This is a genomic window from Fibrisoma limi BUZ 3 (assembly GCF_000296815.2).
Classification (GTDB): Bacteria; Bacteroidota; Bacteroidia; order Cytophagales; family Spirosomataceae; genus Fibrisoma; species Fibrisoma limi.
The window spans coordinates 1,727,474-1,785,144 of record NZ_CAIT01000006.1 but is presented as its reverse complement, the minus strand read 5'-3'; the positions used below and the strand labels follow the sequence as shown (position 1 = coordinate 1,785,144).

General features: G+C 54.3%; 41 protein-coding genes and 1 pseudogene (2 of these 42 running past the window's edge). 12 read left to right on the top strand and 30 right to left on the bottom strand.

Features of this window, described 5'->3' with window-relative positions:
• A protein-coding gene (locus BN8_RS15315) for a VPS10 domain-containing protein (RefSeq protein ID WP_009282816.1) crosses the window boundary here: on the top strand, positions 1–2,729 show its 3' portion. 379 nt of this gene lie to the left of the window's left edge; only the last 2,729 of its 3,108 coding nucleotides appear in the window; its start codon lies off the left edge, out of view; its stop codon occupies positions 2,727–2,729.
• A 117-nt stretch (positions 2,730–2,846) separates the two neighbouring features.
• Here BN8_RS15315 and BN8_RS15310 read toward each other — a convergent pair whose 3' ends face one another.
• From BN8_RS15310 to BN8_RS15295, 4 genes are all read right to left on the bottom strand, one after another.
• Positions 2,847–6,095: a VPS10 domain-containing protein gene (locus BN8_RS15310; protein WP_009282815.1), complete on the bottom strand. Its 3,249-nt coding sequence runs from the start codon at positions 6,093–6,095 to the stop codon at positions 2,847–2,849.
• Between the two features lie 62 nt (positions 6,096–6,157).
• Positions 6,158–9,229, bottom strand: coding sequence for a VPS10 domain-containing protein (locus BN8_RS15305; protein WP_040005841.1), 3,072 nt, complete (start codon positions 9,227–9,229; stop codon positions 6,158–6,160).
• A 27-nt stretch (positions 9,230–9,256) separates the two neighbouring features.
• On the bottom strand, positions 9,257–12,481 hold the full coding sequence (locus BN8_RS15300; RefSeq protein WP_040005840.1) for a WD40/YVTN/BNR-like repeat-containing protein: 3,225 nt from the start codon (positions 12,479–12,481) through the stop codon (positions 9,257–9,259).
• A 40-nt stretch (positions 12,482–12,521) separates the two neighbouring features.
• Positions 12,522–13,109, bottom strand: a complete 588-nt coding sequence (locus BN8_RS15295) for a PepSY domain-containing protein (RefSeq protein WP_009282812.1) — start codon at positions 13,107–13,109, stop codon at positions 12,522–12,524.
• Between the two features lie 174 nt (positions 13,110–13,283).
• On the opposite strand from BN8_RS15295, the gene BN8_RS15290 reads away from it, so the two are divergent.
• The 5 genes from BN8_RS15290 (at position 13,284) to BN8_RS15270 (ending at position 23,975) form a co-directional block, all read left to right on the top strand.
• On the top strand, positions 13,284–15,689 hold the full coding sequence (locus BN8_RS15290) for a TonB-dependent receptor (protein ID WP_009282811.1): 2,406 nt from the start codon (positions 13,284–13,286) through the stop codon (positions 15,687–15,689).
• Positions 15,690–16,188: 499 nt separating this feature from the next.
• Positions 16,189–20,268: a hybrid sensor histidine kinase/response regulator transcription factor gene (locus BN8_RS15285; RefSeq protein ID WP_009282810.1), complete on the top strand. Its 4,080-nt coding sequence runs from the start codon at positions 16,189–16,191 to the stop codon at positions 20,266–20,268.
• A gap of 357 nt (positions 20,269–20,625) precedes the next feature.
• Complete coding sequence (locus BN8_RS15280; RefSeq protein WP_009282809.1) at positions 20,626–21,375, top strand: DUF5602 domain-containing protein; 750 nt, start codon at positions 20,626–20,628, stop codon at positions 21,373–21,375.
• 63 nt (positions 21,376–21,438) lie between these two features.
• Positions 21,439–22,452, top strand: a complete 1,014-nt coding sequence (locus tag BN8_RS15275; RefSeq protein ID WP_009282808.1) for a hypothetical protein — start codon at positions 21,439–21,441, stop codon at positions 22,450–22,452.
• A gap of 41 nt (positions 22,453–22,493) precedes the next feature.
• Complete coding sequence (locus BN8_RS15270; protein WP_040005839.1) at positions 22,494–23,975, top strand: MBOAT family O-acyltransferase; 1,482 nt, start codon at positions 22,494–22,496, stop codon at positions 23,973–23,975.
• Here the strand turns inward: BN8_RS15270 and BN8_RS32890 are convergent.
• The 10 genes and pseudogenes from BN8_RS32890 to BN8_RS15225 form a co-directional block, all read right to left on the bottom strand.
• Positions 23,972–24,154 (bottom strand): annotated as a pseudogene (locus tag BN8_RS32890) (hypothetical protein); the annotation flags it as partial. The gene BN8_RS15270 and the pseudogene BN8_RS32890 overlap by 4 nt on opposite strands.
• Before the next feature lie 369 nt (positions 24,155–24,523).
• Complete coding sequence (locus BN8_RS15265; RefSeq protein ID WP_192579053.1) at positions 24,524–25,744, bottom strand: right-handed parallel beta-helix repeat-containing protein; 1,221 nt, start codon at positions 25,742–25,744, stop codon at positions 24,524–24,526.
• Positions 25,745–25,761: 17 nt separating this feature from the next.
• Entirely contained in the window at positions 25,762–26,076 is a 315-nt protein-coding gene (locus tag BN8_RS15260) for a hypothetical protein (RefSeq protein WP_144051673.1), read from the bottom strand.
• 31 nt (positions 26,077–26,107) lie between these two features.
• Positions 26,108–26,494 carry a hypothetical protein gene (locus tag BN8_RS15255; RefSeq protein WP_009282804.1) on the bottom strand — a complete coding sequence of 129 codons (387 nt, stop codon included), beginning with the start codon at positions 26,492–26,494 and terminating at the stop codon, positions 26,108–26,110.
• A gap of 59 nt (positions 26,495–26,553) precedes the next feature.
• Complete coding sequence (locus BN8_RS15250; RefSeq protein ID WP_009282803.1) at positions 26,554–27,009, bottom strand: lipocalin-like domain-containing protein; 456 nt, start codon at positions 27,007–27,009, stop codon at positions 26,554–26,556.
• A 3-nt stretch (positions 27,010–27,012) separates the two neighbouring features.
• Positions 27,013–27,555 carry a hypothetical protein gene (locus BN8_RS15245; protein WP_009282802.1) on the bottom strand — a complete coding sequence of 181 codons (543 nt, stop codon included), beginning with the start codon at positions 27,553–27,555 and terminating at the stop codon, positions 27,013–27,015.
• Between the two features lie 13 nt (positions 27,556–27,568).
• The gene (locus BN8_RS31795; RefSeq protein ID WP_009282801.1) at positions 27,569–28,051 is read right to left on the bottom strand and encodes a hypothetical protein; all 483 of its coding nucleotides are present in this window, start codon (positions 28,049–28,051) and stop codon (positions 27,569–27,571) included.
• Between the two features lie 24 nt (positions 28,052–28,075).
• Positions 28,076–28,690: a cupin domain-containing protein gene (locus tag BN8_RS15235; RefSeq protein WP_040005838.1), complete on the bottom strand. Its 615-nt coding sequence runs from the start codon at positions 28,688–28,690 to the stop codon at positions 28,076–28,078.
• 34 nt (positions 28,691–28,724) lie between these two features.
• Entirely contained in the window at positions 28,725–29,357 is a 633-nt protein-coding gene (locus tag BN8_RS15230) for a hypothetical protein (protein ID WP_009282799.1), read from the bottom strand.
• A complete protein-coding gene (locus tag BN8_RS15225; protein WP_009282798.1) occupies positions 29,354–30,232 on the bottom strand; it encodes an SGNH/GDSL hydrolase family protein in 879 nt (292 codons plus the stop codon). Before BN8_RS15225 ends, BN8_RS15230 begins: the two co-directional genes overlap by 4 nt.
• Positions 30,233–30,395: 163 nt before the next feature.
• Between BN8_RS15225 and BN8_RS15220 the strand changes: the two genes are divergently transcribed.
• Positions 30,396–31,109, top strand: coding sequence for a LytR/AlgR family response regulator transcription factor (locus tag BN8_RS15220; protein WP_009282797.1), 714 nt, complete (start codon positions 30,396–30,398; stop codon positions 31,107–31,109).
• 17 nt (positions 31,110–31,126) lie between these two features.
• Entirely contained in the window at positions 31,127–33,181 is a 2,055-nt protein-coding gene (locus BN8_RS15215) for a sensor histidine kinase (protein ID WP_009282796.1), read from the top strand.
• A 401-nt stretch (positions 33,182–33,582) separates the two neighbouring features.
• On the opposite strand, the gene BN8_RS15210 is transcribed toward BN8_RS15215, so the two are convergent.
• From BN8_RS15210 to BN8_RS15185, 6 genes are all read right to left on the bottom strand, one after another.
• Positions 33,583–34,197 (bottom strand): MarR family winged helix-turn-helix transcriptional regulator, encoded by a 615-nt coding sequence (locus tag BN8_RS15210; RefSeq protein ID WP_009282795.1) that lies wholly within the window; start codon positions 34,195–34,197, stop codon positions 33,583–33,585.
• On the bottom strand, positions 34,198–34,461 hold the full coding sequence (locus BN8_RS15205) for a hypothetical protein (RefSeq protein ID WP_040005837.1): 264 nt from the start codon (positions 34,459–34,461) through the stop codon (positions 34,198–34,200).
• Positions 34,458–34,700, bottom strand: a complete 243-nt coding sequence (locus tag BN8_RS15200) for a hexameric tyrosine-coordinated heme protein (RefSeq protein WP_009282794.1) — start codon at positions 34,698–34,700, stop codon at positions 34,458–34,460. The genes BN8_RS15205 and BN8_RS15200 overlap by 4 nt, the downstream gene beginning before the upstream one ends.
• 27 nt (positions 34,701–34,727) lie before the next feature.
• Positions 34,728–35,492: a hypothetical protein gene (locus BN8_RS15195; protein ID WP_009282793.1), complete on the bottom strand. Its 765-nt coding sequence runs from the start codon at positions 35,490–35,492 to the stop codon at positions 34,728–34,730.
• 73 nt (positions 35,493–35,565) lie between these two features.
• Positions 35,566–35,826, bottom strand: coding sequence for a DUF2024 family protein (locus BN8_RS15190; protein WP_009282792.1), 261 nt, complete (start codon positions 35,824–35,826; stop codon positions 35,566–35,568).
• A 22-nt stretch (positions 35,827–35,848) separates the two neighbouring features.
• Positions 35,849–36,436, bottom strand: coding sequence for a protoglobin domain-containing protein (locus tag BN8_RS15185; RefSeq protein WP_009282791.1), 588 nt, complete (start codon positions 36,434–36,436; stop codon positions 35,849–35,851).
• A gap of 572 nt (positions 36,437–37,008) precedes the next feature.
• On the opposite strand from BN8_RS15185, the gene BN8_RS15180 reads away from it, so the two are divergent.
• The 4 genes from BN8_RS15180 (at position 37,009) to BN8_RS31780 (ending at position 47,166) form a co-directional block, all read left to right on the top strand.
• On the top strand, positions 37,009–38,991 hold the full coding sequence (locus BN8_RS15180; RefSeq protein ID WP_009282790.1) for a response regulator: 1,983 nt from the start codon (positions 37,009–37,011) through the stop codon (positions 38,989–38,991).
• 119 nt (positions 38,992–39,110) lie between these two features.
• Positions 39,111–39,950, top strand: coding sequence for a gasdermin (locus BN8_RS31790; RefSeq protein ID WP_009282789.1), 840 nt, complete (start codon positions 39,111–39,113; stop codon positions 39,948–39,950).
• 68 nt (positions 39,951–40,018) lie between these two features.
• On the top strand, positions 40,019–45,046 hold the full coding sequence (locus BN8_RS31785) for a DUF5995 family protein (protein ID WP_009282788.1): 5,028 nt from the start codon (positions 40,019–40,021) through the stop codon (positions 45,044–45,046).
• Entirely contained in the window at positions 45,043–47,166 is a 2,124-nt protein-coding gene (locus tag BN8_RS31780) for a sensor histidine kinase (protein ID WP_009282787.1), read from the top strand. The genes BN8_RS31785 and BN8_RS31780 overlap by 4 nt, the downstream gene beginning before the upstream one ends.
• Positions 47,167–47,209: 43 nt before the next feature.
• Here the strand turns inward: BN8_RS31780 and BN8_RS15160 are convergent, their stop codons facing one another.
• The 10 genes from BN8_RS15160 to BN8_RS31775 all read right to left on the bottom strand — a co-directional run.
• Positions 47,210–48,277 carry a TlpA disulfide reductase family protein gene (locus tag BN8_RS15160; RefSeq protein ID WP_009282786.1) on the bottom strand — a complete coding sequence of 356 codons (1,068 nt, stop codon included), beginning with the start codon at positions 48,275–48,277 and terminating at the stop codon, positions 47,210–47,212.
• A gap of 72 nt (positions 48,278–48,349) precedes the next feature.
• Positions 48,350–48,685, bottom strand: coding sequence for an MGMT family protein (locus BN8_RS15155; RefSeq protein WP_009282785.1), 336 nt, complete (start codon positions 48,683–48,685; stop codon positions 48,350–48,352).
• Positions 48,686–48,839: 154 nt separating this feature from the next.
• Positions 48,840–49,403 (bottom strand): DUF3109 family protein, encoded by a 564-nt coding sequence (locus tag BN8_RS15150; RefSeq protein ID WP_009282784.1) that lies wholly within the window; start codon positions 49,401–49,403, stop codon positions 48,840–48,842.
• 40 nt (positions 49,404–49,443) lie between these two features.
• Positions 49,444–51,837 (bottom strand): T9SS type B sorting domain-containing protein, encoded by a 2,394-nt coding sequence (locus tag BN8_RS15145; RefSeq protein ID WP_009282783.1) that lies wholly within the window; start codon positions 51,835–51,837, stop codon positions 49,444–49,446.
• A 225-nt stretch (positions 51,838–52,062) separates the two neighbouring features.
• Positions 52,063–54,537 (bottom strand): LysM peptidoglycan-binding domain-containing protein, encoded by a 2,475-nt coding sequence (locus BN8_RS15140; protein ID WP_009282782.1) that lies wholly within the window; start codon positions 54,535–54,537, stop codon positions 52,063–52,065.
• Positions 54,538–54,578: 41 nt separating this feature from the next.
• Complete coding sequence (locus tag BN8_RS15135; RefSeq protein ID WP_009282781.1) at positions 54,579–55,220, bottom strand: O-methyltransferase; 642 nt, start codon at positions 55,218–55,220, stop codon at positions 54,579–54,581.
• 226 nt (positions 55,221–55,446) lie between these two features.
• Positions 55,447–55,809, bottom strand: coding sequence for a DUF2237 family protein (locus BN8_RS15130; protein ID WP_009282780.1), 363 nt, complete (start codon positions 55,807–55,809; stop codon positions 55,447–55,449).
• 109 nt (positions 55,810–55,918) lie between these two features.
• On the bottom strand, positions 55,919–56,371 hold the full coding sequence (gene dtd / locus BN8_RS15125; protein ID WP_009282779.1) for a D-aminoacyl-tRNA deacylase: 453 nt from the start codon (positions 56,369–56,371) through the stop codon (positions 55,919–55,921).
• Between the two features lie 15 nt (positions 56,372–56,386).
• A complete protein-coding gene (locus BN8_RS15120) occupies positions 56,387–57,283 on the bottom strand; it encodes a class I SAM-dependent methyltransferase (protein WP_009282778.1) in 897 nt (298 codons plus the stop codon).
• Positions 57,271–57,671, bottom strand: the 3' end of a protein-coding gene (locus BN8_RS31775; RefSeq protein ID WP_009282777.1) for a glycosyltransferase family 4 protein. The gene runs 820 nt beyond the window's last position; 401 of the gene's 1,221 nt are visible here — the last part of the coding sequence; the start codon falls outside the window, past its right edge — the gene reads right to left on this strand; its stop codon occupies positions 57,271–57,273. The genes BN8_RS15120 and BN8_RS31775 overlap by 13 nt, the downstream gene beginning before the upstream one ends.

The following is a 57,671-nucleotide window of genomic DNA, read 5'->3' as shown; positions in this document are numbered from 1 at the left end:
GTCTCTGGAAATCGACCGATGCCGGCACAACCTGGAAATCCATTGGCCTGACCGACTCCAAACACATCGCTCGCATTCGCGTTCACCCCAAAAACGCCGACGTGGTTTACGTGGCTGCGCTGGGTAATCTGTGGAAACCCAACGCCATGCGGGGCATTTTCCGCAGTACCGATGGCGGGCAAACCTGGAAAAAAATTCTGTATATCAACGAGAAAGCCGGGGCTGCCGATCTGATTCTCGACCCTAACAATCCGCGCATCCTATACGCCAGCACCTGGAACATGACCCGTAATGGCTACCGAATGGATAGCGGAGGACCCGACTCTAAACTGTGGAAAAGCACCGACGGGGGCGAAACCTGGGACGAACTCACCAACAAGCCCGGTATGCCCAAAGGCGTTAACGGCATTATTGGCGTGACGGTTTCGCCCAAGAATTCCAACCGCGTCTGGACCATCATCGAAAATTCGGAAGCCCCCGGCATATATAGGTCCGACGATGCGGGAAAGAACTGGGCGCGTATCAATCAGGATCGTGCGCTGTTGCAACGGGCCTGGTACTACTGCCGGATTTACGCTGATTCGCAGAACGAAGATTTGGTGTACGTCATGAATGTGAGCTACGGCGTGTCGAAGGATGGGGGCCGGACATTCGAGTTGAAAAATGCCCCACACGGCGATCACCACGATCTTTGGATCGACCCCGAAAACAACCAACGCATGGCTATTGCCGACGATGGAGGTGCCCAAATCTCGAACGACGGGGGCAATAACTGGACCACCTACCACAATCAGCCCACGGCCCAGTTTTACCGGGTATCGACCGACAACCAGTTTCCCTACCGTATCTACGGTGCCCAGCAGGATAACACAAGCGTCAGGATTCCGCACCGCACGGGCGGGGCTGCCATCACCGAAAAGGATTGGGTAGCTCTGGCCATCGGCGAGAGCGCGCACCTGGCCCCCGACCCGTTGCACAGCGAGGTGGTATACGGCGGGGATTACAAAGGCTACATGACCATGCAGGATCTGGCCACCGGGCAGGAACGCTCGACCAACGTCTATCCCGACCTGCCCGCCGGTTCGGGGGCCGACGTGATGAAGTACCGCTTCAACTGGAACTACCCGGTTTTCTTTAGCCCGCACAACCCGAAAAAACTCTACGCAGCATCGAACTACCTGCACGTCAGCCTGAACGGGGGCCAAAGCTGGGAGGTGATCAGCCCCGATCTGTCGAGGGGTATTCCCGAAACGATCAAATCGTCGGGCGGACCAATCACGCAGGACAACACGGGGGCCGAATACTACGCCAACATTTTTGCCGCGACCGAATCGCCCTACACCGAAGGCGAAATCTGGGCGGGTTCCGACGACGGACTGGTACACGTGACCACCGACGGAGGCAAGACCTGGAAAAACATCACCCCGCCGATGTCGCCAACAGTCAATATGGTCAATGCAGTGGAGGTGAATCCGTTCGTGAAGGGCGGGGCGTACATTGCCGCTACCGCCTACAAATTCGGCGATTACACGCCCTACATCTACAAAACGCTCGATTACGGCAAAACCTGGACGGTGCCGACTAAAGGTATTCCCAGAGATGAGTTCGTGCGTGTGGTCCGGGCCGATCCGAAACGCAAAGGGCTGCTCTACGCCGGTACGGAGAAAGGGGTTTGGGTTTCGTTCGACGATGGCGAGAACTGGTCGAAGCTGCAGCTTAATCTGCCGCCGGTGCCGATCCATGACCTGGCGGTAAAGAACGACAACCTCATTGCCGCCACCCACGGGCGCAGCTTTTGGCTTATCGACGACCTCACGCCCCTCCACCAGATTACCCCTGAACTGGCGACCAAAACCGCCATCCTGTATAAACCGATGCCGTCGTACCGCATGGCGGGTAGCAATAAACGGGATGCCATGCGCGAAGGCGAAAACCATCCTAACGGCGTATTGATTCATTACGTCCTCAAAACAGTAGACGAGAAATCCGACGTACGGCTGGATATTCTGGAGAACGATGGCGACACGATTCGTACGTTCAGCAACAAGGCCAAAGAGAAAGCCAACCAGTTGACCATCAAGGCCGGGGGTGATCGGTTTGTGTGGGACATGCGCTATCCGGGCTACAAAACATTTCCGGGGATGGTGTTCTACGGGTCGCCTAACCTTGGCCCCAAAGCCATACCTGGTACCTACAAAGTCCGCCTGACGGTTAATGGGGTGTCGCAGACGCAGGACTTCGAGATTCTCAAAGACCCGCGCTTATCGACCACGCCCGAGGAGTTTCAGGCCCAGTTCAGTTTTCTGATGAAAGTCCGGGACAAAGTAAGCGAAGCCAACGAGGGGATCATCAACATTCGAAAAATCCGGGATGATCTGAGTTATCTGAAAAAGAAAATGGGGGAGGACCCCAAAAACAAAGACATCAACGAGGCAATCAAACGGTTTGAGGATGAGTTGAAAACCATTGAGAACGACATTCACCAAACCAAAAACAGCAGTGTTCAGGACCCGCTCAACTACGGCATCAAGGTAAACAATCGCCTGGCTCACCTGATGGTTGAGCAGGCGCAGGGCGATTATCCGCCGACCAAACAGGGGCAGGAAGTACGGGAGAAGCTGTCGAAGGCGGTTGATGAGCAGTTGAGTAAACTGGCCAATTGCGTGGGGAGCAACCTGACGAAGATCAACCAGATGGCCAAGGAGAAGGGTGTGGTGTTTGTGAATTGATTCCTGTTCAAAACACGGTTGCTTTCACCCAACCACCGCCGGAAATTCTTACTTTCAGGGCAGTGGTTGGGTGCGAAGCAGATTACGGACCGTCACACGTTTTGATGCTCTCCCACCTTACCCGGTCGGTCGTAGCTTCCGCTGAACAGCTGCCTTTACGGTCTCCAGCTTTTTGAGCTGTTCAGCCAAACTTTTCGACAGGGCGTTGTACTGCTCCCCCTGCTGCTGCGTTGGTTTTGAATCGTCTGACTCGATAAAACCCGCCAAAGCCGTGAATTTTGTATGCAGCCGAACCGGGTGGTTCGTCAAATCCTGGGTAGCTTTCGCCCGGTACTGATAAAGCGCATCCTCGATACGTAGCAGTTGATCCTTCAGTTCCTTTACCGATTGATCGTCCTGCGATTTGTACGTGCTGTCTAACTGCTGCCGCATTTGCCGAATCGACAGGACGCCATTCCGCAGTTCATTGATCCGCTCCCGAATTTTAATGAGCAGGTCGAACTGTTGCCTGAATTCTTCCGGTGTCGTTTCGATGCGGGGGTCTTTCACAATCTCGAATTTCTGGGTGTACGTTTTTCCATCGACAGTCAGTTGAACGGTGTACGTCCCCGGCATGGCCAGCGGCCCCCGCGCCCGGCCGTGGGTCACCGAGTTCGGGAGCGCGATCGGGTCGGGGTAGCGCATATCGGCCCAAACAAACGAATTACCCCCGGCCTGCGCGGGCAAAGCCGGTTCGCGCTGGACGGAGGCCGTCGGTTGCCGCATCTCGGCCAGGTTGGCGGAGTCTTTGGCCACGCCAGCCGTGGTGGATGCCGGAGTAGGCACTATATTGCTTTTATACGATTTGATCAGCTGACCGTTCGCATCCAGAAACGATAAAGTTATGGGGGCTTTTGGCTTCTCCGCCAGGTAGTAGACGACCTTCACACCGTTGGGTGGATTCGTACCCAAATCGCTGCTCCCATTCGGAACGGGTTTAATGGCGGGGTCCATATCCGCTTTGAACCGGATCGTAGGCCGGGGTTTGAAGAGATGAACGGCCGGCTTCTGTACCTCGTCGGTTAGCTGATGCAGGGTCGTCAGATCGTCCAATATCCAGAACGAACGCCCATGCGTGGCCGCAATCAGATCATTATCCTGAATAGCCAGATCGTGAATGGGTACCCTTGGCAGATTCAACTGAAGCGGCTGCCAGCGACCACCGTCGTTGAACGATACATACATGCCTTTTTCCCCGCCCGCGTAGAGTAGCCCCCGCCGTTTAGGATCTTCACGGACCACCCGGATGTAGTCATCGTCTGGAATACCCTGTGTGATTTTGGTCCAGGTTTTGCCGAAATCGTTCGTTTTATAAATGTACGGGTGAAAATCGTCCTGCTTGTATTTCAGCGCGGCCACGTAGGCCGTAGCCGGGTTGTGCGCCGACGGGTCGATAATACTGATGCGGGCAAAGGACGGCATTTCCTTCGGCGTAACGTTTTTCCAGGTTTTGCCGTTATCGGCCGAGACCTGTACGTAGCCATCGTCCGACCCTGCCCACAATACACCCGGTTTCACCGGCGATTCGGCCAGGGCGAAAATCGTCCCATACCATTCCACGCCCGTATTGTCGCGTTTGATGGGCCCCCAATCTTTGCCAATCGAGGGGTCATCCATGGTTGGCGTTTTTTCAAGCGTAGCGGGGTCCGACCGTGACAGGTTCGGGCTGATGACCTGCCAGCTTTGCCCCTGATCGGTCGAGCGATGGACGTACTGCGAGGTCGCGTACAGCACCTTCGGGTTGTGGGGCGACATGATGACGGGGTAGGTCCATTGAAACCGATACGCCAGGTCGGCGGAGCCGTAGCCGTACATATCGTCGGGAATGACCGATACATCTTTAAGCTGATTGGTTTTCAGATTCAGACGGGTAAGCCAGTGGTGATTAGCCGCAAAAATCAGTGTCGGGTCGTTTCTGTTGAAGGCGATGTAACCTGATTCTCCCCCGCCTACGTCGTAGTTTTCGTGCGGATAAATGGCTCCGTAGTCTGATCGACTGGGGACCGAAATGGTGGAGTTATCCTGCTGCGCGCCATACACCCGGTACGGAAATCTGTTGTCCGTCACAACATGGTACATCTGGGCCGTGGGCTGGTTGTAGATCGTGGACCAGGAGTTGCCGCCGTCGAAACTCACGGTGCCGCCCCCGTCGTTGGCCTGCACCATCCGCTTCGTATCGTTCGAATCGATCCAGAGCTGGTGATTATCGCCGTGTGGGGTTTCGACCCGTTTGTAGGTTTTGCCTCCATCGCCCGATTTCCACATGTTGATGTTGAGAACCCAAAGCGTTTCGGGGTCTTTGGGGTCGGCGGTCAGGTGGTGGTAGTACCAGGGACGTTGAAACAGATCGGCAAACTGACTCATCAACTGCCAGCTAACACCACCGTCGTCGGTTCTATATACCCCCGTCTGCTCGTTTTCAGCCTCGATAATGGCCCAGACCCGATCGGGTTTGGCTGGTGAAAGTGCTAGTCCTATACGTCCCCGGTTGGTGCCGGTTGGTAATCCTTTGTTCAGGGTAATGTCGGTCCAGGTATTGCCGCCGTCCGTCGACTTGTGGATACCCGCCCCCGGCCCCGCGCTGCGAACACCCCACGGAAACCGGCGGAACTCAAACGTGGACGCATAGATTGTTTTCGGATTGGCCGGGTCCATCGTGAGATCAATAGCTCCTACGTTCGGGTTTTTATACAGCACTTTCTGCCAGGTCTTCCCCCCGTCCTGGGTGCGGAATACACCCCGTTCCTCATTGGGCCCAAACGCATGGCCGATAGCCGCCACATACACCACATCGGGGTTTGTAGGGTCAATGAGCACGGAACCAATATGCTGCGTATCCGTCAATCCCACATGGGTCCAGGTTTTCCCGCCATCTGTCGATTTATAGACCCCATCGCCCGGAGCCAGGTTACCGCGCAGGGTGTGTTCGCCCATCCCGACATAGATGATATCAGGATTTGATTTGGCCACGGCGATGGCCCCCACCGAACCCATCTTAAAAAAACCATCGGAAATATTTTGCCAGGTGATGCCCCCGTTCTCCGTTTTCCAGACCCCTCCACCGGTCGTACTCATATAAAATTTTAACCGCTCCGTCGGATGCCCGGCCACGGCCACCGAACGTCCCCCCCGAAACGGGCCAATCAGCCGCCATTGCATTGCCTTCATGACCGACGTAGCTACAGTTGCCGCTTCCTGCCCAGACCGGACAGGAAGCGTTTGAGCGGTTGCCCAACGACCGTTCAGCAGCAAAAGCAACCCAGCGAAGGCAACTACAAAACGAAAGCGAAACAGGCTTGAGATTAGTCGATTCGGAAAGAGATTCATGGTTGTATTGCGTTAAATGAATTGATTACAGAGGCAAACGGCACCGGAACGGCTACTTATCCTTACATCCCAATGCTCTTCACTTCCTTTGTTTTGAGCAGGCTGTCGAGTTGGATCAACTGCTGCGTCAGTTCGGCGGAGAGTTCATCGTACACTTTGTAGGAACTGTCGGTGGGTTTGGCATCACCCGTCTCAACACTACGCCATAGAGCCGCCAGTCGGTTGTTCAGCTTGATGGGAAAGTTCAGGGGGTCCTGACCACTCTGATTTCGGATCTGGTACAGATTTTCCTCAATGGTATTCAGTTGCTCTTTTAGCTTCCGATTGGCCGGACTATCGGGTTGCTGCGTCAGTTTCTCCTTTAGCGCCCGAATCTGAATTACGGCTTCATTGGCCTTGCTGGTCTGGTCGCGGAGTTTCATGGCCAGGGCAAACTGCTCCTGCACGTCGGCGAGTTTGACATTATTCAGCCGGGGGTCGAGCCGAATTTCGAACGGATGCGTGATGGATTTTCCCCCAACCGTCAGCCGAACCTGGTATTGGCCGGGCAGGGCCAGCGGGCCATTCGTTGGTCGCGCTCCCCACAGAATCATACCCTTGAAGTCCGTCGAGCCGGGGTAGCGCAGATCCCACTCGAAGCGGTTCAGACCAGCGGCTGTGGTGGGTTTTTTGGGTTTGGGTGGCGCATCTTCATCCTCTTCCTCATCGGCTTTTTTGGACTCATTCTTCGGTTTGTCGCCGGTAAATGACCGAATAACGACGCCAGCCGCATCTAAGATTTCGATTTTCACGCTATCGGCCTGCTGTGCGAGCTGGTACTGGAACACCGCGTTCTGTACCCGCCGAACGGCGTAGTACGGTTTGTAAAAATGCACCGGTTCCTTGTCCAGTCCAGCGGTGAATTCGCGCACGGGTGCTACGTCGTCCAGTACGTAAATCGACCGACCGTGCGTCCCGATCACTATGTCTTTTTCCGTAACCTGCAAGTCGGCAATCTGCGTATCGGGCAGGTTCAGCCGCAGGGGTTCCCAATTGTCGCCATCGTTGAAGGATACCCAGATGCCGTGTTCCGTACCGGCGTAGAGCAGACCGGGGCGTGTAATGTCCTCGCGTACGGCGTGCACGTACGCATCCGACCGAATACCCGTGATGATCTTTTTCCAGGTCTTTCCGTAATCATCTGTTTTCCAGATATACGGAGCGCGGTCGTCCATCTGGTAGCGTTTGGCTGCGATATAGGCCGTTCCGGGTTTATGTCGCGACGCGTCGATAATACTAATACGCGTGTGTTTCGGCATATCGGGGGGCGTAATTCGCTGCCAGTTTTTCCCATGGTCGCGGGTAATGTGCAACAGACCATCGTCAGAACCGGCCCAGATTGTGTTGACATCATGGTAGGAGGGGGCCAGGGCAAACACGGTCGCGTAGATTTCGGGGCCGTTCATGTCCATCGTTATCACTCCTCCGCTTTTGCCCAGCGTGGCCGTGTCGGCCAGGGTCAGGTCGGGGCTGATTTTCTCCCAGGTCTGGCCTTCGTTGGTCGTCATCCAGACGTGCTGCGAGCAGACATACAGCCGGTTCGGGTCTTTCGGCGAGAAAACGATCGGGTACGTCCACTGCCACCGTTGTGGCAGCGCACTGGCCGGTTCGCCGGAGAAGAAGCGCGGATACACCTGAATGTCGCGGGTCTGCCCCGTTGAGCGGTTGTAGCGGGTTAGCAACGCCCCCTGGCTACCGGCGTAAAAGATGTCGGGATTTTTGGGGTCCTGCGCGATGTAGCCGCTCTCGCCCCCGCCGACCTGATACGACCATTCTTTGTTCCGAATACTGTTATCACGCGCCAGGTAGTTTGTCCAGCCTTCGCTCGGGACCGCCACTGTAGAATTGTCCTGCTGCGCGCCGGCCACGTGGTACGGAAAATCGCTCGTAACCGTGATGTGGTACAGTTGCGCGGTTGGGTAATTCTCGTCGGTCCAGGTTTTGCCGCCATTAACCGATACACAGCCCCCCCCATCGTTGGCGGCAACCATCCGGGTTGAGTCGGTGGGGTCAATCCATAGATCGTGGTTATCACCGTGGGGGACGGTAATGGCTTTGTTAAATTTCACACCCCCATCAGTCGATTTATAAAAACCCACGTTCAGGCAATAGACCGTATTTTTATCCTTGGGGTCGGCGTAAATACGCGAATAGTAAAACGCCCGCTGTCGGAGTTTTCGTTCTTCGTTAACGCGGCTCCAGGTCATGCCCGCATCGTCGGAGCGATATACGCCCCCATCCTCGGCTTCGACGATGGCCCACACCCGGTTTGGGTCGGCGGGCGAAACGCTCACGCCGATCTTGCCAACGGCCCCTTTCGGCATACCCGGTTTCCGGGTGAGTTCGGTCCAGGTATCGCCCCCGTCGGTCGATTTGAACAGACCGGAAGCGCCCCCGCCACCCCACATTTTCCAGGGGGTACGGTATACCTGCCAAATCGTCGCGTAGATGACGTTGGGGTTCGTACGGTCAATAATCAGGTCGGCCCCCCCGGCTTTATCACCTTTGTAGAGAATCTTCTGCCAGGTGATGCCGCCGTCGGTGGTGCGGAAAATACCCCGCTCTTCGTTCGGGCCGTAGGGATGGCCGAGAGCCGCAACATAAGCAATATTCGGGTTGGTCGGGTGAACACGGATGCGGGCAATCGCCTGGGTGTTCGTCAGGCCGACATTTTTCCAGGTTTTTCCGGCATCGACAGATTTATACACCCCGTCGCCCTGCATGATGTTGCCCCTAAACTGGGTTTCGCCGGTCCCGATGTACACCACGTCGGGGTTTGATTCGGCCACGGCCACCGCACCCACTGAGGAACTTCGGATCTGTCCATCCGTGACGGGCGACCACGTCGTGCCACCATCGGCTGTTTTCCAGAGGCCGCCCCCCACCGCGCCAAAGTAGTATTCCTGTTTGCGGATTGGCGAACCAGCCACCCCCAGCGAACGCCCACCCCGCGTGGGGCCGATATTACGCCAGGTCATTCCTTTAAACAGCCGGTTTGTGCTTGTATCGGAGGTACTGGCTTGTTGTGCAACCGCTTGCCCCAAGAATAGCAGGCTGGTGGCAAGAGTTAGCAGGAAGTAAAACGAATACTTCATCGGTGGAGAGAGTTGCAGGTACATTGATTAGGGGGTAATAGCTGGAATACGCTGTTCGGTTACCATCCGGTTAAATTCCGGAACCTGCTGATCGATAATCTCCTTCAGCTTGGTCAGGGCCGTGTTGACCTGTTTTTCGAGAGCCTCATAAACAACGTAAGAAGCTTTGGTTGGTTTGGTCTCGGCAGAACCCACCACGCCCGCTACGCCCGACAGTTTATCGTTCAGTCGGATCGGGTAGGCCAGTGCATCCTGCATGGCCTTCGATTTAGGTTGCATCAGGGTTGATTCCAACTGATCGAGGGTTTCGAGCATGGGCTTGGTGGCCTTCTTGAACTTCTCCGCCACAGCCGGGTCTTTTACCTCCTTTAAATACCCGTTTATCTGATTCCGAATCAGCCGAATCTGATTGATGCCCTTGTGCGTTTCCGACAGTTTACCATTGATTTTCATCAGCAAATCAAACTGCTCTTTATAGTCGGCCTCGGTAAGCGGTAGCCGGGGGTCTTTCAGAATGGTGATCGGTTGTTCGGCAACCAGTGAATCGCCCAGCAACAGCCGGACTTTGTACGATCCCGGCACTACTTTCGCGCCCGTTCCCCGGCCCGTCCACATGACGTTGGTGCCTTCGACGGACGTCGCATCCGGGTAGCGCATGTCCCAGACGAACGCATTCATGCCCGCCTGTGTGGGGGGCGTACCGGGCCGTCGGATGGTGATGTCCTCAAAAAATTCTTTGACGACCTTGAGCGGTTGTCCACGCCGATCTTTCGTACTCGAATAGGTGATAACCGTATCGTTTGCGCTGGTCAGAAAAACCAGCTTCAACTCTTTCGCCGGTCTGCTTTTCAGGTAATACCGCACCAGCACACCATTGGGAGCATTTTCGCCCTGTTCAGGCACATCGCCCGGCCCCAATACCTGGCTACCGCCGTCCATCCGGTAGGCCGTTCGGGGTTTGAACAGGTGAGCTTTTTTGCCCGCCAGCGCGTCCTGCCCGTCGGCAATTTCATGCAGGGGCGTAATATCGTCCATAATCCAGAACGAGCGGCCGTGGGTGGCCACAATCAAGTCTTTCTCGCGCTTATGAATCTGTAGGTCGCGGATGGGCGTGATGGGCAGATTCAGGTTTAATTTTTGCCACAAGGCCCCGTCGTTGAACGAAACGTAAACGCCCCGTTCCGTGCCGGCATACAGCAAACCGGGTTTGTTAGGGTCTTCGCGCACGACATGCGTGTATTCATCCGCCGGAATACCCGTTGTGATGGGGGTCCACGTTTTGCCGTAGTCCGTCGTTTTAAACAGATACGGTTTGGTATCCCCTGACATATAGCGTTTCGCAGCCAGATAGGCCTTGCCCTTAGCATGGTCGGATGGATGCACGAGGCTCAGGATGGCCCATTCCGGCAACATCGACGTGGGGGGCGTAATTTTTTGCCACGTTTTGGCATCGTCGCGGCTGATGTGCATCACGCCATCGTCGGAGCCGGCCCAGAATACCCCTTTTTCCAACGGCGATTCGGCGAAGGTAAATATCGTTGGGTACGTTTCGGCCCCGGTATTGTCTTTCGTGATCGGTCCGCCCGTGTCGCCCTGCGTTTTGGGGTCGTTGCGGGTCAGGTCGGGGCTGATGTCTTCCCACGAATGGCCGTAATCCATACTCCGATGCACGTACTGCGAGGTCACGTACAGAGCCTTTGAGTCATGGGGCGAAAACACAATCGGGAATGTCCACTGGAACCGGTATTTGCGGTCGGATGAAGGAGCCCCCATGCTGTATTCGGGATAGACGTTGATGCGCTGATTCTGGTCAGTCGCCTTGTCGTAGCGCGTAATCAGCCCGTCGTAACTACCGCCGAAGGTGACGTTCGGATTGTTGGGGTCCGACGTTATATAACCCGACTCCCCCCCGGCTACCGAATACCAGGCCGAGGGTCCGATGACAAAGTCGGTCGTTCGGCTGGCAATGCGGATGGCGGAGTTATCCTGCTGGGCACCGTACAGATTATAGGGGAAATCGTTATCGACCGAAACGTGGTAAAACTGGGCCGTGGGGATGTCTATGTCCGAGAACGTGGCTCCCCCGTTGTAGGTTATTTCGGCCCCGCCATCGTCGGCAATGATAAAATTCTGCGGGTTCTTCGGGTTCCACCAGATGTCGTGCGTATCGCCGTGGTGTACATTGATGGTCTGAAAGGTTTTACCGCCATCAAACGACTTCATTGCGTTCACATTCAGCACAATGAGGCCATTTTCGTTCTGCGGATCAGCGGCCAGCATCATATAGTACCAGGGGCGCTGCCAGAGATTTTTGTCTTCGTTGATCAGCTGCCAGCTCATCCCGGCATCATCGGAGCGGTACAGCCCGCCTTTCGCGTTTTCAATCATGGCGTACAGGCGGTTCGAGTTGGCGGGCGAGACCGCAATACCAATTTTGCCGAGTAGTCCCCGCGGCATACCGGGCCGGTCGTGGAGGGGCATCCAGGTCTCGCCCCCATCGGTCGATTTGTAGAGACCGCAGCCCGGCCCCCCGCTACTCATCATGTAGCTGTTGCGGTAGGCCTGCCAGGTGGATGCATACACAATAGACGGATTGTTGGGGTCCAGTTCTACGACCGCTGCGCCCGTGCTGTCGTTTTTGGCCAGGATGTGTTTCCAGGTTTTGCCACCGTCGGTTGTTTTGAATACGCCCCGCTCCTTGTTGGGAGCGAACGGATTGCCCAGGGCGGCTACGTAAGCGATATCGGGATTCTGGGGATGGACTTCGATATTACCAATGGCATCGGCCAGTTTCAGGCCCATGTGTCTCCAGGTTTTGCCCCCATCGATCGATTTATAAACCCCGTCGCCGTTGGAAATATTGCTGCGGATGTCGGACTCGCCCATACCGACGTAAATCGTGTTGGGGTCCGACGGCGCAACGGTTATAGCCCCGACCGAACTGGATTTAAACGTACTGTCGGAGATAGGCGACCAGTTGGCACCCCCATCGGTTGTTTTCCAGACCCCCCCGCCGACAGCCCCGAAGTAATAGGTGAGTGGCTGATCGGAATGCCCGGCGGCCGCCAGTGAGCGGCCGCCCCGGAACGGGCCAATATTGCGCCAACGTAACCCGTTGAATAAACTGTCGGTGGCGGTTCTGACGGAAGTCGGAGCCGTCTTTGGCTTTTGTTTACGTTGGGCCAGAGCGGGTGCGGTGGGCAACAGCGCAAGGGCCACCAGAGGTGTAATGAACGTAAAAATAGAACGCATAAAATGTAGGTTAGAACAATTTTCAGGAAACATTACCATATCACACGACCGCTTTAGCCGACCGGGCCTGTTTCTGTTTGCGGATTCGTTTGGGCCCATAATACAAGTAAAAGCCCGTGATGGCGAAGATGAGTAGTGAAACACCCATTATGGTTGTGTACGTTAGTTTAATGGGCTGATCGCCAACTTGAAGCAGCGAATCGAAATACGAACCATCGTGCAGATGCTCAATAAAATCGGATCGCCGACGCTCGATATGCAGCACCTGACCCGTCGTGCAATCCAATTGAACACCCCAGTAGTGATCCTCAAACACAAATTTGACCATTCCTTTTTGCGGACGTATGTCGATCCGGTCCAGGTTGGTTGATAAATTGGCGGATACGGAATCGTGCAGAGTACGAAACGCAATTCGTTGCAGCGAGTCAATAGGCAACCACCGTTTCGCATCGGTCGAAGCACCGGCGTACGATTTGGCTAAGAGCAATCCGCCGGAATGTTTTTTCCAGCCTAATAACAGGCCCGTTCCAGCAATCAGCGTGAAGAAGATAAACAGCGCTCCCCCTAAGGCTCCATGAATTTTGCGGTAAAAACGAAGTCGGCGGGAGCTATCTTTGATATCATTCATGAATCAATTTGTTGCGTTTTGGCTATGCAGTCGCCAATTCGTTGGTAACTTGTATTTGGGTTAAATACCCGGCTGCGAAAAAACTTTTATTTCGTGTATTATGCAAAATAGTATTTAATTTTTAAGTTCTTTGCCACCAAGGCAACATTTAATTTGCTTTTTGGAGTACACTACATGAAGAAACGTATATTCCTTCTCTTTTTTATACCCGTTTGTTCAATCGTACACGCGCAGGTGTTGACGATTAAAAGCCGGGAAGATAACCAGCCGCTCGAGGGCGTGCAGATTTCGAGCGAAGTCCCCAGGGCATCAGTCGTGACGAACGCCAGCGGAAAGGCCGATATCACGGCTTTTAAAGGGGCTGAAGCCATTCAGATTCAAAGGATTGGTTACGGGCGACAAACGGTGAGTTATGACGCATTGCTGCAGGGTGGTTTTTCCGTATCCATTCGCCCGACAACGATTTCATTAGATCAGGTTGTAGTGACGGCGAATCGCTGGAACCAGTTGAGTCGGGACGTTCCGAATAAAATCACGACGATTTCGGCCAAAGATGTCCAGTTTCAGAATCCGCAGACGGCAGCAGACCTGCTCGGTATGTCGGGTGATGTGTTTATCCAGAAAAGTCAGCAGGGCGGAGGCAGTCCCATGATTCGGGGCTTTGCTACCAATCGCCTGTTGCTTGTGGTGGATGGCGTACGGATGAACACCGCTATTTTCCGGAGTGGTAACGTACAGAATGTACTTTCGTTAGATCCATTTGCCATCGCGAATACGGAGGTTCTGTTCGGTCCAGGATCGGTTATGTACGGCAGTGATGCCATTGCCGGAGTGATGAGTTTCTTCACGCTCACCCCCAAATTAGCCACGGGAACCAAGCCATTCATTTCGGGAGGTGCAGCCGGGCGATATTCATCGGCCAACAGTGAACTAACCGGCCATGCCGACGTGAATGTTGGCTGGCAGAAATGGGCACTCACCAGTAGCGTGTCGCATAATTACTTCGGCGATCTGAGGATGGGTGCGCACGGACCGAGTGAATACCTGCGACCGGAATACGTCGAACGGATTAACAACGAAGACCGCGTCATTTCCAACGCCGATTCGAGGGTGCAGCGGCCCAGCGGGTATTCACAAATCAATCTGATGCAAAAAATTCGGTTCAAGCCGAACGAGCGCTGGAATTTCGACTATGGATTTCACTACTCGAACACCTCCGATTACGCCCGTTATGACCGATTGCTGCGCTACCGGCGGGGACTTCCGCGTTCGGCCGAATGGAACTATGGCCCTCAAACGTGGGTGATGAACAAGTTCGCAATAAACCATACGATGTCGGGAGGCCTTTACGATCAGATGACGGTGCGACTGGCCCATCAGTTTTTCGCCGAGAGCCGCATCGACCGCGATCTGAAAACCCCCGAACGGCGAACGACGGAAGAGAATGTACAGGCGTTATCAGCTTCGGTTGACTTCGACAAACGAATGACCGACAGGCAGCGCGTGTTTTATGGTCTGGAAGCCATCTACAACGACGTTGTTTCAACGGCGACTACATTGAATATCAGCACGAACGTCGCTCAACCCGGCCCATCACGCTACCCCAAATCGAACTGGGCATCGTATGCCGTCTATTCAACCTATCAACTCAAAGCGAGCGATCAGCTAACGGTGCAGGCAGGTGCCCGCTATAATCAGTTTGTCCTGAATTCGCAGTTTGAAACCACTTTCTACCCTTTCCCGTTCACTAACGCCCGCTTGAATAACGGTGCCTTGACGGGCAGTTTGGGAGGGGTCTATAGTCCATCTGAATCCTGGGCCTTTAGCGCCAATCTGGCAACGGGTTTCCGGTCACCCAACGTCGATGATATCGGTAAGGTATTCGAGTCAACACCCGGTTCCGTGATTGTTCCCAACCCGGCTTTGAAGGCCGAATATGCTTATAATGCCGAGGTAGGCATTGCCAAAGTGATTGGCAATACGCTGAAAGTGGACCTGACGGGGTATTACACCTTACTGGACAACGCGCTCGTTCGTCGAAATTTTACCCTAAATGGCCGCGACAGCATCGTGTATAATGGCGAACTAAGCCAGGTACAGGCCATTCAAAACGCTGCGAATGCCCGGGTGTACGGCCTACAGGCGGGCATTAATTTGACCTTACCGGCTGGTTTTGGTCTGTCCTCGCAGTTCACTTACCAGAAAGGCGAAGAAGTTGTTGATGACGGTACCACCAGCCCGCTCCGCCACGCAGCTCCCTTCTTTGGCCTGACTCGGCTCAACTATACGGCTAATAAGTTTCGGGCAGAGGTTTATGGCATTTACAACAGTCCGGTTACAAACAGCCAACTGGCGCAGGAAGAACAGGGTAAAGATTATATGTACGCGATCGATGCAAATGGAAAGCCCTATTCGCCCAGTTGGTACACGCTCAATCTGAAAGTTCAGTATCTGGTAACTCCTTATTTATCCATCAACGGCGGAATTGAAAACCTAACTGACCAGCGGTATCGGCCCTACAGTTCGGGCCTTGTGGCACCGGGCCAGAACTTTATGATTGCCCTGAGAGGGCGGTTTTAACGATTCGTGCGGTTGGTTTACTCCTTAGCAGGCTTTTTCCCCAAATTAATCCATACAACCAAGTTTCAATCCCCCGCAACGCCAGGTGTATACAACATTATCTCAAAAGACTGAACGCGATCAGGCAGAAATACCTCGGAACGCACGCCCCCGGCAGCAGCGAATTGCCGACTTCGCGAACGATGATGACTCGTACCAACACACATCAACAATCAGGCAGGGATTTTAGCCGCTATGGCTGTTTAATGGCTGACTTTAGCCTGTAGTCCATAGACGTGTCGACAAGCCATTTTACCAGCACACTGTGCTGACATAATTCATATTCAGTGTCTCTAATCAAAGGAAATGCCCTACGCTATATCATGCGTAGGGCATTTCCTTGATCGTGCTGCTTTTATCACTAGAATCTAAAGTGATACTCTACCAATAGCATTGGTGTAGAAATCGTAAATCGAATGCAGCTAATTTTACGTATTTTGTGTGGCAATTTCCTCCTCGAATGCGCTGTCTGTTCCTACTACTGATACCGTTCACGCTGCTTGCTCAGCCCAAGGGCTGGCAGGAATTGACCATTTCCGACGGACTGTCGCAGGGCATGATCTTTGACCTGGCGCAGGATCGACAGGGCTTCCTCTGGATTGCCACCAAAGACGGATTGAACCGGTACGATGGGTACAACTTCATTGTTTTTACGCACGATTCTTACAATGAACACAGCATCTCCGATAACAATTGCTCTGCTCTGCTGATCGACCGGCGCGGCTGGCTCTGGGTGGGCACCCTGAACGGAGGAGTAAACCTGTTTAACACCCGTACCCAAGAGTTCTACCACCTCGACGTGCGTGAAAAGGCAACCAGTGCCGGCAACTATGCGATCAATTCCCTCTACGAAGACCCTCAGGGGAATGTCTGGGCGATTGCCAATGAGAGTAAACTAATTAAAATTACCGTTGCCAGGAACCTGACAATGGGATCAGCCGACACCAAAACGTTCACCAGTAAGTTCCGGATTACCCAGGTACACACGGGCGGGCAAACCTTCGGCACCTCCAGTCACCTCAGTTTTAGCCCCGATGGCCAGGCACTTGTGGTCTGCACCCGGGGCCTGTTCTATTTCAACTGGACCGCCACCCCAAAGGCCGTCCGCTTTATACCCTTTGAAAACGAGCCCGCTGATTTCCTGCCAAACTGTGGCAACGCCAGGAGCGACATCTGGTTTGCCTTTACGGGTAATACAATTATTGCCAGTCGTCGGGGCATCCGCAAAACGATTTCGTTTACTCAGTCTGGTCCAACGCCTGTTATAATACGACCAGTCAATGCGACCACTGTAGCCGTTGCCAAAGATGGCCTGCTCTGGTTATTGTCACCCGATGAGCTGTATAACCAGGTAAATCTTTCTCCTCTTAATGCATACGCGACCCTGCCACCTAACATTGGCCGGATCACCCGCCTGTTTATAGATAGGACAGGTACTATCTGGTTGGGAACCAACGGATATGGACTTCGAAAGTTCAACCCACGGGTGAGGCAGTTTCAGGTTTGGGTACCCACAACCAGTCCCTCCTACCTGTACGTCGACCGGCAGGCCCAGACCTATGTCCGCCACGAATACGCGTATGAAAAACTCGACCGGTCAACCAATCGGCTCGTCCCGTTTCTGAGTGATGCCTTACCACCTGCCGACAAACGACAGCGCTACCTGATGCAGGACCGGCAGGGCTTTTTCTGGGTATCAAACACCCACTTTCAGACCCACCAGATGCAGTTATTCAGGTTCTCGTCGGACTGGAAACTGCTGAAAAAATATCCATTACCACCTACTACATCGTTTGGCTTTTACAGCAACCAGACCGTCGAAGACAAAAACGGAAAGCTCTGGATTGGGGCCATCAATGGGAAACTACTCCGCTTCGATCCCGAAACGGAAACCTTTCATGTGTTCTCATACGAGTCGCTGCTGCCCCAGAAAGGAGCCGATATTGAAACGCATTCGTTGTACTTCGACCGAACCGGCACGCTCTGGATAGGCACAACGCGGGGGATGATCCGGGCGGATCATCCCCTGAACATGCCGACATTTTCCATTTATAAAAACAGCACTGCCAATCGCCAGAGTCTGAGCAACGACATTGTCCTGAGCCTGCTTGATGACCCGATTCAACCCTCCCGCTATCTGTGGGTGGGCACGAAGGGCGGGGGCCTGGACCGGCTCGACAAACAGACGGGGCAGTTTGTTCATTTTACGGAGAAGCAGGGGCTTCCCAACAAAGTCGTGTACGGTATTCTGCCCGATGAGTTCAGAAACCTGTGGTTGAGTACAAACCGGGGGCTGGCCCAGTTTAACCCGGCAACCCAGACATTTCGGAATTTTACCAAAGCCGACGGCCTACAGGACGACGAGTTCAATACGGGATCGTTCACCCGCGCTCCGTCGGGAGAGCTGCTATTTGGTGGAGTGCAGGGGTTAACTATATTTCGGGCGGCCAGTGTGATTCGGCCGCAGGGGTCGGCTCCTCAGGTACGCATCATTGGACTTAAGGTGAATAATGAGCCGGTGGAAGTCGGTGCAGCCGACAACATACTGAGCCAGGGGATTGAATACACCGAACAGCTCGATCTGGCGCACGACCAGAATCTGGTAACCTTTGAGTTTGGGGTAATGGATTTTACCAATCCAGCTAAAAACCGGTATCGATACCGGCTGCAACATATCGATAGAGATTGGGTCGACGCCGGCACAAACCGATTTGCCAATTACGCGCAGTTGCCCAGCGGCTCCTACACCCTGCAGATGATCGGCTCAGCGGATGGTGAGCACTGGAGCCAGCCGGTCAGTCTGCAACTCCGGGTGCATCCTCCCTTCTACCGCACCTGGTGGGCGTATCTGGTGTATGTACTCGTGTTGACGTTTGCAGGCTGGCAGGTGTATCGTTTTCAGAGTGGTCGACTGCTGTTGCAGCAACAGGTTTTGTTTGAGCAAAAAGAAGCGGGCCGACTGGCTGAACTCGATGCGCTCAAGACCCGGTTTTTTACCAATATCTCGCACGAATTCCGGACCCCACTCACCCTCATTCTGGGTCCGCTTACCAACCGGAAGCGTAAACCCCTGGGTGAGACTGACCTGGTGCTGATGGAGCGAAACGGCCAGCGGCTGATGAGCCTCATCAACCAGTTGCTCGACCTGAGCAAACTGGAAGCCGGTGGGCTTAAACCCAGCCCCGAGCCGGGCGACATCGCACAGTTTTTCCGTACGGTAGCCAGTTCCTTCCAGTCGCTGGCCGATAGCCGTGGCATCCGCTTCACGTTTATGCAGGATCAGCAGGTTGTATGGGCTAGTTTTGAGCGGGACAAACTGGAGAAGGTCGTAACGAATCTATTGTCGAATGCCTTCAAGTTTACCCCCGGTGGGCAGGAGGTGTGTATGGAGGTGGGGTACAGGCTTTCTAACACAACGGCGCAGTTGACACTAACCGTTGCCGATACGGGCATTGGTATTCCGTCCACCGACATGCCCCGGATATTCGACCGCTTTTACCAGCGAACGGAAGGGAAAAGCACTAGCCAGTACGAGGGAACGGGTATTGGGCTGGCACTGGTTCATGAACTGGTAAAGGTGCTGAACGGCAGCATCAGCGTAACCAGCATTGAGGGCGTCGGGACTACGTTTACCGTGGCGTTACCTCTGCTACTTACGGCTGAACAAACTCAGCCTGCACCGTATCACCCTGCTTCCGTACTTGCCCAGGCCGAGCCCGCTCTCATCCAGGCCACTACCGTTGCCCCGAACAGCGACCGTATTCTGCTCATCATCGACGACAACGCCGACATTCGGACGTACGTGCGAAGCGTTTTTGAGGCCGATTACCAGATTGAAGAAGCCGAAGACGGGCAGCAGGGGCTGGAGCGGGCCACCGCCCTCACGCCCGACCTGGTGATCTGTGACCTGATGATGCCCCGGCTGGATGGATTCGGCTTCTGCAAGGCCCTGAAAACCCAGGACGCCACCAGCCACATTCCGGTGGTGATGCTCACGGCCAAGGCCACCGTTCAGGACCGAATTGAGGGTTTTGAACTCGGAGCCGACGACTACCTCACCAAGCCCTTCCAGGCGCAGGAGCTAGGGGCCAGGGTGCGTAACCTGCTCGATAAACAGGAGCGACTCCGGCACTACTTCGGCCAGCAACCCGTTTCGGCTCCCGTGGTGGTTCAGGCCGATGCTGCGGTGCCAGCCATGTCGCGGGAGGACATTTTTCTGCAAAAAGCCCGGCAGGTACTCGAAGTCCGGTACAGCGATAGCCAGTTTGGGGTGGAGGAGTTCAGCCAGGCTATGGGCCTGAGCCCTTCGCAGCTGCTGCGAAAACTGCGGGCCTTAACAGCCATGACGGCGGTAGAATACCTCCGGCGCTACCGCCTGGAGCAGGCGGCCTATCTGCTTACGACGCACTCAACAACCGTCTCGGATGTAGCTTTCGCAGTGGGTTTCGAAAGCTTACCTTACTTCACTAACGTGTTTCAGAAGCACTACGGTATGCTACCCTCCAAATACACACCGGCACCGGCCAGCAACGAAAGCTAGCTTGCTTATCGGTTGATAAAGTGTTCCAAATGGCCCCAAAATGGGGCTTTTTTTGGTCATGCTGGAAATGAGGAAAGGAAAGCTGGATTTGCGCTAACAGCGGGGGCTCTCTCGCCCCTACTTTTGGTACCAGTACACACGCACAAACCAGTACCCATTTTCTCTACCGTTTATGCCTCCCTACTACACACCCCCCAAACGCCTGCCCCAATCAATCGGGCACTTTTTAGCAAAGAATGGCCCAAAACAGGCAACATGTCGAAAATGAGTAAGTCCAAAATGCGCCAACGCGCTGGCGTGTTTCGAGTGCTCATTTGCAGACGATAATCTATTTATAAACCACCATATTTTCTTTCAATGAAAAAGTTCCTCCTGGGCCTGCTGGCCGCTCCGCTCTTTTTGGGTTGCAAGACCGACACGGCTACGCAGCCCGACCGCTTCTTTGGCCCCTCGGTGCCCATTGGCAATGGCACCGTTAGAACTTGGGTCAGTCTGGATGCCCAAAACAACCCAACAACCATTGGTTTTACGCTCAGCAAAGGTGCTCTCGACAACCTGCCCGGCACCCTTCCCGAAACAGCCTATATGCTGGCCCTTCCCGATGAGGCTACGACCAAAACACCCTTCAAACACGTGATGATTAACTGGAACCCCCAGGGACACGAACCGTCGGGTATTTACAACGTGCCTCACTTCGACTTCCATTTCTACATCCAGCCGATGAACGAAACGATGGCCATTCCACCCTACACGACCGCATCAGCCGCGAAGTTCGATAAGCTCCCACCAGTCGGCAGCATCCACTCCGACTTTGCCAAAGGTCCGGGGGGCGTGCCGGGCATGGGCGCACACTGGTCCGACCTCACCAGCCCTGAATTTAAAGGAACGCCTTTCACCGAAACGTTTGTGTTTGGTTCCTACGACGGTCAGGTGACCTTCTGGGAGCAGATGATTACGCTGGCCTACCTCAAAACCAATCCCAATCTGGATAAGGCCATCAAGCAGCCGAGTGTATTTGTGCCGGGCTATTACCCCCAACGCTATGGCATTCGCTCCAACGCCGATGGCAGTCTAGACATTCTGATGAACCAGATGATCAAGCGCTAACACGTTTAGACGCGCCCGGTCCCCGCAGCCGGGTGCGTCAATGACCTTACCTCCTTTCCGATCATGCTCCTCACTAAACAAACTGCCCTGCTTTGTGCGGGTTTAGTCCTGGCTTTTGTTGTAAGCTGGGAACTCTACTGGCGTAGCCAGAATGTAGTTTTGGGCTACAACGACGACGATAGCCGCTGGGCCGCCACCCGCCAACTGATTTACCAGAGTACCCCAACCCGGCCCGTGCTGATTGGGTCGTCGCGCTCTAAGTTCGATATAGACCTGGAAACCTGGGAGCAGATCGTGGGCCAAAAGCCCATTCAGTTGTCGCTCAATGGCACCTCGCCCCGCCCGGTCCTGACCGACCTCGGCAATGACCCCAACTTCAGAGGTACCCTGATCGTGGATGTTACCGAGATGCTGTTTTTTAGCCCTGACAGGTCATTTCCTGAAAAAGAAGCACTCCGGCGCGTCCACCACTACCCCCACTGGTCGCTTTCAGAACAAGCCAGTTTTTGGATCAGTGAAATGCTGGAATCAAGGTTGGTTTTCCTAGACGAAATGAACCTTTCGCTGGGGGCGTTTTTGAAGAAACTCCCCATCCCGAACCGGCCCGGTGCTTTCGGTGGGCCAGTATTTCCCCGCGAATTTGAGGTGGTCAGCCCCGACCGGCAGTCGCGCATGACTCTGGCCTTTCTGGCCGACACCACACTGCAAAACGAGGTGAAGCAGGTTTGGGTAGATGTAGGTAAGTACGTTCCGATGAAACCCGCTGTGGGAGCCGAACTGCTGGCTATTCTGAACGCTACCAAACGTTCCGTGGATCAGATTCGGGCGCGGGGTGGTCGTGTTATCTTTCTCCGAACGCCGTCGGACGGCGTGATGCGGCAGGCTGAAAAAGCTCTGTTTCCCCGTGAGAAGTACTGGAACCGGCTGCTGACACACACCCAAACGACGGGCATTTATTTCGAGGACTACCCCGAACTGCGCCAGTTCACCTGCCCCGAATGGTCACACCTGGCTCCACAGGACGCGATTACGTTCACCCAGAACCTGATTCCGGTTGTTCGGCCACTCACCCGGTAACTGAATTGCTCATCCCACCAACTTGCCAACCAATATCGCCCATGGTTTTCAACTCGTTTACCTTTGTCATATTCTTCGCGGTGATGCTGGCGTTGCACAACGCACCCCTGCCGTGGAAAGTCAAAAAAATAAACCTTCTGCTGGGCAGCTACCTGTTCTATGCCCTCTGGAACCCGCCGTTTATTCTGTTGCTGTGGCTCTCTACGGTGGTGGATTTTTACATGGCCCGGCTCATTGCCGACGAGCACCGGCCCGCCCGCCGAAAGGCTCTGCTGGCGGTCAGCCTGGTGCTAAACCTCGGTATGCTAAGTTATTTTAAGTACGGTGGCTTTCTGCTTGAGAATTTTACGGTCCTGCTCGATAGCCTCGGCATTGCCTTTCAGGCGGCCAAACCCGACATCATTCTGCCCGTTGGCATTTCGTTTTACACTTTCGTGACGCTCTCCTACACCCTCGACGTGTATCGGCGCAAGTTTGCCCCGGAGCCGTCGCTGCTCAATTTTGCCTTGTTCGTCACCTACTTTCCGCACCTAGTAGCCGGTCCCATTGTGCGGCCCGAAGACCTCATCCCGCAGTTTAAAACACCCCACCGGGCCACCGCCGACCAACTCCGCTGGGGTTTGTTGCTGCTCTCGCTGGGGTTGTTCATGAAGGTGACTATCGCCGACGGGCTGCTGGCCGACACCGCCGATTTGATTTTCTCCTTGCCGTTCCCGGTGCAGCCGCTCGATGCCTGGACGGGGGTGCTGGCTTTTTCGGGGCAGATTTTCTGTGACTTTGCGGGGTACTCCACCTGCGCCATTGGGGTATCGCTCTGTCTGGGCTTTGTCTTGCCCGACAACTTCCGGTATCCCTACGCAGCCATTGGGTTCAGGGATTTCTGGCGACGCTGGCACATTACCCTTTCCACCTGGCTGCGCGACTACCTCTACATTCCACTGGGCGGCAACCGGCACGGGGCCTTCCGAACCTACATCAACCTCATGATTACCATGCTGTTGGGTGGCCTGTGGCACGGAGCCTCGTGGAACTTTGTGGTCTGGGGTGGGCTGCATGGCCTGTTCCTTTGCGTAGAGCGGCTCATCGAGCAGGCCGGGCTTCGTCGGGCGGAGGCCGGTGAATGGGCGGAGAGCAAACCACTGGTAAGCCGGGCTTCGGTAGTCGGGTTGCCGGGGAACCAGGCCGTTCGGCGGTTTGGACTGGCTCTGCTGACGTTGTTTCTAGTCAACATCACGTGGGTATTCTTCCGCGCCCCTACGTTTGACGGGGCCATGCTGCTCATGCTGTGCATGTTCGGAGCTATTCCGGACGCGCCCGTTATGCTCACCACCACGGCTATTCTGACGGTGGGCCTCGTAACGGTGGGGCTGATTACGTGCCATTGGCTGCTGCGCGACAGTTCGCTGGTGCAGTTGGCCCGGCGGCTTCCGGGCTGGGTGTTGAGTCTGGCCTGGGCTGCGCTGCTGATTCTGGTGATTCTGACCCAGAAAGGCAGCGGCTCGTTTATCTATTTCCAGTTTTAAACGGCAGCTTCGTTTTGGACTTGCAACAAAATACTTGACAAATCTTTAAGCAACTTGTTGGAATTGACAACTGTAATAATCAAAAGGGAAAGATAATCTAGTGCCGAGTGTCTCCGCTGCCGGTTGTACCAAATCTCTATATATTCAAAGACGGCCTGCTTACCTACTGCTCGGCTATGAAAACTTGCTGATAGACCAGCTCTGACTTTAAGGTCTTAAAAAAAGCTTTCTGCTACCGCGTTGACCTTAGCCCTGAAGTTCGGTATTGGTGTCGGTTCAAGTTCGCAAGAACATACAATTTTTCGGGGAGGGCAGGCTGCAACTTTGTCCCAACAAAACAGCCAAGTCAATTCAGCCATGAAAACACAATCCATCTTCGTCGCAGCCGCCGTTATAGGGCTCTCGTTCAATTCAGCAGTCTCTACCGCTCAGGTCGTAGCCTCAACCGCTTTGATGTCCTCGCCAACCGTTCTTCACATAGGCCGTAATGATGTTACCTTTTTCAGCGAAGGCGATGTCATGAAAGGCCACCTGTTTCTGCCAAAAGCTTACAATGGCACTGACAAACTGCCAATCGTCAGCGATTCGGCTTTATCGTCTTCGTTGTAGCGAATGCGGACCATGGGTCGATCACCGGCCTGCGCCTGTACGAAGATGTTGTTTAGCACTTTCACATCACGGCAGGGGGGAGTACGTAGCGCGCCATTGCTGCCCACGTAGGTTTCGCCCCGGCTGATGTACAACGCCCCATACGTGTCACTCGCTACGTTCATGAACGTATTGTTAACCACCTGCGGACGAACGGCGGCAAACAGTCCCACGCCACCCCAGGCAGCCCCCACAATGATGTTATTACGGATAATGATATCAAAGCTCTCGGTATAGTCTTTGTTGTCTTTATCGAACCATTCTTCATCAGTATCGGTGTTGCCCGCCGTGACGCCCATATCGCCACAGTTGACAATCAGATTGTTCTCGATAAGGCAGTTTTTGGCTCCCCCTTTGGCGTAGAGGCCGGTCGTGGCAATGTCATGAACGTAGCAGTTGCGCACCACCATGTTGGAGCCGTTGACATTGTCGATTCCTTCGGCATTCTGCGCCGTGACGTTAGCCGGGCCAACCCCCGAGCGATAAATTTCGCAGTTCAGTACCTTGATGTTCGCGCAGCCCGGCACGATTTTGATGCAGTCACGGCCGGTGTCGTGGATGCGGCAGTTGCGAATGGTCAGGTCGCTGACGCTACGGCGGACGGGTTCGCCATCTTCCCAGTTGTTTTCAAGCTTGATGCCGTAGAGGTAGCCGCCCACAATTTCCAGGTTCTCGATCAGCCCACCTACGATGGTCGGTTCGCGGTACCACAGCACCGACGTTACGTCCTCCACGTTTGTTACGGCTTTGATAACGGCCCATTCGCCGGGGTAGGAGCGAAGTGTCAGGTTACAGGTACGTATTTTGATCTCCCGGCTCTCGTGCGTACCCGCGCGGAGTTCGATGGCATCGCCCGGTTTGGCCAAATCAACCGCTTTCTGAACCATTTTCAGCGGTCTTTCCAGTGTACCGTCGTTACTGTCGCTGCCGTTGGTGTCCACGTACCACGTTCGGGGCACGGGGTTGGGTTCGGTGCAGGCAAAGCCCGAACCGGTTGGGTTCGTGTTCGTATTGCCCGGTGTTGGATCGTCGGGGGCGGGGTCGTTAGCGGCTTTTTGGCACTGCCCGAACGCAAGCAGGAGCAGCCCACCTAACAGGGATAGACGCAGGGTTTTCATCATGACCATATCGGGTAGACTTATTTCAGGCTGTAGTCTTCGTAGTCTTGAATGCGGAGCGTGGTCTGCTCTTTGCCCGGTTGCCAGTACCAGACGTTCACCCGAAGTGTCTTTTCATTAATGAACACCCCAAAAAAACGACCTTGGTGGGCGGGACTGAACCCATCAATTGGCATTTCGTCGGCTGCAACCACTGGACTCTTCAAGGTATACGCAGCGTGTCCGTATATCTTATTGGCGTTTCTGGGCCAATGCCAGGTCACTTTTCCCACGCTGGTTGCATCGAACGTGAACGCAAAGTTTTCCAACCGGCCGAGCCAATAAGTTTTGGGCAATTTCGCCCCGATGTTCTGCACGAAGGGCAACTCAATTTTTCGTAATGACCCAGTGGTCGTGATTGAGATTCTTCGGGCGGGCTAATTCGGTGGTGCCGAGTAACGTAAACGAGGTTTGAATCCCGTTGGCCCTGAACGTAATGGTGACGTTATCGCCGGCTTCGTTCAGGTTCCAGGTGCCATCGTACGAACCGCTCAGGTCCTGCCAGATGAATTCACCGGTTGCTTTGAAGTTGATGGTAAATACCCGGAACGTCGCCGTATTCTTATAGGCAAACACGCCATGCCACTGCGTATCGCTGATGGGGTCGGTGGGTGCCGGTGTCGGGTCGTCTTTGGCTGTCTGTCTGGAGCAGGCCAGCCCAACCACAACTAATAACGGGATAAGAAAAAGTAGGAAAAAGGAGTAGCGTTTCATGGTGGTTCGTGCTGAAAAATGAATAATTCCGTCGACGGGTGGCCGCTGCCTTACGGTCTCTATAACCGGGTGTATTTAATGACCAATCGCTTCGCTTTCGTTGGATTCGGCATCTGCGGGTTGGCGGCATAGTCAAAATCCCAGGTCATGGTATTGCCGCTTAGGGTAAGGTCGTAGTCGGAATCAGGCAGGCTTTTGTCCGGCACCACGATCCGCAGCTTTCGGCCCGATACTGACCACCGGCCCGCCTTATTCATCCGTTCGATGGTCTTTTTCATCGGACCACAGCTCTCCGGCACGTCGACGCGCATGGTGCCATCAGCTAGAAAGTTGTACGTAATACCGGCCGTGCAGGGCATCGTTTTAATGAGTTCAGGCTGCGAATCTTCGGTTTTGCCGTTTGCTTCGGTCAGAATCATGGCCGTGCGTTTCCAGGTACCTACAACGTTCTGCGCGTGTGCTGTTGCGTAAGCAAAGGCCAGTGCAAGTAGGAGTATGAGAGAGGGGGATTTCATGGCTTACAGTTTATGGTAGGTGTAAGTCAGGATATTTTTTTTGTATGGCCCCACTTTGGTTACATCCACGCTGAGAAACATAGTGGCAAGATTGCTACCGCCAGTGGGGATACCCGCTTCAATGTTATACGTTAAATCTCCGGTTTGCCCCAGCTCTTTGGCCAGTTCCCGCTCTTCGTCACCGATAATTTTCAACGTACCCATGTCAATAGTTTTCCCATCGAGCCGGGTGACATTCAGTTCCCAGCGTACTTCACGGCTTTCCATAGCTCTACCCGGATTGGTGTTTCCAGTGGCCTTAAGCCGCCCATCACTGAAAAACTCCCAAATGATGATCGTACCATTACTCTTAAGTTCTGGTCCCGTGTTTTTAACCGTTCCATTGTGCTCAGTGATCTCATAATTAGCGCGTATTGCTTCCCATCTCCCAATCAGGGTTTGCATATGGGTAGGTTGCGGGTCATCTTCGTTTTTATTGCCGCAACCCGCGCCGGAGTTGCCGAACAGCACAGCCACTAACAGGCTGTAGGCGAGGTATTTTTTCATGATGTTTCGTGTGTTATGGGTTTCGCTTCATGGTCCAGCGTATCGACGTAGCATCGGTATCGCCGATGGTGGTCTGCCCCTGAAGGGGTCTAATCAGCCAATCGACGTGATTGTCGCTAATGATGGCGACAGGCCCTTCCATCATATCGCCGTAAATTTCTTTTGGATCGGGGCTATCTAAGTACATGATGAATTGATTTGTATTGGCCTGCCCCTCTTTGAAAGACCAGCGCCCTATCAGAACGCACGTACCGTAGGAACAGCTTTCCAGTTTGCCGTCGGTATAAAATCTGAAGCCCAGTGCGCCCGGTTTTAGCTGAAGCGTTATTCTGTCGTTCGGCATGTGTGTCGAGGTTTCGGTTACTTCCCAGAGGCCACCCACAAAAAGTTTGCGGGCCTGCGGCTGCGGGTCATCTTCGTTTTTACGGCTGCAACCCGCTCCCGAGTTGCCGAATAACACAGCTGCTAACAGGCTGTAGATGAATAGTTTTTTCATGATCAAAAATAGAAAGGTAAAAAATCAGGCTTTCAGGCCGTATTTATCAATGAGCGGCTGGCGTTTTTCCGGGAAGCTGACCATGCCGAATTTCTGGCGAAGGTCTTGGTACATGGTCTGTACTTCTGGCGAATTCATGGGCAATCCGCGCGTCCTGGCTGTCTCGGGGATGGTGTGAATCGATGCTTCCAGATAGTCCTCGAAGGGTTGCTGAAAGTAGCAGTCGATGCCCACGGCGGGTTTGTCGGTGGCGTTCCAGAAGGTATGCACAATGCCACGCGGACGCAGATGCCAGCCACCTGCCTGCACGACATACACTTCCTCGCCCACCATCACACTGATCGTGCCTTCCACTACGTACATGAGTTCGTCAAGCTCTTTGTGCAGGTGCGGGGCAGGTCCCATTTTTTTTGGCGCTACGGCAAACTCAACGCAGGAGAATTGCCCGTTGGTCTGCGTCTGCCGAACGCGGGTTCGGGTGTTCAATCCGGCCGGGCCGGGTTGCAACGGCTCGACGGGTGGCAGGTAAAACGGTTTCAGCGGGTCTCCTGACGTTGGCTGCGCCAGCAGCGTTGGTAAACCGATGCCGGAAAAGAAACCGATGGCGGCTGTGGCGGACAGAAAATGACGACGTTCCATAGAAGAAAATGACAGGGTGTGGTGATGTGATTGGTTAGTTTGTGGCAAAGTGTTCATGATTTTCCCGTGAAAGCCGAACGGTAATTTTTTTGTCGTAGCGTGGGTCAGCGCTGCTCGAAAAGGCTGAACCCGTGGCGGTGGTGTACGTAAAGGCCAGCGTGAGGGTCAACCGGTCGTCCTGCCATTGTCCGCCTTCGAGGGCCGAATGAACGGTAAAGTTTTTGCGTAGTGCCTGTAGCTCATCGTCGATCTGAAAATGAATCACGTCGAGCTGGTGCCCGTCTTCGGTCCTGACGTGGCCGTTGAGTTTGTAGGCTTCGCGGCCCCGGTGACTGCTCACCGTAGCGGACCCGTCGAAACGTTTTTTATCGGTTTGGGAGCCTAAGCCGCTGCGTTTCCGCGCTCGCCGACCCGCTTTTCTGGCGCGTTCTTCGTCTGTCACGGGTTCGGCAATGGTAAGCCGGATGGTTTTCGTTACGCCATCGGGGTCGTGGAACTCGCCCTGCCACGTACCCACGAGCAGTTTGGCGTTTTCGTCGCGGCTATACGCCCAGGGTCGGTCTTTCAAGTCGGCGTAGTAGCTGTAGTAGTATTTACACTCGTACATACCCCAGCTAAGGGCCGCCAGCCCCAGCAGCAACAGCAGAAGTTTAAAACCTTTGCTCATTTTGCGGTTTGATAAATGGCGTACAGAAAGGCTTTGCTGATGCGGGTAGCGGCTGTCTCGCAGAGGTGGCCCTGACCTTCGGGCGCATCCACGCCTTGCCCTTTGCTGGGGCAACCTACCGTCGAGCGGTATTTGTCGCAGATCGTCCAGGCGTTACCGAGTTTGCAGGCTCCGTTGTCGGATTCGATTTCCTGTAGGTCGAACACCACATCCTGGGCTTTGAAGGTATCTTTCATCCATTGGCCTACTTTCATTTTGGCCGCGTTGCCGTCGTCTTTCGTCACGATGTAGATGAGGGGCGGGGTGATGTGGACGAAACGCTTGATACCAGCCGCCCGCAATTCGTCGATCATCTGTTTGTACCCCGTTTTGACCGTTTCTACGTTGGCGTCGGTGATGTCGGCATAACCAAATTTAAAGATGGCGATCTGTAGTTTGCCCTTCTGCTCGATGGCTTCCCGTTTGAAAGCGGCCATTTTCTTGTCCGGCTCCCCGTTCGAGATGTTGTTGCCATTGTTGATCGAGTTCCAGTCGGCACCGTTCGGACCGTCGTAGAGCGTGTTCCCGTCGTAAAACTCAAACTTGACCCCGTTATTCTGGCTTCCATCCTCCAGGTCGCCACCGACGGATGCATGGACAAACAAACTAGTCCAGCCTTTTATGCGGGCTTTTTCGGTCGGTGATAAATTGTCCCACGCGCTGATACCCGCAATGCCAACTACACCGGGCTGGCCATTGCCAAGCGTAGCGCTGCCACCCGGAGTTGGGTCGGTGGGTGTCGTTGGATTGGCCGTCGCGGGGCTGGGATCGTTGACGGCCGGGCTGGTGCAACCCGCCAAACCCGCCAGTAAGAGTAAAAACAAGAACGGTCTCATATAAAAATCGGTATTGATGGGCCGAAACTGCTCCAATTGGTTTGCCCCTGCAATACGGCCTCGACCAACGACCGTTTGAATCGACTAACAGCTGATCACTTTGAGTAAGCGGTTGATTTATAATTTAAAAAGCCTATATATTTGGCTTGATGACTGTTTCATAATGTCCCACAACTCCCACGCCTGCGTTATCGTTGATGACAATGAAATTGATCGGCTGACCGTCCTGGCCCACGCCCGGCAGTACCCACTGCTCAACATGGTGGGGGTATTTGCGTCGGCTACCGAGGCTTTGCCCGTATTGCAAAGCCAGCCGGTTGATGTGCTCTTGCTTGATGTCGATATGCCCGGCCTGAGCGGACTGGAACTGCGCGCCAGTCTGATGCAGGTGCCGGTTTGCGTGTTTATTACAGCCTACCCCGATTATGCCGCCGAAAGTTTTGCCGTCGATGCCTTCGATTATGTAGTAAAGCCCATCCGGGCCGAGCGGTTCAGCCACACCATGACCCGCGTTCAGGCATTTTTTGACTTGACCCGCAAAGCCCAATTATTCGATCTGAGTTTAGGAGCGGATACGGTGTTCATCAAGGACGGTCATCAGCAGATCAAATTGAACCTGCACGACATTGTGTATCTGGAGGGCCTAAAAGATTACACGCGTATCGTTACGGCAACGCAACGGTACACGGTGCTGTCGTCTATCGGGAATTTGTTGCAGAACAAACCGTTTCAGTCGTTTCTACGTATTCATCGGAGTTACGCTGTACAGCGGCATTATATTGATCGAATCGACGCCCAGCAGATTCACGCTCAGCAATTTACGTTACCGGTTGGGCGGAGTTACCGGGCGGCACTGAATGGAATAAGCCCGAGTTAGCAAGCGATGACGAACCCATGCGCTACCTCCATTTATTAGCTTTTCTACTTGTCGCCCTGCCTGCATCGGCGCAGAAGCAAGGCCGCGCGCTCATCGACTCTCTGGTGGCCGAACTGCCCAAAGCGGCTAATGACACCGTAAAGGGGCGACTCTACCGGGTTATTGCCGAAGAATATTTTTTCACCAATATTGACCAGGCACTGCACTACAGTCGGTTAGGACTTCAGCACACCACCCGCATGAAGTGGCAGCGGGGCATCGGGGTGTTCAACAGTTACGTAGGGCGGGCTTACAGTGATAAAGGCAACTACGATTCGAGCCGATCGTATCTGCTGAAAGCGATTGGCATCTACAAAACCCTCGGCGATACCTGGAATCTAGCTAGCACCACCAACAACCTCGGCGTAGCGGAACAAAACATTCGCTCGAATTATCCGGCCGCTATGCGCTACTATGTTGAAGGCTTAAAATACGCCGAGGCTACCGGCGATAACTATTTGATCGGGCTCGGTCTGGACAATATTTCGGAGATCTATCGGCTTCAGAAAAACTACCCGAAAGCCCTGCAATTTGGTCTGCGCGCATTGACCCTCCGGCAAAAACAGCATAATCCCGACATCAACGCCCGGCGCGAACTGGCCGCTTCGTTGACCAGTATGGCGGCCCTCTACACCCAAATGGAAAACTGGCCAAAAGCCCGCCAATACGGTTTAGGGGCTGTAGCGGAGCACCAGAAAGTGGCTAACAAAGAAGGACTGGCCAAAACCTACAGTATTGTGTCTACGGCGATGCAACGCGATTATCGTCGGAAGATCAACTATGGGTTAAAAGCCAAACAACTCTGGGACAGCCTGAACCCCCGGCACCAAACGGCGGTCAGTAACCTCGCCAACCTCGGTGTGGCTTATTTCGATCTGGTACGTTATGATACGTTGAATGATACAACAATTCAACCTGTCATCCGGACCGACCGACTGCGATTGGCGGAACGCTACCTGATTGAAGCGATCCGACTCAGCGCTGACAAGGGCGAAATTGACGATCAGGCTCATTTTCGGGGCAACCTGGCTGAATTACAGGCCCTAACCGGCGATTATAAAGGCGCTTACGAAAATTTCAGAGCGTATCAGACCGTGCAGGATTCGCTGTATTCGCAGGAAAGCAAAAACAAAATCGCTGCTCTGGAGGGAAAGCGAGAAATTGAACTCCGCGACAAACAGCTTGAAATCAATCGGCTGGTCATTGCCGGGCAAAAACGTCAGCAACTGGCCCTGCTGGTGGGCGTTGGGCTGCTGCTGGTCATTGGGGGATTACTCTTCTGGCAAAGCCGCACCCGAAAGAAGACCAACACCACGCTACTCCACCTGAATCAGGAACTCGACGAAGCCAATCAGGTGAAAGCTCGGTTCTTTGCTATTCTGAGCCACGATCTGCGTAGCCCCATTGCTAACCTGATTAACTTTCTGCATCTCCAGCGCGAAAGTCCCGACCTGCTACCCCCCGATCAGGTGGCTCGTCATCAGCAAACCGTCACCGAAGCCGCCGAGGATTTGCTCGACACGATGGAGTCGATGCTGCTTTGGAGCAAGGGGCAAATGCAGCAGTTCAAGCCGGATATGAAGATGATTCCTGTGAAAACACTCTTTGAGTATCTGCAACGGTTCTTTGCGAGTGCTACCGATGTGCGGATCAGCTTCGACGCCCCCGACGGCTTACAGGTCGCCACCGACGAGGACTACCTTCGCACGATCATGCAAAACCTCACCAGCAACGCGATCCATGCCCTGCAAAACAAGTCCGACCGCATCGGCGGACCGCGCACCGGCGGACCGGGCCACATTCAGTGGCAGGCCCGGCCCGAAAATGGTCATGTCGTATTGACCATCAGCGACAATGGCCCTGGTCTATCGGAAAGTCAACTACAGGCGCTATACACCAACGACGCAGCCATTAGGGGCAAAAGCGGTTTGGGTCTGCACCTCATCCGCGATTTAGCACGCGCTATCGCCTGTCAGATCACGGTTAGGTCAGAGCAGGGGGCTGGCACAGAATTCCGACTTACAATTGCTTAGAAAGTAGTGATTATTTTGGCATACCTAGCTATCATAAAGCATACATCTCATCACTTCAGGCATAAATTGAAAATCTGCCGGTTCGACGGCAGCGGCCGTCCGCCTGTTTGTTCAGTTATGCCAAATATTACGCACAGAATAACTGGTAAGATAGCGTCTTTTCAAATGCCCTTTACACGAGATAGAATCCGCCCCTTAGCTAGTCACTCGGTCAATATGGTTGATGGTCTCAAATTGCCATCTAATCAATCAACGCATCTTTTTCAATAACGTAGTTGAGTATGGGAGAAAATTTACCGGGCTTATCTGATAGCGCAATAAGAAGCACTATTCAGGGTGACTTCCTTTCAATTCTTAGGCCACCCAACGATTGAGGATCGGACGCTTTGACCTTTTGGTGACTAGGCGCTGTTTTGAGAAGCAATATGTTCCGGGCAGTCCAGTCGGAGCAGATCGGCTTCCAGCGGTATTTTCAGTAAGCCACAGTAATGAATCTGTCCATCATACTGGTAATGCACACAGGTCTTGCACATTCGTTGCACCGTAATCAGACCGCGCTGGTGCAGTCCGTAAATGAGCGCAAACAAGCTTTCGTAAAGCAATGTCTTGTGCTCACCGTTCAACTGCCCTACAAACTGGCTCAGGACGTTGGCGAAACCACTCGTCTGATCGACAATCCGCTGTCCCGTTGGGGTTAACTGTAAGCTGTGGCTACGGCTGTCGGTGAGATCGTCGATCCGTGCCACCAGTTCTTTCTGAGCCAGCACCTTAACGGCATCACTGATGGTCGGCTTGGTTAGATTAAACTCGGCGGCCAAATACCCGATCTTGCATTTGGCCGGATCGTGAAAGGCTAGAAAAAGAAGGATTTGAATCTGAATCGGACTTAGGCCGGTTTCGCGGCTCTGTTGCCAGAGCAGTGTGCGGAACACTTCACCCAGTCGTTCCAGCCCCGCCACAATCTTGGCATCGACCGAGCTGTTTTGTCGGCCTAAGTCAAATACAGAATCATCCATTTAGCAATCGCAGGTTTCACAGTAAGGCGCGTAGCCTTCGTAATTTGGCGCAAATTTCCCTCCAGCACTAACCAGCTTAGGTAAGGGAATCCGATCCCCCGTTGAGAGAACGACCATCGGGTCATTGCCCTCCGTAGGCAGGCTTACAACGAGCGCATTTAGGGTAATTAGCTCGTGAAGCTCGGTAAAATACTGGACTTTTACATAGCTCCGCTTTCTCACCAAGTCATTCAGATAAGTGCGGTACGCAGTTAAGTCGTTCATCTCGATTGCCAGTAGTTATTTGCCGCTGCAACAGTCGCAAACTCAGTAGCGACGGTCTGTCCAATGGCGATCAGCATCATCGCGTCATTGGCGTATAAGTCCCGGAGTTGACTTCGTTTCTGCTCATCGGGTTGGGTTGCTTTGATGATGAGCCGGGCCATTTTGATAGCCAGTTGCCGACCTTCTTCTGGGGTGGACGTTAGCAAGCTGTTGTTGGGAATCAGGGTGATCGTATCCATAGCAAAGCGGTAGTATAATGGAGTGAGTTATTTTTTTGCCGTAACCGTATAGGGTAAGGTCAACTTGCCTGACAGTACGGTATACACCGCATACACGCCAAGCGTAGGTTTGGTCGCCGACATTTCGTGATGGGCGTGATCGCCCCCCATGTTCATTTCCATATAACAGCTTACCGCATCAAACTTGAAGTCCTTCTGGTTGTTGACCCGATAAGCCGGAACCCCCATCCGAATGACGTTACCTTGCGTCACCACATTGTAACCCGGCGAATCAAAATACATGGGCACACCCGGCGCAGTTTTGGGCAGCGTAACAGCCTTATCCTCTTTTTTGAACTCCTTAACGCTCAAGCCGCCCGGCACCCGACTGTCTTTGGTCAGCACAACCCAGTGTGGGTGCCAGACTACGCCGTCGTTGTCGAAAATACCGTCGTTGTTTTCGTCCCAAAGCGGGGTGTCGTCCATATCGGGATGCGACGTCAGCCCCATTGCCACGATCCCTTCGGTACTGGAGAAGCCCACATCGGTCGGCTTGAGCGTCGTCGGAAATACGTAGGCCAGTACCGGCGCACCGTTCATACTGCCTACTCCTTTGGGCACCGTACGACCGGCGGCACCTTCCACTTTCATTTCGAAAATAAGCATATCCAGCGTATTGTCGTAGATAATGCTAGCCGCCTTAACCTTGAAATCGGCGTTATTATACGCCGTAGCTGGCTTGTGGGTCTGAGCTGTAACGGCTGAAGTAGTCAGCACAAAGGCGAACAGCGTTGTTTTTAATGATGGATACATGGGATGAGTTGATTGGTAAACGGAAACGTATTGACTGAGGGAAAATGGGTAGTGCCAAGAGATTTGAGAATGGTCAGCAGCCCTGCATTTCAATGATGTGAAAGCCCTGACTGGCAATACTGGCCTCTATCTCCTGGGTAGCCTGTTCAATATGACAGAAGCGGCATTCTTTGGCCGTCAGTGGCTGCCCAGCCTGGCCTTTCGTTGATAGATAAGCTTGCCCGTATTCATGGATCGTTGCCTGACTGGTTGACGTGGATGGCACCAGAATATCGAAGTGCATGACCGACCCGTCGGTACGGGTAACATAGGTATCATAAACAGAAACTTGCATGTTTTGAGGGAGTTAGAGATTATTAAAATGCTTCGCGATAGACGTAGGGATGACTCCACAGCACGGCTGTGAGCGTAACAGCTTTGAACCAGGCAGTATGCATACCAGCAACGGTATTGGCATCATGCCCTTTGGCCGCCAGAAAATCCTTCATAGTCAGTGTCAGAGGTACGATGAAGGCCAGGATGTACCGCAGATGAATGATCGGTTCGGCGCTAGCGTCATCCGTTTGATTTTTCTTGATCGAATGATGACGAAGGGCGATCTCCTGCTGATAAGCCAGCCAGGTCTGGTCGTAGGGGCGAATGCAGGTATCTATAATCCACTGCCCAAATCGCTTCCGAACGGCTGCGAGGTAGTGGACGTCGGGCTGACCTTGCTGGCCAAAGTAGCGCAGCAGGTGCGGGTGGCTACCTACAAAGCCATACCAGACATCTAAAATAGCTTCCGTCTGATCGGCTACTACGTCACCAGCCAGACGTAGCAGGCGCTCGTCTTCCTGGGTAAACAAGACGGTTTGTTTTAACACGGCCAACTCTTCGATAGAGATCGGCGATGTAAGGGGCTGCTGCCCATACGTGTACCCTGGTAGTATGCTTTGATCGCTCATGGTAGAAACAGTAGAAATCCGTCACAAATATAATTAGGAATCCTAACTATAATTAAAGCAGGCGTATCTTCTTTATCAATAAGACATTGATAAAATCTATTAATGATAAGGTCAATTTAAGACCGTCTTGAAAGTACGGTTACACTCTTGAAGATCGCCCAGGATATGGAGCTGCAGGGCATGGTGGAGCCAGTCGGCCTTTACCCGGTTGAGGAATAACGTCCATCGTCTCGGTGCAACCGGTAACAACAAGGGAACCGGATAGCAGAACGCTGAGGAGCAGGGGGTGCAGATATGTTTTCATGGCTTTTAATTGGTTGAGTGTTTGACTGTGTTTTTACAGACCAAAGATTGGGTGCCGCCGGAAGAAGAACTTTCGGATTTAGGACAGCCTCATTCGGGCTTGGAACAGGTTGGTTAAACCGGATACAAACTGCAAAAAGCAGGTCATGTTGGGGTAGGAAAGTAAGCCGGATAGGAACTACCGCTTACTAACTATCGACATCAGGGGTGACCAAGTAGGCACTGGATTATTGTACCTTTTATGAGCGTACACTCACCCTGCCTTTCCTATGATTACGATCTTGGTCGTTGACGACGAGCTTGATCTGGAACCGTTAATGCTCAACTGGTTCCGGCGCAAGATTCAGCAGTCGCTCTATGCGTTCCGGTTCGCTCATTCCGGCCGAGAAGCCCTGACGCTGCTGCAAAACGACGCAAGTATCGACCTGGTACTGCTGGATATCAACATGCCCGAAATGGACGGGTTGACCCTGCTCAACGAACTGCCGGTTGTTAATCCGTTGCTGCGGGCGGTGATGGTATCGGCCTACGGGGATATGAGCAACATCCGCACGGCCATGAACCGGGGTGCCTTCGATTTTGTCTGCAAGCCCATCGATTTTAAGGATTTGGAAGTTACGATCGAGAAAACGGCAGAGCACATCCGGGAACTGCACGAATCGCGTCAGCTCAAAGTGATTGATGAGCTGAAAACCCGCTTTTTCGACAACATTACCCACGAGTTTCGCACTCCACTGACGCTGATCCTGTCGCCGGTTGAGAAGTTGTTGCAACAGCACAACGAACCGCCTGACCTGCACAATGGCCTGCTGATGATCGAGCGGAATGCCTACCAACTGCTTCAACTTATCAATCAGTTGCTCGATCTGGCCAAGCTGGAATCCGGCCACCTGACCCTGTCGCCAAAGGCCGGAAATTTCACCGATTTTATCAGTCAGATTATCCGTCGCTTTGAGCCGCTGGCCCATGAGAAAGGCTTAGACCTGACGTTTACGAGCGATTTGTCGGACATTGTGGTCTTCGACGCCGAAAAGGTGGAGCAGATCATCTATAATCTGCTGACCAACGCCCTGAAATTCACAACTACGGGGGGCGTTACGGTCCGGCTGGCGGGCGGACCACCAGTGCAAATCACTGTAATTGACACGGGCATTGGGATTGTTGCCGAAAAGCTGCCGTACATTTTCAACCGGTTCTACCAGATACAGCGGCCGGATGTTAACGGTAATGCACTCAGCTTTACAAACCCCGGTACAGGCATCGGCTTGTCGCTGGTCAAAGAACTGACCGAACTGATGGGGGGTACGGTGTCCGTCAGCAGCGTATCGAGCCGGAACACGGCCGGTAGGTTTTCTGGGACGACTTTTACGGTTACGTTACCCCTTGAGCGGGTAAGCAGCACGGATGCCATTAACACGGTAGTGCGGCCTGCACTACGGGTTACGGCATCCACACGGGTGTCGGTCAATGGCTCTGTTTTGAAGGGGCACGCTGCTGAGTCGGACGAAAAGCCTCTTGTGTTGGTCGTGGAAGATAATACTGAACTAGCGGCCTTCGTAGCAGGCGAGTTGACCAACTACTACCGTGTATTGATGGCCTACGATGGCGATGAAGGCTGGCAACTGGCCCAGGCCGAACTACCCGATGTGGTGCTGACCGACATTATGATACCCGGTCTGGACGGTTACGAGCTGACGCACCGGCTGAAAACCGACCCGGCCACCAACCATATAGCTGTGGTGATGCTGACGGCCAAAACCGCTCAGACCAGCCGCATCGAGGGCTTGCAGCAGGGCGCCGACGATTACGTCAGCAAACCCTTCCATATAGATGAACTACGGCTGCGGATTCACAACCTGTTGGTACGGCAGCAGACGCTACGGGCACATTACCATGCCCTGTTCAGTCGCCCTGAAACCCCGCTGGCACCTGAAGCGCTTGACCCGTTTTTGCAGAAACTGCACACCATTATTGAGGAACACCTCGACGACAGTACGTTCCGGGTGGATGAATTAGCGCACGAAGTAGGGATGAGCCGCCGGACGCTACACCGCAAGCTGACGGCCGTTGCGAACCTGACTATCAACGACTTTATTCGGCAGTACCGCCTGAAGCGGGGCGCAACGATGCTGCACGAAGGACGTAATGTATCGGAGACGGCTTATCTGGTAGGCTACGAAAGTCCGGCCCATTTCAGTACGGTGTTCAAAGAGTTTTTCGGAAAAACGCCCTCAGAGTATATGGGCAGTTGAGTCTGTCCCAAATCCAAAAGAAGTTGGCCGAAAATAGACAGTGAGTTTTGCTCAATGTGCTGAATTTGGTCGCGACGCTTGCTATCTAACGAACCGTACACCACAACCCTCTTTTTGCCATGAGTTTTCAGATTCGCCTGTGTCGGAACGACACCACCAGCTACCTGCGTGATACGTTTAAGGCAACTCCGCTACTGACACCCGAAGCCCGGGTTAAGCCCCTGATGGTGGTTGCCCGGCGTAACAACGACGTTCAGTTCCGGGGGGAACTGCGTTTCCTGCTCGATGACCCAACCTGGTCGTTTGACCTGCGCGACGAACCTGTTTCGTCCGCGAGCTTAGACAAAACCCGTACACTCGATGCCGGGCTGGGACTTCAGATTCTGCAGGGTTTTTTGAAGGGCCTGAACGCGGGCAACGCACCCATTCAGGCATCAATGAATGGCATAAAAAGCCTGTCGTTGTCATTCCAGAATGTACGTCGTCACTTCGCCGATCTGAACGAACTGGGGCTGGCTCTGGCCAGTCGCCGATTAAACGTAAGCCATCCTTCGCTGGGCGTGTTTTTGGGCGAAGACCCGTACCAGATGCTGCTCGTGTCCGATGCCATCGTCAGCAGTGAGTTCTCCATCAACAACGAGTCGGCGGGAGAGGGCAGTCTGGAAGCGGGTGTCCCAGCCCTGCACGACTACCTCGCCAAGGCCAAAACCAACCTTAAACGCGTGGTAAACACCAAGTCATCCATTACGTTCGAGGGGAATCAGCTGCTGACCTTTGCGTTTTCGTGCGTTCGGCTGGATGTTGACCCGGCCACGGGGGCTTTGCAGATCATGGAAGCAGTCACGCTGCGGGGCGACGGAACGCAGGAATCGCAGCCGCGTATTGTGCTCGATAACGATTTGAATGAGCCGGGTTTGTTGGTGTTCGATGACGAACCTGCAATAGTAGAGAAAAACTGATAAATCAATTGGTAGTCGTTGATAATCAGTAGATTTATAGATACGTTTGTTTCAAGCCTCTTCACACCATGACAACCCCTAACCCGACTTCAGCTAAAGCAGACACGCCCCACTTATACGCTCTCCTGGTAGGTATCGGTGCTTATAAACAAGTGAATCCGCTGAACGGGCCGGCCAACGATGCCCGTGCCGTTGAACGGTACCTTGAGCAACTGACCGATTTCAACGCTCATTCGGTTGTCCTGACCGACCAGCAGGCTACCAAGTCGGCCATTATTGATGGATTCATAAACCATCTGTCTCAGGCGGGACCCAATGATACAGTGTTGTTTTTCTTTGCCGGTCACGGTGTTCAGGAGGAAGCCGACCCAGATCTCTGGCCGACCGAAACCGACAGAAAACTTGAGTCGATCGTCTGTTATGATGGCGAAGCCGGTAGCCCATGGAACTTCCTGCTGGCGGATAAAGAACTGCGTTACCTGATCGGGAAAGTAAGTGCTACGAGTCCCCACATTGCAACAATTTTCGACTGTTGTCACTCAGGGGATAACACTCGCTCGGCGGACATACTGACCGAATTGCTCAATGGAAAAGACGTTCGCGAACGGCGGGTTGATCGGGTGTTCAACTACCGCCCCTACGAGGCTTTCTGCTTTCATCAGGAACTACCGGCGGAGCGGTTGCGGGAGCAGGGAATCGCCAACGCATTGCCGCAGGGCGCGCATGTACAGATAGCTGCCTGCCAGTCGGACGAAACGGCCAAAGAGGTAGAAGGCGAGGGCGTGTTTACCAAAAGCATGCTGGCCGTATTGAAAGCGGCTCATGGCCAGTTATCGTATCAGGATCTGCACAATCGTGTTCGGCAGTACCTGCGGTTCAGTTACGAACAACGGCCGCGGGTGTACACCCCGGATGAAGCAATGAACGGACTGCTGAGCCGGGGCTTTCTCAACCGGCCCATCGAAGTTGGGACAGTCACGGCGTCAATTCTTTATAACAACGAAAAAGGCTGGCTGCTCGATGTAGGCGCAATTCATGGTGTTGGTCAGACGTCCCGTACCATTCAATTACACGATCCAAATGCCCAGACCGCCCATCTGGTTGACGTTGGTGAGATTGGACCTGACTATACGCTCGTAACCATCGCCGACGAGGTTCGGCAGGGGCTGGACAAAGCCATGGTGTATCGGGCTACCGTCGAGGGCCTGCTCACGCAGCCCATCCGGCTGCACTACAAAAATCACGATGGACTGGCGAACGAATTGACCGACTGGCTGGCGTCAACTGATCCGGCTCAATCCGGTTCATTGGCTGGGGTAATAACGCTTGAGGATAATGAAAACCAGGCTGATTACACGCTGCATAGTCGAAACGGCCTGTACTATATTACATGCCCCGTCGATGACAATCGACCGCTGGTTGAGCCTATCCGGACCAATGATCCCGAAAAATTTACTACGCTAACCCGTTACCTGAAGCAGATTGCGCAGTGGCAATACCTCCGGAACCTGCGTAATCCAGAACAGGAAGAGCCGCTGCTGAGCGTTTCGGTAACGGTTGGAGATAATGAGCCCGTTACTGTAGCAGGCACCAACCCTGACCCGGTACCCGTTACGTTTACGAAGCAGGCTGACGGTAGCTGGAGTACGTTCCTAAAAATCCGTTTGACGAATACTACCAGCCGACCGTTGTTCTGTACCGCGTTGTATCTGTCGCGGGATTTTATCGCCAGCCCTGATTTTTTGCCGCGGAATCATCCGCTTGCGCCGGGGGATACTGTTGAACTGGGGCCAGCCGATGAGTTCATCCCGGACAAACGCTATGATACCGTTGAGTTCGGACTGGAAGAAGTAATCCGGCAATACAACTGGCCGAAGGCGACTGAACACTTTAAGCTGATTGTGACGGCTGATCCGCTTTCTGAGGTTGCCATTAATTTTATGACGTTTGATGCGTTACCATCGCCACCGGTACTGGATGCAGATGCGCATCGGGGCGGGGCACGGCCCCGGCCGGTCAAAACAACCCCCTTCCCCAGATGGAGCACGCAACTTATCACGCTGGACCTGCTTAACCCGGAATACAACAAAGTACGGCTTAAAGAACTGGAACGAATGCTCTCCGTACCGGCGGATGAGCAAATAGACGATAAAAAAACCGTTGACCAGGAGAAGAAAAAACAGTTCATGATGGCCGACTTTGTCCTCGGTCTGTACTACGAAACGGACACATCCAGACCGCTGCAGCCGACACTCAAGCTGCGCAAAGAACTGGAAGTTATTCAGCCCGAAGGCGAACGGGGCCTGTTTACGGATCTGGCCCTGAGTCTGGCCAACAAGGCCGCCAACTGGGCGCAGAACCGCCAGTACCGGCAGCGGCTGGTCAGCTATCCCGATCAGTTACGAATTGTGGCCGAGGGCGATTCGTGGTTTCAGTATCCGTTTTTGCTGCGCGACGTAGTCGATTATCTGTCCGATGTTTATACGGTCTACAGCGTAGCCGCTGCCGGTGCCACCCTGAAGGATTACCTGAAAGACAGCCGGTTCACCGAAGCGATACGAGCCATAAAGCCGGGCTTTTTCCTGCTCAGTGGCGGGGGAAATGATCTGCTGGGCGAAGGCTTTGCGGACCTGATCAACGATACGCCCAACCCCGCCAAAACAGGTCCCGCCCGGTATCTGTCAGATGCACTTGACAAAAAGCTGGCTGACCTGGCAGAGAACTTCAAGCGCATTTTTGAGTTGGTGCAACTGGCCGATTCACAGGTTAAAATCATTGTCCACGGCTACGATTACGTAGTACCTGCCGGCTCCCACAAGCTGCCCGGTGGCTCAATCTGGATGGGTAATGTGCTGACACAGAAAGGTATCGCTGATCCAGCCGAGCGGGAGGCCATTGCCCGCTACGTGATCGATGCCTTCAACGAGCGGCTTCAGCAGGTAGCCGCTACCTGCTCCAACGTGACCTACCTCAGCCTGCTTGGCACCATCCAGCGTACCGAGCGGCTGGCCGACTACTGGTACGACGAGATTCACCCGAACGACAAGGGCTTTCTGAGTATTGCCAGCCGGTTCGTTTCCGAGATCCGGCGCCTGAAAGGAGAAACAGCCCGGGAGTCAGACAAATCGGCTGCAACCGCTGACCAGTGGACCGACGAATTCCTGTGGAGGAAGCGCCAGGTAGGCGATCCGCTCGCCGATGGCGTCATCACGACCCTACTGGCTGAGAGCCAGAAAGGGGAAGTCGACCAGATTTTTCAGATGCTCGTTCAAAACCGGCAGTTCCCGAATCCGGCGTTCTATAACCTGCCGGAGCCGGTGAGACGGATAGTGCTCAACTACTTCACGGAAACGAAGCAACTGCCGTCGTTTGCCGAGCCGTTCAAGCTCATGACGGCCGCCGACGTATTCCGGCAGCATGGTCCGAAGATGCTGTTCATTCTGCTGTGTAAGTCGCTGCCGCTGTGCTACACCTGCTGGCGGGGGGCTAAGGTGCTATACCGAACGGGCCGGTTGCGCGTACACGACGGTTCGCTGGATTCGTTTACCCGGCGACTGATGGAGACGGCGCAGTTTGTGGTTGACGTGCTGACCCGTGATAGCTTCGAACACGATGGCGTGGCTATTGTAGCGGCCCAGAAAGTTCGGCTCATGCACGCCACCATCCGCCACTTCGCGCAGGAGCGAAACTGGGATAGCGAGACCTACGGAGTGCCTATCAATCAAGAAGATATGGTCGGTACGCTGTTGTCGTTCAGCGTTGTCATCATCGATGGGTTAGAGCAGCTCGGCATTACGCTCACACCCGACGAACGGGCCGCGTACCTGCACCTGTGGCATGTCGTTGGCCGGATGATGGGCATTGATGACGACCTGCTGTCGGAGAACGAAGCTGACTGCCGGCTGTTGATGAACAAAATTCTGGCGCAGCAGTCGGGACCGTCGAAGGAAGGAGCGGAGCTGACCGACGCCTGCCTGGACCTGATGAACGAGCGGATGATGATTAAACCGCTCCAGCGCTTATCCCCGTACTTCGTGCGCTTTTTCATCGGCGATCAATATGCCGATATGCTCAGTGTGCCTACCGTCGATGCCGACGATTCAACGCTGTTGAAAGCCGTGCAGTGGTTCGACCAGAGTATTCGCGATCTGGATAATAAGAACATCATTCTAGCGTCGCTGGCGCGGACGTTCAGTCACGGCATGATCCGGCAGGTGCTGGCGTTCACGAACGCGGCTAAAAAGGAGCAGTTCTACCTGCCTTCGGCGCTGACCGATCACTGGGACGAAACCGTACTGCCAGACTTCCGGATTCCGACCCTCGAACGCATCGACGACGTTATTTTCTACCTCGACAAGGTAGCCCGGCACCTGCGGGCGCAGAACAATCCGATGGGCTATTTCTGCGCCGTGTACAAACTCGTGACCCAGCGGGTAGCCGAAGGGCTTCGACTGGGCGTCTTTGAGAATCCGGTGGAAATGGAGCAGGTAGACGTTGGTTTTGGCAACCGCTATTTCGATGCGTTGAACCAATACTTCGACGGTAAACCCGCTACGGGGCCGTGGCAGGTATCGTTCGATGCGACCCGGTCACTCATGACCACCAATCAGCACATCTTCGTAGCGGCCAACGCCCACATCTCGTTTGACCTGCCGATTGTGGTGGCGGAGGTGTACGAGGGCAGGGACATCGAGCGGTTCAAGGGTGACTTCGAACGTATGAACAAGCTCTTCGACGGCATGTACACCCAGATGAACGACGACATTGGCCGGATCTTCAAACCGTTCGGGCTGGCAGTCGAACATCTGGCGCAGGAACTGATTGCGCTGGAGAACAAGGTGATGAAAGCCGGGCGTGATCTGGCCTGGGCCAAAAGTCTGGCGCTGCATCAGGCCCGTACGGACGAAGAACGCCGGCAACTGATCGCCGATCTGGAAGTGGAATCGGCCGACAGAGGCCGTAGTATTACTCAACCATTCGCGCTGATCGGTACGGTAACGGAAACCATTGCCCAACAGGAGTTTGGAACCGTAGCGCATAAAGTAGATGTGATGTTGCGTACTGCTTTATTACCTATTATACCCGAGCGCCTATGAAGCACAGCTTCCTGCTGTTTTTCCTGTTCATAAGCCTGATAGGGTCACTCAAGGCTGCGCCGGTTCGGTTTCAAGATCCGGTGCAGCCTTACGACCTGTTTAAGGCTAGTTCACTGCTGGAAGTAAAGGCAGGTAGTGTATCTATTGACCAATTGCTGAAAAATCCCGCCAGTTTCCGGTTTGTACCCACCCAACATGAGTTGATTAAACCATACCACCGGCAGCTAGGGTACTGGCTGCGGGTTGATATTACGAACGAAACCGACGAAGACCTGTTCCTGCATTTCGTTTACGCCGGTACAGAATACATCACCGTCTATGAAGTAGCTGACCGGCAAGTGCTGGCTGTGCATCACTTCGGTACACTTCAATCTGAAAAGACCTATACGTACCTGAAAAGCAACGAAGTATGCCCAACGCAGGTTCGGCGGGGGCAAACCCACACATTCTACGTCTACATGCAGGGCGTTTACACAACCGCCTGGCCTATTTTCTGCCGGTCAACGGATAACCTGCTGAATTACCTGCACCGAACCGATCTGTTTTACGGATTATATTACGGGTTTATCCTGATCATTATCGTGTACAGTCTGATTCTGTACGTTCGATTGCGCGAAACCGATACGCTGCGGTATGCCATCTGGGTGATTTTCATGGGGTTACAGTTAGCGCTGTTCCGGGGGCACACGAATGAATTCTTCTGGCCATCCAATCCGTCTATTGAACGGTACGCAACTGTACTGGCCGGTATCACTGGGTTGCTTCATATTCCTTTTACGCTGTCTTTTCTGCGGCTTCGCCAGCAGTCACCGCTGTTTTACAAAATAGGTATCGGCATATTTGTGCTTTATGCCATCGGTATACTGATAAACGTCGTAGCCGTAAGTTTACAGGAGCGGGCGGGGCGGCAGATTGACATTGTGCCACAGGTGGCCCTGCTGGAAGGTATCTTCAGTATCTCGGCCGGAGTTGTAACGTACCGGCGGGGTTTCCGGCCGGCCCTGTTCTACATCATTGGTAATGTGGTCTTTTTTGCGTCAATCTTTGTTTTTCTGGTATATGCTGCCGGTCGGCTGCCGCATTCATTCTGGACCTACAACAGCATTCACATCGGGTCCGGCGTGGAAATTATTCTGTTTACACTCGCGCTTACGTACAAGGTCAATCTGCTGAAGCGGCAGCAGGAGGAGGCCGTTCGGGAGCAGTTGCGGCTGTCGGAAGCCAACGAGCGGCTGGTGCAGGAGCAGAACGTGATGCTGGAAAGCAAAGTAGAGCAGCGAACGCATGAATTAAACCGGCAAAAAGAAGAACTACAGCATACCCTGAATCAGTTGAAAGCTACCCAGGCGCAACTGGTGCAACGCGAAAAAATGGCTTCGCTGGGTGAACTAATGGCTGGTATTGCCCACGAAATTCAGAATCCGCTCAATTTCGTTAACAACTTCGCCGAACTCAGCGTCGAAATGCTCGATGAGTTGACGGACGAACTTCAACACGACCGCCAGGAGGCCGCTACCAGTCTGATCGACGACATGAAACCTAATCTGCAAAAGATCGTCCATCATGGCAAACGGGCCGACTCGATTATCAAGAGCATGCTGGAGCACAGCCGTAGCAGTTCTGGTACCAAACAAGCAACCGACATCAATGCACTGGCGGATGAATACCTGCGGCTGGCGTACCACGGGCAACGGGCTAAAGACAAGTCCTTCAATGCCGAACTGGTCATGGACCTCGACAGGAATATGGGGACAGTCGAAGTAATGCCGCAGGAAATGGCCAGGGTGCTGCTGAATCTGTACAACAACGCGTTTTATGCCGTTGCCGAGAAAGCCCGGCAGCAACCGACCGGATATCAGCCGCAAGTACGAGTCAGTACGTATCGCGATAACGGTACGATTGACGTGCGGGTAAAAGACAACGGGACCGGCATCCCCCGCGAACTGCTTAACAAGATTTTTCAGCCCTTCTTCACCACAAAATCTACTGGTCAGGGGACGGGATTGGGGTTATCGTTAAGCTATGACATCATCACCAATGGTCACGGCGGGCAAATGAATGTGAACACCGAAGCGGGCCTGTTCACCGAGTTTATTATCAGCATTCCGGTGTCGAAATGAACGTAGGCTGGTTGATTAGCTGAATTGGATCTGGTGGGCAGAGCTACTTCATGCGGAGTAGCGAACTTAGTAAAGCTTCTATGTTCTCGACTGACTTCGCTCGGCCAATCACCTCTTTTCGGGCGTTTAGTAACACGTAGTAGGGAGGAAGATCGACACCGAATTTGCTCCACACGGTTGACGTCGGCTCAGTGGTATCGATGACCCGAAGCCAGGGTACGGTTTGTAAACCGGCAGCGTTTGTATCGTCCCTGGCTAAAACCCTGATTATTTCCAGACCCGACGGGTGATACGTTGCATAAAGTCTCCGTAGGGCTGGTTCCTGCTGCTGAAAAGGAACAAGATAGCTTACATGAAATTCCAGCAGTACGTATTTACTTTTGACCTTCGACAACGTCAACCGGTTGCCGGACACCATCGGTAAGGTGAAGTCGGGTGCTTTTATGCCCAGTCGCTGGCGCAACAGATGCTCGGTGATGCGTGCATAGGAAGGGTAAGCAGCAAAGGTGCTCAATTTATCCAGGAGCTTTACCGCTGTCGGGTGCGGTAGCATCGTATAGTTGCTGGCGAACAGATACCAACTGGCCCTGGTGAATGGGTTTGACTGAATCAGCCTGTCTACCTGCGTCGCATAGGCGTTGTCCAGTGAATCAATCTGTTGCTGTGATGGACTTGACGGAATTGTATCCTCCCGAAAAACGATCTCTCTTTTGTAAGAGGCCCGTACAGAATCTAACACATCGTCGAACTGCTTCCAGAGGTAATTTGTCGTCGATCCCCGCACTTGATAGGAAACAACAGCCCCGGAATCAACCGAAAGCTGGATGTGGGTTGAGTCAATAAAGAACGTAAGGTCGTTTTTGTGCCCTTCCACCCAAATGTAGGCCGGACAAGGTTCGGCGATGTTATGGACAAATCGTGCCCGCTGGTTATAGATTGATGTTGTGTCAATCAGGTTGGGTTGCCCTAAAGGCCTGGCCACCAACAGCACCTGCCGACCCTCCCAGGATGTTGGAAACGTGCAGTCAATGATGGTTGACTGTGCCCATAGCGAGATTGGGGCTAGCAAGAACGCGATAATGAGTAAGCCGGGAAACCGAGTGCGAAGCATGCGTTCGGGCAAAGAGGATTGAGCAAAATCTGGACAAAAAGCTTATTCAGATTGCTGTCGGTGAAGTCGTTATTACACGGCCAGTTCCACGCTGGGGTCCCAGAGCAAAAGTTGAAAGTCCACAACCTGATCGTTTTCCACCCGGACGCCTTCAGCTTCGAGCAATGCCTGCATGGCCGTAGGCAGACCAAAATGGTGCTTGCCCGACAGTACGCCAATCCGGTTGACGACGCGGTGCGCCGGTACGTCCGGGCGGTTATGGACGCCGTTCATGGCCCATCCGACCATCCGCGCTCCAGCCCGGAGACTTAGGTAGCGGGCAATGGCCCCGTAAGTCGTGACGCGACCCCGGGGAATTTCACGCACAACCCGGTACACTTCCTCGAAGTAATCTTTTTCCTCAAGCATGACGCTCGTAAGCGAGTTCGATCGGTCTGTACGGCACGTCTGACCGATCGAACTCGCTTACGAGCAGACGCGAAGTTGAAAAGGGATAAAAAATGGTAGGCACTGAAGGGCTGGTCTGTACGGCACGTCTGACCAGCCCTTCAGTGCCTACCAATCACTTCTCTTCAATTGCCTTGACCAACTGGCCGTACCAGGCTTCGCCATAGGCGCGGATGAGCGCTTCCCGGACAAACTTGTAAACTGGTACGTTGAGCTGTTCGCCAAAGCCACAGGCCGGGCTACAGATAGGCCAGCGGTCGTAGTTGAGGGCGTGAAACGCTTCGTATTTGGTGACGCGGATGGGGTACAGGTGGCAGGAGATCGGTTTCTTCCAGTCCACTTTGCCGTCGTTGTAAGCCGCTTCGATGCCGCATTTCAGAATGCCGCGTTCGTCCCAGGTCGCATACACGCACTCGCGGCCACCCACGGTCGTGGTGACGTAGCCGCCGTCGACGTCCTGTTCGTAGCGGCCGTTTTCTTCAATGGCTTTGATACCCTCGGGCGATAGATACGGTTTGATGTCGTCGTAAATCCGGTCCAGAATAGCCGGTTCGTCGGGTTCGAGCGGGGCGCCCAGATCGCCTTCCACGCAGCAAGCCCCTTTACATTTATCGAGATTGCAGACGAAGAACTTTTCGGCTACGTCGTCGCTGATGCAGGTGTTTTCGATTAAAATCATAGCTGGTCTACACGCCCGCTTCCTATCCGGGCGTGGTACGTCACCGTGCCAATACCACCGAGCCGCGTAAAGGCGCGATGTCGGGCGACAGTTTCAGTACGTAAATATACATCCCAGCCGGCAAAGGTTGGTCATTGAGCAGACCATCGAACGGCTTTTTATAACCGTCACGTTCGTGGAAAACCACCTCGCCCCAGCGATTGAAAATGGTAACCTGCGCACTGGGATAGGCTTCGATGCCGAACAACTGCCACGTATCATTGATCTGGTCATTGTTGGGCGAAAAGATGTCCGGAATGCCCAGCCGGGCGCGGATCAGTACGCGCACCGTCGCTTCAGCTACGCAGCCGTTCGCATCGGTTACGCTGACCCGGTAAGTTGTGTCCCGCTCGGGATTGGTTACGGTAGCCGTCGCCTGCGTGGGGCCGCTCAGCCAGGTCAGCGGTTGCCAGCGGTACTGAAACGGGCCGTTACCGCTGACAACGGCTTCGAGCGTAATGATGCTCTGTGTGCCCGCCGTAACCTCGCTGGGTAGTTGAATTGCAGGTACAGCATTCACCCGAATGGTCTGGGTGGCGGTGTCGCCGGGGCATCCGCCCGGACTGGTCGAGCGATAAACGATCTGGTGCGTACCGACACCCGCCTGACGGGGTGAAAACGACGTACCACTGACGCCCGGCCCGCTGAAAGAGCCCCCGGTTGGGGTGCCGCTTAGCGTAACAACGGGGCCATCGGTTCCACAAATGGCCGCCAGTGGTGCCATGGTGGGTTTAATGCGGGGCTGAACGGTAAGTTTTAATACGTCGGAGGTGTCGCGGCAACCGCCCGCATTAGCCACAATAACGGCGTAATCCCCCGCCTGTTTCGCAAAAAGGGTTGTGCTGGTTGACCCTGCAACATCGACACCGTTGAATTGCCACTGGTACGTAGCGCCCCCGCCAGCGGTCAGTCGGAGGGAGTCGCGTTCGCAGATGACGCCGGATGTGGGCGTCAGCGTTGCCGTGGGGCGCGGAGCCTGGGTCAGCACGACGGTGTTGCTGGTGGCTGTACAGCCGGTAGAATTATCGCGAATCTCGACCGAATAGCTACCGGGCTGGTTCACAATCCGGTTGCGTTCGGTAGGGCCGCCGAGTGCCGTTCCGTCGCGGAACCAGTTGTACGTGACCGGCAGGGTCGACGCCCGCAGAGTGACCGTATCAGAAGGTGAACAGAGAGCGGTTTTGGTGGGCTGCTCAAGCTGAACGGTTTGCTCAAACAACCGGGCGGTCAGCGTGCGCGATTTGCTGGTCTGGCCGCAGTTGTTCTTGTACGAAACCACGACGGTGTACTCACCTGCCTGATCGACCGTTAGTTTGGGCTGCGTAGCGCCGTTGATGTTGGTACCGTTGCGTTGCCACTGGTAATTCAGATCCGGATTTGGTTCGGCCGAAAACGTCGCTGTTCGACCCTGACACAGCAGGGCTACGTCGGCTGCTACGGGATAGGTTTCGATGGTAGCAACGGGTTCGGGCGGGATGTTGTTCGGGCAGTCGACGGCTACGAGCTGGTAGTCCTGTCGGGTTTCCCCGATCTTCTGGCCATTCCGAAATTCCTCCACCCTGACCGTGAAGATAAATCGACCTTCGCGGTTCGCCGTCACGGTCAGGATACCGGTCTGCGGATTCAACTGGATCGCTGGATTCCCGGGGATAGGGTTATTGGCTGAGTAGCCGCCGTTGAACGTGATCGTTGAAAATGGCCCGGGAATCAGGGCGTTGGTGTACAGGTTGTTAATCGTCGTTACGTTGCCACGCAGGGGTGTAGTGAACGAATACTGAAGCCGGTCGCCATCGGGATCGGTGGCTGCGCACGAAAACGTAAACGGTTTATTAACGCACATGTAATCGGCGTTAATCGGAATAAATTGGGGCGATGAGTTTCGGGTTGTAGCCCCCGTGATCGGCGGAAATTCCAGGTAATACGTAAAGCCGACCTGGGTGCCGTTTAGATTCGTGATGCCGCCACTCCGGCAACAGTCCTGGTTGGAGAGGTAGTAGCCCGCCGGGTCGGTATAGCGACTCGGGTCCAGACGGATTTCCCGCTGGTATTCGACAATACCCCATTGCACATTCTGCGCGCCGGTGGGGCAACTGGTGTTCGTGATCGGGACTTTGGTCAGGTTGTCCTTACTCGTGATCGGCGTCGTGATGGACAACGAATCCATCAACTGATTGTCACGCTTGCGGAAAATAACGAACAGGAGTCTCGGCGTGATGGGCTGCGTTCCGCGGTCCAGATCGTAGTAGTACGTGAGTTTGATGAGAAATCGTCCCGGCTCACCATTGACGTTGGTCATCTGCATGTGCCCACCGATGATGTGGTTTGCCCGTGCGGTAAAAGAGAGCGTAATCGTCAGCAGCACCCCGATAAATCCAATCCACAACGCTCGATTCATAGTTGAATAATTTGACTAATAAGCTGATATATAGCTGATTGTTGTTGACCAGTCAGCGCATCCAGCGAGGTTAAATTACAAATAAGCCGCTTACACTACCGACTAAATCAATGGAACGGTCGGGCTTGACAACCGGATATTTACTGGACGGTGGGTAACACAAAAGCCGCTGGTAAACGTACCGGCGGCTTTTGTCAACTTCTTGTTATCGTACTGGCTGAATCTTTATTCCGTTGGCTTCACAATCTTAATTTTCTGACCCTCCTTGACGCCGACGTCGGTCAGGGAATTCCACTCCTGAATCTGCTCAATTGTCACGTTGTATTGCTTAGAAATACGGAACATCGTTTCGCCCTTCTCGACGGTGTGGTAGATCACGTCCTGCTTAGGTTGCAGCGCCGACCGCGACGGCTGCACAATCCGGCCACCGGGTGTCAGCTTCACCGTCAGTTGCTGACCCACCGCCAGCCGGTCGTCGACGGTCAGGTTGTTGAGCGACAGCAGTTCGTCGACGGTCAGGCCGTAGAGTTTCGAAATGCTGTAGTACGTCTGGCCAGCTTCAACCGTGTGTTTGTTGTTGCTGCTTGCCGTACTGGTCGATGGCGTAACCGTCGGGCGCTCGGTCGGCGTCACGGAAGGCGATACCGGCTTGGGCTCGGGCTTCGATGGAGTTGTTACGTTCGGAGACGATTCCGCCGGACGCGTTTCCGTTTTTGGGGTGTTTACGGCTACATCTTCGGTAGGCCGTGTCGTAACGGGGCGGCTGGTAGTACCGGTCGGCGTAACGGGGGGCTGCTCTACGCCCTTACCCTTGTCGATCTGCGCGAAAGGCGATTCTTCTTCCGCGGGTTGGGTTTTAGCCTGCACCGTCGAGGTTACCTTGGTCGCAGGCGCCGGGCGGGTGGTCGCTGACTGGCTGCGTTCCGGCGTACTGGTCGTCGTAGCGCGGTTCGGAGTCACGTCGGTGGATTCCGTAACCGGCGCTGAGTCCGGGGTCCGCACAATCACGATGCGCTGCGATCCGTCCGGTTCCGTTGTCCGGTTGCTGGTGGACGTAGTGGGTGTACTGCTTGGGAAGCCACCGGTCGATGCCCGGGATGAGGGCGTTGTTTCGGCTGGTCGCTCCGTACGGGTAGGTGGCGGAGTGGTACGCGCCGAAGTCGGCTGTTCGACCGTAGCGGGCTGTGAATCCGGCGACTGATCGTCGGGGCTGATGCCACCCGTTGCGAGTTTTGGCTGGTAAAGTTTCCGCTCCGAGGCATTCCGTGGTACGTTGGTGCTGCCGCTTACCGGACGGCTCGGCCCGTTGTTCATAGCCACGTCAGGCCGGGCCACGTCAGGCCGACCAGCGGGCGTTGGGGTTTTGTCGTAGACCGGCGGGGTCGGCGAGTTGATGATCTCGATGGGTTTGCTGGCTGGTCGGCGTTCGCGGAGCCACATTACCCGACCAACGGCCAGCTTCTGCACCCGGTCGAGCCGGTTGTAGCGCATGAGTTTCTTCAGCCGGATGCCGTAGCGCTGCGAGATCGAACGGGCCGTTTCGCCTTCGCGGACGTTGTGGAACGGTACCAGTGCTTTCTTCCGCTTTTTGGCCAGGTAGTACACGTCATTGACGATAACCGGATCGCGTTCGCTCATGTCGTTGTAGCGCAAAAAGCTCGACAGGCTGATTTTAGCTTTGCGGGATAGCGAAGCCGCGTTGTCTCCTGCCTGCGCCTGAATCCCCGGCAGACCGTTGATTTCGTACAGTACCGGGTCATTTTTAGAGCCCTGGCCGATATTCACCCGCCGAAGCACCGGAAACCCTACGTCGTTCTGGACAAACTCCGGCGTTTTCTTATCACTGACGCTGACAATCTTCTGCCGAATGTCATTGATCTGGTTACTGGCCACGGGTATAGCCATGACGTACGCCTTGTCGTTGGGAATCACTTCGGCCGCCAGCCAGCGGTTATACTTCCTGATCTCATACTCATCGACGCCCAGCTCGGCCGCTACCGACTGGATGGTACGTCCACCGCCGTTGGGGTATTCCAGCAGCGCAATCGTATTCGTTGAGCGGTGCGTGGGCAGGGCGCTTTCAATGGCAATTTTGTGGGCAAAGAAGCGCAGGATATAACGGTCAGTGCGACCGTCGAGGGTGATTTCGCGGGCGTAGGACCAGTCCGGGGGAATCAGTTTGGCAATGCCCCCTGCGCCGAGGTAATACGAGTAAAGCGACGCCACCCAGTTGTTGAACTGAGCGTTGTTTTTCTTGATGTATTTGGCAGCCCCACGAGTCGACGCCGTGATGCTCTTGCGCTCGTCAACGTCGTCGTCGACACGCAGGCCGTGGTCCATAGCTGTTTCGCGCTTGAACTGCCAGAAACCGACGGCCATCGATGATGAAACAGCATCGGGCGTGAGGGAGCTTTCCTGCACGGCTAGGTACTTGAAATCGGTGGGTACGTCTTCATCGACCAGAATGGCTTCGATAATGGGGAAGTACAGCACAACCCGGTCGAGTTTGGCGTTCCAGTACTGCCGATTCGACAGCAGGGCGTTCACGTCCTGTTGAATAATGCGACGGGCGCCATTGTCCAGGCGCACCGAAATATCGGCAAAGGTTACGCGGTCGGGAATGGGGGGGGCGGCTATCTGGGCCAGCGCAGCCACGAGGCTTACCAGGAACAGCAGCGGGGTTAGGACCAGTTTTTTCATAAGCTTGCAATCACGGTCAAAGTCATCAAATTTACTTGGCGTCACAGTTTACGGATCACGAACAGTCCGTCACGAATCGGTAGCAGCACATTTTCCACACGCGGATCGTCCTGAATTTTTTGGTTGAAGTCCAGCACGGCCCGCGTCTCCTTATCCGATGGTTTCACCGGTTCGACCACCTTACCACTCCACAGCACATTGTCGGCCAGCAGAAACCCACCCGGCCGCACCTTGTCGATCACCAGGTCAAAATATAGCGCGTAGTTCAGTTTGTCGGCGTCGATAAACACCAGGTCGAACGTATCGGTAAGCGTGGGAATAACATCCGCAGCCTGCCCGAGCCGGAAATCAATTTTCGAGCCCAGCGGGGACTGCTGCCAGTAGGAGCGGGCAAAGTCTTCGAGTTCTTCGTTGTTGTCGAGTGTAATCAACAGGCCGTCGTCGGTCAGTCCTTCGGCCAAGCACAGCGCCGAGTAGCCGGTATACGTACCGATTTCGAGAACCCGCCGGGGACGGATCATCCAGGAAAACATGGAGAGGAGCCGCCCCTGAACATGACCCGACAACATTCGGGGCCGCAGCACATGGGCGTGGGTGTTGCGGTTCAGTTGGCGCAGCAGGTCGCTTTCGGGCGAGGTGTGCGCATCGGCATAAGCAGCGAGAGCGGCAGGTAAAAAATTCATTCGGTAACCCAGGCGTCACCGCCTGGGCGATGATACCAATGGGGGGTGGTTTGGGTAAAATTACAGTTTTCTGGTAAACGACTGCATTTTACCGCCTGGTATACCCGAAAAATTAGTTTTTGGATGCAATACCGGACTTTGAGTTACTGGCTGTTCGCTATTGAATTGATACAGGAATAAAAGTAGCCTATTGGCTAAGGGCCAGCAGCCGGCATCCAACAACCCATTATTCTTCAAACGCCACCCCGCGCAGCATATCGAGCGACACGTACTGCAACGCCCGTTCGTGGGTGCAGGCCAGCAGAACCGGGGGCGCTACGCCCGCGTCGTAGGCTTCCTTCCAGCGCAGGGCGCACAGGCACCACTTATCGCCAGGTTTCAGGCCGGGAAAGCGGTATTCGGGGCGGGGTGTACTGAGGTCGTTGCCCCGGCTGCGGGTAAATGTCAGAAACGCTTCGGTCATGATGGCGCAGACGACGTGGCGACCCTGGTCTTCCTCGTCCGTGCGGCAGAAACCATCGCGATAGAAGCCGGTCATAGGGCTGGTGCAGCAACTGCCAAGCTCGTGGCCAAGTACGTTTTTAGGCATGGGTTTGTGGTTTGTAGTTCGTTGTTTGTAGTTGGTGGTGTTTGAAAGTTATGGGTTAGTGGTTTTGGCATTCCCTGAACTACAAACCACGAACCACAAACCCCACCCTTCAGACCCTGTTTTTGGAGTCAATAATAATCGTTACCGGCCCGTCGTTCAGTAGCGAAACCTTCATGTCGGCCCCAAATTCGCCGGTCTGGATCGGCTGGCCAAGATCGGCCGATAGTTGCTGAATCATCTGTTCGTACAGCGGGATGGCTACGTCCGGTCGGGCGGCTTCGATAAAGCTCGGTCGGTTGCCTTTTTTGGTGCTGGCGTGAAGCGTAAACTGGCTGATGAGCAGGATGTTGCCATTGATGGCTTTCAGGTCGAGGTTCATCTTTCCCTCGTCGTCGCTGAAAATGCGCATGCCGACAATCTTCTTGCTCAGCCACTCAATATCCTCCCGGGTATCGGTGTGGGTAATACCGAGCAACACTAAAAATCCCCAGTTGATCTGACCTTTGATCTGCCCGTCGATGGTGACGGAAGCCTGCGATACGCGCTGAATGACGGCGAGCATGAACGTAGTACACGGTTATTTGACGCCCTCAATATACGCCGACGGTTCCAGTGGATAATCACCGAAAGCTGACTGGTCGAAATTATACCGATCCCAGTGGGGGATAGCTGATGTTTTATAATCCTGGATAACGATGCCGCGAAAACCAGCTTCGTTAAACTGTTTGTTTAGGAAAACCGGATCGTAATACCAGCGGTTGTTCTCGCGGCTCAGCCGCAGATACCACTGGGGTGACAGCCGATTGATGAGCTTTTGTAGAAAAACGCAGGCCGCTTTTCGATACCTGAACCCAGCGCCGGCCGGGGTGCCGTCAACGTATAGGCCTCGCCGTGCTACATCCGCTACGCGCAGGGCCGTGCTGGTCATCAGCGGATCGGCCAGGAATTCGAGCAGGTCGCCGTTGAGATCGCGCAGGTGCGTTAGGTTATATGCCTTCGATTGCAGAACCATGCCCATTTGCCCACCCGATACGGGCCGAACCGCCTGGTCGATTACGTTCAATAGCGCCCACTGATACCGGTGAAAATGGTCGGTGGTGGGGCTTTGCTGGTAGGTATCGAGCCAGGTCAGGTAATCCTGGGCAAAGAAAGCCAGGTCGGGTGTCGACAGGCGACAGACCCCACCCGGCTTCAGCACCCGGTACATTTCCCGCGCCACCCGGTCGCCGTCGGCAACGGACAGGTGTTCCGCTACGTGGAAGCTATACACGTTGTCGAATGTCTGATCCGGAAAGGGCAGGGGTTTCGCCAGGGATAGGTTGATCAGATTTGGCTCGTCAGGATAGGGCAGCGACGTATAACGAACATGGCTCCACTCCCTGGCCAGTACCCGCCGTTCGGGTACGTAAAACAGCGATTCCGTACGCCAGATAAGGAGGTTTTTTTGTCCATACGAATTCGTTACGAGTTGCATAGAGAACGTTGGGTTACGGATTGGCAGATGGTGGTAAAGCGTTGGGCAAACTGGCCGATGCGTTGCTGATACGTACGCTCAGCCGTGGCTTCCGTGCTCGAATCAGGCCCGGGTTTAAGCGACGGCCAGTACGTTTCAAGACATTCAGCGAGGGCATTGGCCGAGTGCGGATCAAACAAGGTGGTTTGTGGGGTGATCTGCTCATGGTGCATCGGGATGTCGGACGCAAAGACCCGTTTGCCCAGCGACCGGCAATCTTCCAGCAGGGCACTCCATCCTTCAAACAACGATGGTTGTACAATGGCCGCAGCCCCGCGCATCAACTGCACCTGATCAGGACGGGGCAGCAGCCCAAGAATGCGAATGGCACTGTCGAGCCGGTGTTCGG

Excerpts from the sequence above, each read along its gene's own strand:
- dtd (WP_009282779.1), bottom strand. The coding sequence starts at position 56,371 with ATGCTCGCCGTCATTCAGCGCGTATCGCAGGCTTCCGTCACCATCGAC.
- BN8_RS31790 (WP_009282789.1), top strand. The coding sequence starts at position 39,111 with ATGAGTTTTCAGATTCGCCTGTGTCGGAACGACACCACCAGCTACCTG.
- BN8_RS15210 (WP_009282795.1), bottom strand. The coding sequence starts at position 34,197 with ATGGATGATTCTGTATTTGACTTAGGCCGACAAAACAGCTCGGTCGAT.
- BN8_RS31795 (WP_009282801.1), bottom strand. The coding sequence starts at position 28,051 with ATGAAAAAACTATTCATCTACAGCCTGTTAGCAGCTGTGTTATTCGGC.
- BN8_RS15250 (WP_009282803.1), bottom strand. The coding sequence starts at position 27,009 with ATGAAATCCCCCTCTCTCATACTCCTACTTGCACTGGCCTTTGCTTAC.
- BN8_RS15275 (WP_009282808.1), top strand. The coding sequence starts at position 21,439 with ATGCTCCTCACTAAACAAACTGCCCTGCTTTGTGCGGGTTTAGTCCTG.
- BN8_RS15150 (WP_009282784.1), bottom strand. The coding sequence starts at position 49,403 with ATGATTTTAATCGAAAACACCTGCATCAGCGACGACGTAGCCGAAAAG.
- BN8_RS15195 (WP_009282793.1), bottom strand. The coding sequence starts at position 35,492 with ATGTATCCATCATTAAAAACAACGCTGTTCGCCTTTGTGCTGACTACT.
- BN8_RS15255 (WP_009282804.1), bottom strand. The coding sequence starts at position 26,494 with ATGAAACGCTACTCCTTTTTCCTACTTTTTCTTATCCCGTTATTAGTT.
- BN8_RS15265 (WP_192579053.1), bottom strand. The coding sequence starts at position 25,744 with ATGATGAAAACCCTGCGTCTATCCCTGTTAGGTGGGCTGCTCCTGCTT.
- BN8_RS15155 (WP_009282785.1), bottom strand. The coding sequence starts at position 48,685 with ATGCTTGAGGAAAAAGATTACTTCGAGGAAGTGTACCGGGTTGTGCGT.
- BN8_RS15140 (WP_009282782.1), bottom strand. The coding sequence starts at position 54,537 with ATGAAAAAACTGGTCCTAACCCCGCTGCTGTTCCTGGTAAGCCTCGTG.
- BN8_RS15300 (WP_040005840.1), bottom strand. The coding sequence starts at position 12,481 with ATGCGTTCTATTTTTACGTTCATTACACCTCTGGTGGCCCTTGCGCTG.
- BN8_RS15225 (WP_009282798.1), bottom strand. The coding sequence starts at position 30,232 with ATGAGACCGTTCTTGTTTTTACTCTTACTGGCGGGTTTGGCGGGTTGC.
- BN8_RS15160 (WP_009282786.1), bottom strand. The coding sequence starts at position 48,277 with ATGCTTCGCACTCGGTTTCCCGGCTTACTCATTATCGCGTTCTTGCTA.
- BN8_RS15220 (WP_009282797.1), top strand. The coding sequence starts at position 30,396 with ATGTCCCACAACTCCCACGCCTGCGTTATCGTTGATGACAATGAAATT.
- BN8_RS15120 (WP_009282778.1), bottom strand. The coding sequence starts at position 57,283 with ATGCAACTCGTAACGAATTCGTATGGACAAAAAAACCTCCTTATCTGG.
- BN8_RS15145 (WP_009282783.1), bottom strand. The coding sequence starts at position 51,837 with ATGAATCGAGCGTTGTGGATTGGATTTATCGGGGTGCTGCTGACGATT.
- BN8_RS15230 (WP_009282799.1), bottom strand. The coding sequence starts at position 29,357 with ATGAGCAAAGGTTTTAAACTTCTGCTGTTGCTGCTGGGGCTGGCGGCC.
- BN8_RS15135 (WP_009282781.1), bottom strand. The coding sequence starts at position 55,220 with ATGAATTTTTTACCTGCCGCTCTCGCTGCTTATGCCGATGCGCACACC.
- BN8_RS15295 (WP_009282812.1), bottom strand. The coding sequence starts at position 13,109 with ATGAATGATATCAAAGATAGCTCCCGCCGACTTCGTTTTTACCGCAAA.
- BN8_RS15130 (WP_009282780.1), bottom strand. The coding sequence starts at position 55,809 with ATGCCTAAAAACGTACTTGGCCACGAGCTTGGCAGTTGCTGCACCAGC.
- BN8_RS15305 (WP_040005841.1), bottom strand. The coding sequence starts at position 9,229 with ATGAAGTATTCGTTTTACTTCCTGCTAACTCTTGCCACCAGCCTGCTA.
- BN8_RS15290 (WP_009282811.1), top strand. The coding sequence starts at position 13,284 with ATGAAGAAACGTATATTCCTTCTCTTTTTTATACCCGTTTGTTCAATC.
- BN8_RS31780 (WP_009282787.1), top strand. The coding sequence starts at position 45,043 with ATGAAGCACAGCTTCCTGCTGTTTTTCCTGTTCATAAGCCTGATAGGG.
- BN8_RS15190 (WP_009282792.1), bottom strand. The coding sequence starts at position 35,826 with ATGCAAGTTTCTGTTTATGATACCTATGTTACCCGTACCGACGGGTCG.
- BN8_RS15200 (WP_009282794.1), bottom strand. The coding sequence starts at position 34,700 with ATGGATACGATCACCCTGATTCCCAACAACAGCTTGCTAACGTCCACC.
- BN8_RS15310 (WP_009282815.1), bottom strand. The coding sequence starts at position 6,095 with ATGAATCTCTTTCCGAATCGACTAATCTCAAGCCTGTTTCGCTTTCGT.
- BN8_RS15205 (WP_040005837.1), bottom strand. The coding sequence starts at position 34,461 with ATGAACGACTTAACTGCGTACCGCACTTATCTGAATGACTTGGTGAGA.
- BN8_RS15180 (WP_009282790.1), top strand. The coding sequence starts at position 37,009 with ATGATTACGATCTTGGTCGTTGACGACGAGCTTGATCTGGAACCGTTA.
- BN8_RS15235 (WP_040005838.1), bottom strand. The coding sequence starts at position 28,690 with ATGGAACGTCGTCATTTTCTGTCCGCCACAGCCGCCATCGGTTTCTTT.
- BN8_RS15215 (WP_009282796.1), top strand. The coding sequence starts at position 31,127 with ATGCGCTACCTCCATTTATTAGCTTTTCTACTTGTCGCCCTGCCTGCA.
- BN8_RS31785 (WP_009282788.1), top strand. The coding sequence starts at position 40,019 with ATGACAACCCCTAACCCGACTTCAGCTAAAGCAGACACGCCCCACTTA.
- BN8_RS15185 (WP_009282791.1), bottom strand. The coding sequence starts at position 36,436 with ATGAGCGATCAAAGCATACTACCAGGGTACACGTATGGGCAGCAGCCC.
- BN8_RS15245 (WP_009282802.1), bottom strand. The coding sequence starts at position 27,555 with ATGAAAAAATACCTCGCCTACAGCCTGTTAGTGGCTGTGCTGTTCGGC.
- BN8_RS15285 (WP_009282810.1), top strand. The coding sequence starts at position 16,189 with ATGCGCTGTCTGTTCCTACTACTGATACCGTTCACGCTGCTTGCTCAG.
- BN8_RS15270 (WP_040005839.1), top strand. The coding sequence starts at position 22,494 with ATGGTTTTCAACTCGTTTACCTTTGTCATATTCTTCGCGGTGATGCTG.
- BN8_RS15280 (WP_009282809.1), top strand. The coding sequence starts at position 20,626 with ATGAAAAAGTTCCTCCTGGGCCTGCTGGCCGCTCCGCTCTTTTTGGGT.